Source organism: Caldimonas caldifontis (assembly GCF_002930615.1).
GTDB classification, from domain to species: Bacteria; Pseudomonadota; Gammaproteobacteria; order Burkholderiales; family Burkholderiaceae_C; genus Caldimonas; species Caldimonas caldifontis.
Window position 1 is genome coordinate 55,448 of the sequence record NZ_PSNX01000008.1, and the last position, 55,998, is coordinate 111,445.

Annotated in this window: 49 protein-coding genes (1 of these 49 running past the window's edge); 24 read left to right on the forward strand and 25 right to left on the reverse strand. The window is 69.5% G+C overall.

Translation table 11 applies throughout. The features are described from left to right. Together C1704_RS09790 and C1704_RS09795 are read left to right on the forward strand one after the other, a co-directional pair. Window positions 1-1,975: the 3' portion of a bifunctional acetate--CoA ligase family protein/GNAT family N-acetyltransferase gene (locus tag C1704_RS09790; RefSeq protein ID WP_104302540.1), read on the forward strand. 701 nt of this gene lie to the left of the window's left edge; only the last 1,975 of its 2,676 coding nucleotides appear in the window; the start codon falls outside the window, past its left edge; the stop codon is at window positions 1,973-1,975. A gap of 108 nt (window positions 1,976-2,083) precedes the next feature. Further along, a complete protein-coding gene (locus C1704_RS09795) occupies window positions 2,084-2,653 on the forward strand; it encodes a TRAP transporter small permease subunit (protein WP_104302541.1) in 570 nt (189 codons plus the stop codon). Window positions 2,654-2,669: 16 nt separating this feature from the next. Here C1704_RS09795 and C1704_RS09800 read toward each other — a convergent pair whose 3' ends face one another. The 4 genes from C1704_RS09800 to C1704_RS09815 all read right to left on the reverse strand — a co-directional run bounded on the left by C1704_RS09800 (window position 2,670) and on the right by C1704_RS09815 (window position 7,602). Beyond that, entirely contained in the window at window positions 2,670-4,487 is a 1,818-nt protein-coding gene (locus C1704_RS09800; RefSeq protein ID WP_104302542.1) for an aminopeptidase P family protein, read from the reverse strand. Between the two features lie 59 nt (window positions 4,488-4,546). Next, window positions 4,547-5,422, reverse strand: a complete 876-nt coding sequence (gene htpX / locus C1704_RS09805; protein WP_104302543.1) for a protease HtpX — start codon at window positions 5,420-5,422, stop codon at window positions 4,547-4,549. Between the two features lie 84 nt (window positions 5,423-5,506). Continuing rightward, window positions 5,507-5,950: an SH3 domain-containing protein gene (locus C1704_RS09810; protein WP_104302544.1), complete on the reverse strand. Its 444-nt coding sequence runs from the start codon at window positions 5,948-5,950 to the stop codon at window positions 5,507-5,509. A gap of 80 nt (window positions 5,951-6,030) precedes the next feature. Then, a complete protein-coding gene (locus C1704_RS09815; protein WP_104302545.1) occupies window positions 6,031-7,602 on the reverse strand; it encodes an inorganic phosphate transporter in 1,572 nt (523 codons plus the stop codon). Window positions 7,603-7,821: 219 nt separating this feature from the next. On the opposite strand from C1704_RS09815, the gene C1704_RS09820 reads away from it, so the two are divergent. From C1704_RS09820 to corA, 3 genes are all read left to right on the forward strand, one after another. Further along, the gene (locus C1704_RS09820; protein ID WP_104302546.1) at window positions 7,822-8,436 is read left to right on the forward strand and encodes a TetR/AcrR family transcriptional regulator; all 615 of its coding nucleotides are present in this window, start codon (window positions 7,822-7,824) and stop codon (window positions 8,434-8,436) included. Next, window positions 8,433-9,689 carry a patatin-like phospholipase family protein gene (locus C1704_RS09825; RefSeq protein ID WP_104302547.1) on the forward strand — a complete coding sequence of 419 codons (1,257 nt, stop codon included), beginning with the start codon at window positions 8,433-8,435 and terminating at the stop codon, window positions 9,687-9,689. The genes C1704_RS09820 and C1704_RS09825 overlap by 4 nt, the downstream gene beginning before the upstream one ends. 204 nt (window positions 9,690-9,893) lie before the next feature. Continuing rightward, window positions 9,894-10,856 (forward strand): magnesium/cobalt transporter CorA, encoded by a 963-nt coding sequence (gene corA / locus C1704_RS09830; RefSeq protein WP_104302548.1) that lies wholly within the window; start codon window positions 9,894-9,896, stop codon window positions 10,854-10,856. Here the strand turns inward: corA and C1704_RS09835 are convergent. From C1704_RS09835 to C1704_RS09875, 9 genes are read right to left on the reverse strand one after another with little or no spacing between them, the layout of a single operon-like run. Continuing rightward, window positions 10,849-11,814 (reverse strand): NAD(P)/FAD-dependent oxidoreductase, encoded by a 966-nt coding sequence (locus tag C1704_RS09835; protein WP_104302549.1) that lies wholly within the window; start codon window positions 11,812-11,814, stop codon window positions 10,849-10,851. The genes corA and C1704_RS09835 overlap by 8 nt on opposite strands. Further along, window positions 11,811-12,248: a nuclear transport factor 2 family protein gene (locus C1704_RS09840; RefSeq protein ID WP_104302550.1), complete on the reverse strand. Its 438-nt coding sequence runs from the start codon at window positions 12,246-12,248 to the stop codon at window positions 11,811-11,813. The genes C1704_RS09835 and C1704_RS09840 overlap by 4 nt, the downstream gene beginning before the upstream one ends. Window positions 12,249-12,285: 37 nt before the next feature. Continuing rightward, entirely contained in the window at window positions 12,286-13,059 is a 774-nt protein-coding gene (locus C1704_RS09845; RefSeq protein ID WP_104302551.1) for an SDR family NAD(P)-dependent oxidoreductase, read from the reverse strand. Window positions 13,060-13,067: 8 nt separating this feature from the next. Further along, window positions 13,068-13,604 carry a DUF3833 domain-containing protein gene (locus C1704_RS09850; protein WP_104302552.1) on the reverse strand — a complete coding sequence of 179 codons (537 nt, stop codon included), beginning with the start codon at window positions 13,602-13,604 and terminating at the stop codon, window positions 13,068-13,070. Continuing rightward, window positions 13,601-14,926 carry an MFS transporter gene (locus C1704_RS09855; RefSeq protein WP_104302553.1) on the reverse strand — a complete coding sequence of 442 codons (1,326 nt, stop codon included), beginning with the start codon at window positions 14,924-14,926 and terminating at the stop codon, window positions 13,601-13,603. The genes C1704_RS09850 and C1704_RS09855 overlap by 4 nt, the downstream gene beginning before the upstream one ends. Before the next feature lie 2 nt (window positions 14,927-14,928). After that, window positions 14,929-15,477 (reverse strand): chalcone isomerase family protein, encoded by a 549-nt coding sequence (locus C1704_RS09860; RefSeq protein WP_104302554.1) that lies wholly within the window; start codon window positions 15,475-15,477, stop codon window positions 14,929-14,931. Continuing rightward, on the reverse strand, window positions 15,474-16,709 hold the full coding sequence (locus C1704_RS09865; RefSeq protein ID WP_104302555.1) for an SAM-dependent methyltransferase: 1,236 nt from the start codon (window positions 16,707-16,709) through the stop codon (window positions 15,474-15,476). Before C1704_RS09865 ends, C1704_RS09860 begins: the two co-directional genes overlap by 4 nt. Continuing rightward, window positions 16,706-17,485 (reverse strand): DUF1365 domain-containing protein, encoded by a 780-nt coding sequence (locus C1704_RS09870; RefSeq protein ID WP_104302556.1) that lies wholly within the window; start codon window positions 17,483-17,485, stop codon window positions 16,706-16,708. The genes C1704_RS09865 and C1704_RS09870 overlap by 4 nt, the downstream gene beginning before the upstream one ends. Further along, window positions 17,482-18,798, reverse strand: a complete 1,317-nt coding sequence (locus C1704_RS09875; RefSeq protein ID WP_104302557.1) for an NAD(P)/FAD-dependent oxidoreductase — start codon at window positions 18,796-18,798, stop codon at window positions 17,482-17,484. Before C1704_RS09875 ends, C1704_RS09870 begins: the two co-directional genes overlap by 4 nt. A 556-nt stretch (window positions 18,799-19,354) precedes the next feature. Here C1704_RS09875 and C1704_RS09880 point away from each other — a divergent pair. The 5 genes from C1704_RS09880 (at window position 19,355) to sugE (ending at window position 23,320) form a co-directional block, all read left to right on the forward strand. Beyond that, the gene (locus C1704_RS09880) at window positions 19,355-20,254 is read left to right on the forward strand and encodes a MerR family transcriptional regulator (RefSeq protein WP_104302558.1); all 900 of its coding nucleotides are present in this window, start codon (window positions 19,355-19,357) and stop codon (window positions 20,252-20,254) included. A gap of 8 nt (window positions 20,255-20,262) precedes the next feature. Continuing rightward, a complete protein-coding gene (locus tag C1704_RS09885; RefSeq protein WP_104302559.1) occupies window positions 20,263-20,421 on the forward strand; it encodes a DUF2256 domain-containing protein in 159 nt (52 codons plus the stop codon). After that, entirely contained in the window at window positions 20,421-21,968 is a 1,548-nt protein-coding gene (locus C1704_RS09890; RefSeq protein ID WP_104302657.1) for a cryptochrome/photolyase family protein, read from the forward strand. The genes C1704_RS09885 and C1704_RS09890 overlap by 1 nt, the downstream gene beginning before the upstream one ends. A 52-nt stretch (window positions 21,969-22,020) precedes the next feature. Beyond that, window positions 22,021-22,893, forward strand: a complete 873-nt coding sequence (locus tag C1704_RS09895) for a ferritin family protein (RefSeq protein ID WP_104302560.1) — start codon at window positions 22,021-22,023, stop codon at window positions 22,891-22,893. 112 nt (window positions 22,894-23,005) lie between these two features. After that, the gene (sugE, locus tag C1704_RS09900; RefSeq protein WP_104302561.1) at window positions 23,006-23,320 is read left to right on the forward strand and encodes a quaternary ammonium compound efflux SMR transporter SugE; all 315 of its coding nucleotides are present in this window, start codon (window positions 23,006-23,008) and stop codon (window positions 23,318-23,320) included. A gap of 4 nt (window positions 23,321-23,324) precedes the next feature. Here sugE and C1704_RS09905 read toward each other — a convergent pair whose 3' ends face one another. From C1704_RS09905 to glnE, 3 genes are read right to left on the reverse strand one after another with little or no spacing between them, the layout of a single operon-like run. Next, a complete protein-coding gene (locus C1704_RS09905; protein ID WP_104302562.1) occupies window positions 23,325-23,978 on the reverse strand; it encodes a glutathione S-transferase in 654 nt (217 codons plus the stop codon). Between the two features lie 59 nt (window positions 23,979-24,037). Next, window positions 24,038-24,673 (reverse strand): rhombosortase, encoded by a 636-nt coding sequence (gene rrtA / locus C1704_RS09910; protein ID WP_170064668.1) that lies wholly within the window; start codon window positions 24,671-24,673, stop codon window positions 24,038-24,040. Then, window positions 24,649-27,399, reverse strand: a complete 2,751-nt coding sequence (gene glnE / locus C1704_RS09915; protein WP_104302564.1) for a bifunctional [glutamate--ammonia ligase]-adenylyl-L-tyrosine phosphorylase/[glutamate--ammonia-ligase] adenylyltransferase — start codon at window positions 27,397-27,399, stop codon at window positions 24,649-24,651. Before glnE ends, rrtA begins: the two co-directional genes overlap by 25 nt. 201 nt (window positions 27,400-27,600) lie before the next feature. Between glnE and C1704_RS09920 the strand changes: the two genes are divergently transcribed. Both C1704_RS09920 and C1704_RS09925 read left to right on the forward strand, forming a co-directional pair. Continuing rightward, the gene (locus C1704_RS09920) at window positions 27,601-31,605 is read left to right on the forward strand and encodes a YhdP family protein (RefSeq protein ID WP_170064669.1); all 4,005 of its coding nucleotides are present in this window, start codon (window positions 27,601-27,603) and stop codon (window positions 31,603-31,605) included. 23 nt (window positions 31,606-31,628) lie between these two features. After that, window positions 31,629-32,456, forward strand: a complete 828-nt coding sequence (locus tag C1704_RS09925; protein WP_104302566.1) for a carbon-nitrogen hydrolase family protein — start codon at window positions 31,629-31,631, stop codon at window positions 32,454-32,456. Here C1704_RS09925 and C1704_RS09930 read toward each other — a convergent pair whose 3' ends face one another. The 5 genes from C1704_RS09930 to C1704_RS09950 all read right to left on the reverse strand — a co-directional run bounded on the left by C1704_RS09930 (window position 32,457) and on the right by C1704_RS09950 (window position 35,089). After that, window positions 32,457-32,981 carry a hypothetical protein gene (locus tag C1704_RS09930; RefSeq protein WP_104302567.1) on the reverse strand — a complete coding sequence of 175 codons (525 nt, stop codon included), beginning with the start codon at window positions 32,979-32,981 and terminating at the stop codon, window positions 32,457-32,459. It lies immediately after the preceding gene. Continuing rightward, window positions 32,978-33,448, reverse strand: coding sequence for a phage holin family protein (locus tag C1704_RS09935; protein ID WP_104302568.1), 471 nt, complete (start codon window positions 33,446-33,448; stop codon window positions 32,978-32,980). The genes C1704_RS09930 and C1704_RS09935 overlap by 4 nt, the downstream gene beginning before the upstream one ends. 18 nt (window positions 33,449-33,466) lie before the next feature. Then, window positions 33,467-33,859, reverse strand: a complete 393-nt coding sequence (locus C1704_RS09940) for an ElaB/YgaM/YqjD family protein (protein WP_104302569.1) — start codon at window positions 33,857-33,859, stop codon at window positions 33,467-33,469. An 80-nt stretch (window positions 33,860-33,939) separates the two neighbouring features. After that, entirely contained in the window at window positions 33,940-34,374 is a 435-nt protein-coding gene (locus C1704_RS09945; RefSeq protein WP_104302570.1) for a response regulator, read from the reverse strand. A gap of 76 nt (window positions 34,375-34,450) precedes the next feature. Further along, window positions 34,451-35,089 carry a response regulator gene (locus tag C1704_RS09950; protein WP_104302658.1) on the reverse strand — a complete coding sequence of 213 codons (639 nt, stop codon included), beginning with the start codon at window positions 35,087-35,089 and terminating at the stop codon, window positions 34,451-34,453. A 282-nt stretch (window positions 35,090-35,371) separates the two neighbouring features. Here C1704_RS09950 and C1704_RS09955 point away from each other — a divergent pair, with 282 nt between their 5' ends. Next, on the forward strand, window positions 35,372-36,871 hold the full coding sequence (locus C1704_RS09955) for a sensor histidine kinase (protein WP_146076067.1): 1,500 nt from the start codon (window positions 35,372-35,374) through the stop codon (window positions 36,869-36,871). On the opposite strand, the gene C1704_RS09960 is transcribed toward C1704_RS09955, so the two are convergent. Beyond that, window positions 36,868-38,037, reverse strand: coding sequence for an FAD-dependent monooxygenase (locus C1704_RS09960; RefSeq protein ID WP_104302572.1), 1,170 nt, complete (start codon window positions 38,035-38,037; stop codon window positions 36,868-36,870). The genes C1704_RS09955 and C1704_RS09960 overlap by 4 nt on opposite strands. Before the next feature lie 106 nt (window positions 38,038-38,143). Between C1704_RS09960 and C1704_RS09965 the strand changes: the two genes are divergently transcribed. From C1704_RS09965 to C1704_RS10005, 9 genes are all read left to right on the forward strand, one after another. Beyond that, the gene (locus C1704_RS09965; protein ID WP_104302573.1) at window positions 38,144-38,848 is read left to right on the forward strand and encodes a transposase; all 705 of its coding nucleotides are present in this window, start codon (window positions 38,144-38,146) and stop codon (window positions 38,846-38,848) included. A gap of 127 nt (window positions 38,849-38,975) precedes the next feature. Beyond that, window positions 38,976-43,724 carry a glutamate synthase-related protein gene (locus tag C1704_RS09970; protein ID WP_104302574.1) on the forward strand — a complete coding sequence of 1,583 codons (4,749 nt, stop codon included), beginning with the start codon at window positions 38,976-38,978 and terminating at the stop codon, window positions 43,722-43,724. 22 nt (window positions 43,725-43,746) lie between these two features. Beyond that, window positions 43,747-45,213: a glutamate synthase subunit beta gene (locus C1704_RS09975; RefSeq protein ID WP_104302575.1), complete on the forward strand. Its 1,467-nt coding sequence runs from the start codon at window positions 43,747-43,749 to the stop codon at window positions 45,211-45,213. A gap of 169 nt (window positions 45,214-45,382) precedes the next feature. Then, complete coding sequence (locus C1704_RS09980) at window positions 45,383-46,222, forward strand: ABC transporter ATP-binding protein (RefSeq protein ID WP_104302576.1); 840 nt, start codon at window positions 45,383-45,385, stop codon at window positions 46,220-46,222. Continuing rightward, complete coding sequence (gene mlaE, locus C1704_RS09985; protein WP_104302577.1) at window positions 46,219-47,004, forward strand: lipid asymmetry maintenance ABC transporter permease subunit MlaE; 786 nt, start codon at window positions 46,219-46,221, stop codon at window positions 47,002-47,004. Before C1704_RS09980 ends, mlaE begins: the two co-directional genes overlap by 4 nt. A 50-nt stretch (window positions 47,005-47,054) precedes the next feature. After that, window positions 47,055-47,534: an outer membrane lipid asymmetry maintenance protein MlaD gene (mlaD, locus tag C1704_RS09990; RefSeq protein WP_104302578.1), complete on the forward strand. Its 480-nt coding sequence runs from the start codon at window positions 47,055-47,057 to the stop codon at window positions 47,532-47,534. Between the two features lie 22 nt (window positions 47,535-47,556). Continuing rightward, window positions 47,557-48,318 carry an MlaA family lipoprotein gene (locus C1704_RS09995; protein WP_104302579.1) on the forward strand — a complete coding sequence of 254 codons (762 nt, stop codon included), beginning with the start codon at window positions 47,557-47,559 and terminating at the stop codon, window positions 48,316-48,318. Between the two features lie 150 nt (window positions 48,319-48,468). Then, window positions 48,469-49,092 (forward strand): MlaC/ttg2D family ABC transporter substrate-binding protein, encoded by a 624-nt coding sequence (locus tag C1704_RS10000; protein ID WP_104302580.1) that lies wholly within the window; start codon window positions 48,469-48,471, stop codon window positions 49,090-49,092. 9 nt (window positions 49,093-49,101) lie between these two features. Then, a complete protein-coding gene (locus C1704_RS10005) occupies window positions 49,102-49,383 on the forward strand; it encodes an STAS domain-containing protein (protein ID WP_104302581.1) in 282 nt (93 codons plus the stop codon). Window positions 49,384-49,401: 18 nt separating this feature from the next. Here the strand turns inward: C1704_RS10005 and C1704_RS10010 are convergent, their stop codons facing one another. Both C1704_RS10010 and zwf read right to left on the reverse strand, forming a co-directional pair. After that, window positions 49,402-50,256: a MurR/RpiR family transcriptional regulator gene (locus C1704_RS10010; protein ID WP_104302582.1), complete on the reverse strand. Its 855-nt coding sequence runs from the start codon at window positions 50,254-50,256 to the stop codon at window positions 49,402-49,404. A gap of 8 nt (window positions 50,257-50,264) precedes the next feature. Then, a complete protein-coding gene (zwf, locus tag C1704_RS10015) occupies window positions 50,265-51,710 on the reverse strand; it encodes a glucose-6-phosphate dehydrogenase (RefSeq protein ID WP_104302583.1) in 1,446 nt (481 codons plus the stop codon). A 249-nt stretch (window positions 51,711-51,959) separates the two neighbouring features. On the opposite strand from zwf, the gene tal reads away from it, so the two are divergent. Next, the gene (tal, locus tag C1704_RS10020; protein ID WP_104302584.1) at window positions 51,960-52,913 is read left to right on the forward strand and encodes a transaldolase; all 954 of its coding nucleotides are present in this window, start codon (window positions 51,960-51,962) and stop codon (window positions 52,911-52,913) included. Continuing rightward, window positions 52,910-54,499 carry a glucose-6-phosphate isomerase gene (gene pgi / locus C1704_RS10025; protein WP_104302585.1) on the forward strand — a complete coding sequence of 530 codons (1,590 nt, stop codon included), beginning with the start codon at window positions 52,910-52,912 and terminating at the stop codon, window positions 54,497-54,499. Before tal ends, pgi begins: the two co-directional genes overlap by 4 nt. Before the next feature lie 8 nt (window positions 54,500-54,507). Here the strand turns inward: pgi and C1704_RS10030 are convergent, their stop codons facing one another. Further along, window positions 54,508-55,923 (reverse strand): sigma-54 interaction domain-containing protein, encoded by a 1,416-nt coding sequence (locus tag C1704_RS10030; protein WP_245876450.1) that lies wholly within the window; start codon window positions 55,921-55,923, stop codon window positions 54,508-54,510. Between the last annotated feature and the right edge of the window lie 75 nt (window positions 55,924-55,998).

Genomic DNA, 55,998 nt, shown 5'->3' on the forward strand with positions numbered 1-55,998 from the left:
GCGCAACAAGCCGGTGCTCGTGGTCAAGGCCGGTCGGGCCCCGGAGGGGGCGCGGGCAGCGGCCTCGCACACCGGGGCGATCGCGGGGGGGGATGCCGTCTTCGATGCGGCGGTGCGCCGTGCGGGCATGCTGCGCGTGGACACGCTCACCGACCTGTTCGATGCCGCCGAGACGCTGGCACGCATGAAGGCCCCCCACGGGGATCGCCTGGCCATCGTCACCAATGGGGGTGGGGCCGGCGTGCTGGCGGCCGACGCCCTGGCGCTGGGCGGCGGGTGTCTTGCGTCGCTGGCGCAGGGCACCCTGGCGGCGCTCGATGCGGTGCTGCCGGGCACCTGGTCGCACGGCAATCCGGTCGATCTGATCGGCGATGCCCCGGTGACGCGCTACATCCAGGCGCTGGACGTGGTGCTGGCCGATCCGGGGGTGGATGCCTTGCTCTTCATGCATGCGCCCACGGCGGTGGTGCCCAGCGAGGACATCGCCCGCGCCGTGCTGGGGCGGCTGCGCGACGCGCCCCGGCCAGCCTTCACCTGCTGGTTGGGTGGGGTGGCGGTGGCGCCGGCGCGGGCTTTGTGCCGTGAAGCCGGCATTGCCAGCTACGACACGCCGGAGCAGGCGGTGCGGGCCTTCTTGCACCGGGTCGAATTCCAGCGCAATCAGTCCGCGTTGATGCAGGCGCCGCCTTCCGTGCCGCCGGGCCCTGGGGCTGACACCGTTGCTGCGCGGGCCGTGATCGACGAGGCCTTGCGCGACGGCCAGCGCTTGCTGAACGAGCCCCAGGCCAAGGCCCTCCTGGCGGCCTATGGCATTCCCGTGGTGGACACCCGCGTGGTGGCCGACGAGGCAGGGGCCGTGGCCGCTGCCGACGCCATCGGCTACCCGGTGGTGCTGAAGATCCTCTCGCCGCAGGTGTCGCACAAATCCGATGTGGGGGGCGTGGCGCTGTCGCTCAAGGACGCCAGCCAGGTGGCGGCTGCCGCCCGGGCCATGGCCGAGCGATTGCGCCAGCTGCGGCCCGATGCGACGCTGGCCGGCTACACCGTGCAGGCGATGGTCCAGCGCCCGCGCGCGCATGAGCTGCTCGTCGGGGCGTTGTGCGACCCGCTTTTCGGGCCGGCCCTCGTCTTTGGCCAGGGGGGCACGTCGGTGGAAGTGGTGCGCGACCGGGCCGTGGCGCTGCCGCCGCTGAACGTGAACCTGGCGCGCGACCTCGTGTCGCGCACCCGGGTGGCGAAACTGCTGGCGGGCTATCGTGACCGTGCCGCCGTGGACGAGGCGGCCCTCACCCGGGCGCTGATCCAGGTGTCGCAGCTGATGTGCGAGCTGCCGGAGGTGGTGGAGCTGGACATCAACCCGCTGCTGGCAGACGACCAGGGCGTGGTGGCGCTGGATGCCCGGGTGGTGATCGCGCCGGCTGCCGGGGCGGCGGTGGACCGCCTGGCGATCCGGCCCTATCCGGTGGAACTGGAGCATCGTTTCGACTGGGGCGGCCAGCCCATGCTGATGCGCCCCATCCGTCCCGAGGACGAACCGGCCCTGCGGGAGTTCTACGCGCATGCCGACCCGCAGGACCTGCGGCTGCGCTTCTTCATGGCGCGGCGCGAGGTGCCGCGCTCGGAGCTGGCCCGCTACAGCCAGATCGACTACGACCGCGAGATGACCTTCGTGGCCCTGCCGCTGGGTGGACCGGACGAACTGTGGGGCGAGGTGCGGGCCCTCTGCGACCCGGACAACCACACGGCGGAGTTCGCCGTGCAGGTGCGCAGCGGCCGCCAGGGCCGCGGTCTGGGGCGCTACCTGATGCAGCGCCTCATCGCCTACCTGCGCCAGCGCGGCACGCGCGAACTCGTGGGGCACTGCCTGCCCGAGAACACGGGCATGACCGCCCTGGCGCGTCAGCTGGGCTTTGCCGTGGACATGACGCACGAGCCGGGGGCGGTGTGGATGCGCCTGCCGCTGCAGGAGGGCTGATCAGCCGCGCCGAAGCATCGGAGCCTATGCATCGCAAGGTGTGTCATCCGCCAGGCGGAAGGCGCGTTGTAGGAGCACTGCCGCGATGCGGCGCGGAGGATATCCCCCATGAAGTGGCTCCTGACCTGGTCGGCGCACATCGATCGCCTGAGCGAGTGGCTCGGCCGCATCATCCAGTGGCTCGTGATGGCGGCCGTGGTGATCAGCGCCGGCAACGCCATCGTGCGCAAGGCCTTCAGCATGAGCTCGAACAGCCTGCTGGAGATCCAGTGGTACCTGTTCGCGGCGGTGTTCATGCTGGGCGCGGGCTATGTGCTCCACCGCAACGAGCACGTGCGCATCGACTTCGTGTCGGCCCGGCTGTCCCCGCGCGTGAACGCGGTGATCGACATCGCCGGCCTGCTGCTGTGCGTCGTGCCCTTCTGCCTGCTGCTCATCTACCTGTCCTGGCCGCTGGCGGTGCAGGCCTGGGTGAGCGGGGAAATGTCGCAGAACGCCGGCGGGCTGGTGCGCTGGCCCATCTATGCGCTCATGCCGGTGGGCTTCGGGCTGCTGCTGCTGCAGGTCCTGTCCGAACTGGTCAAGCGCGTGGCCTTTCTCACCGGCCATCGCGATGCGCCGACCAGCGAACCGGCCAAGCCCCAGGGCGAAGACGAAGGCCTGGCCGCGCCTCGCTGAGCCGGCCAGCGCAGGATCAGACCAGCGGGCGGGTGCGTTCGGCCAGCCAGTCGGCCGCGTCGCCGCTCACCCGCGGGCCCACGCGTTCGCGCACGGTGGCGTGGTAGGCATCGAGCCATTCGCGCTCGTCGGCGCGCAACAGGGACGGGTCGATGCAGCGCGTGTCGATGGGACACAGCGTGAGCGTCTCGAAGGCCAGCCATTCGCCGAACTCGGTGCGGCCGGCGTCCACGTTCATGGCCAGGTTCTCGATGCGGATGCCCCATTGCCCCGGCCGGTAAAGGCCGGGTTCGATCGAGGTGATCATGCCGGGCTCCATGGCGGTGTGGGCGTCCGCGGCGGCGTGGACGCTCAGCACCTGCGGGCCTTCGTGCACGTTCAGGAAGTAGCCCACCCCATGGCCGGTGCCGTGCCCGTAGTCCAGACCTTCGGCCCACAGGGGCGCACGGGCGATGGCATCGAGCAGCGGTGAGCGCAGGCCCCTTGGGAAGCGCGCCCGCGACAGGGCCATCATGGCCTTGAGCACCAGGGTGAAGTCGCGCCGGTGCTCGGCCGTGATCGCCCCGATGGGCACCACGCGGGTGATGTCGGTGGTGCCGCCCAGGTACTGGCCGCCCGAGTCGATCAGCAGCAGGCCGGAGCCCTCGATCACCGCATGCGACTGCGGTGTGGCACGGTAGTGGGGCATGGCGCCGTTGGCATTGAAGCCGGCGATGGTGGCGAAGCTCGGGCTCACGAAGCCTTCGCGGCGGGCGCGGGCCTCGGTGATGCGGGTGTCGATGTCCAGCTCGGTGAGCCGTTCGCCGCGCGCCAGGGCGTGCTCGAGCCAGGCGAAGAACTCGGCCAGGGCGGCGCCGTCCTCGGCCATGGTCTCGCGGATGAACCCCGCCTCGGCCTCGGTCTTGCGGGACTTGGCCAGGGTGGTGGGGTTCGTCGCCTCGACCACCTGCACGCCGGCCGGCAGCGCCTCGCGCAGGGCATGGGTCACCCGCCGCGGATCGATGAGCACGGTGGCCCCGGGCGGCAGGGCCGACAGGGCGCGCGCTGCCTCCTCGTAGGGTGCCAGGGTGACGCCGTCGGCCGCAAGGGCCTGCTGCACATGGGGCCCGACCTTGCCCGGGTCGATGAAGAGGGTGACTTCGGCCAGCCCGACCAGGGCATGGGCCACGAAGACCGGGTTGTAGGAGACGTCAGCCCCGCGCAGGTTGAAGAGGTAGGCGATGTCGTCCAGCGTGGACAGCACATGCCACTGCGCGCCGCGGTCCTGCATGGCGTGCCGCAGGGCTTCGAGCTTGGCGTCACGCCCGAGGGGCGCCTGCGGCGCCCGGTGTTCATAGACCGGCGGGGTGGGCCGGGCCGGGCGGTCGGGCCAGATCTGCCCGGGCAGGTCGAGGTCGGTGCGCAGCCGGATGCCGCGGGGCTCCAGGGCTGTTCGCAGCGCCCGCAGAAAGGCCAGGCCGACCACCTGGCCGTCCACCGCCAGGGACTGGCCGGGATGCAGATGGGTGGCCAGCCAGTCGATGTACTGGGTGCCGGCGCCGCTGCTGAGCTTCATCAGCACGATGCCGGTGCCGGCCAGCTGGGCCTCGGCCTGCACCCAGTAGCGGCTGTCGGCCCACAGGCCGGCATGGTCGCGCGTGACCACGAGCGTGCCCACCGAGCCGGTGAATCCGCTCAGCCACTCTCGCGCCTTCCAGCGCTCGGGCAGGTATTCGGACAGATGAGGGTCGCTGGAGGGCACCAGCACGGCATCGACGCCGTGCTGGTCGAGGGCATCACGCAGCCGGGCGATGCGGTCGCGCACGGCGGCCAGGGGGGCGGCGAGGGTGTCCATGGCAAAGCCTTTCAGATCACCCCGCCCATTCTAGGAGTGCGGGCCGCCGCCCACGGCCTTCAGGGTTGCTGCTGCAGTGCGCGGATGCGCTCTTCCATCGGGGGGTGGCTGGACAGCAGGGCCATGAAACCACTGCGGCGCGAGCTGATGCCCATGGACTGGAGCTGCTTGGGCATCTCGCCGGGGTCGAGATTGCCCAGGCGGGCCAGGGCATTGATCATGGGCTGCTTGCGCCCCATGAGCTGGGCCGCACCCGCGTCGGCGCGGAACTCGCGCTGACGCGAGAACCAGGCCACGATGATGGCGGCCAGGATGCCCAGGAGGATGTCCATCACGATGGTGGTGGCGTAGTAACCGATGCCCGGGTGGTCGCTGTTGTTGCGCAGCACCACGCGGTCGACGACATAGCCCACCACACGCGAGATGAAGACCACGAAGGTGTTCATCACACCCTGGATGAGCGTCATCGTGACCATGTCGCCATTGGCGATGTGGGCCACTTCGTGGCCGATGACCGCTTCCACTTCCTCGCGGTTCATGGTCTGCAGCAGGCCGGTGGAGACGGCCACCAGGGCCGAATTCTTGAAGGCGCCGGTGGCAAAGGCGTTGGGCGGGCCTTCGTAGATCGCCACCTCGGGCATGCCGATGCCGGCGCGGTTGGCGAACTGCTGCACGGTGTTCACGATCCAGGCGTGCGTGGGATCGGTGGAGTGGTTGATCACCTTGGCGCCGGTGCTGAACTTGGCCATCGGCTTGCTGATGAGCAACGAGATGAAGGCGCCGCCGAAGCCGATCAGGGCGGCGAAGCCGAGCAGGGCCCCCAGGTCGAGCCCCTGGGCGCTCATGAACCGGTTCAGGCCCAGCACGTTGGCGACGATGCCCAGCACGACGACGACGGCCAGGTTGGTCATCACGAACAGGAGGATGCGTTTCATCGGGGTCTTTCTTTCGGTCGAGTCAGGCGGATACACCGCGAGGCCCGCATCATGCCGCGAGCCGTCGCGTCGCGGGGGATTTCCCTACCAACCCCACAGCAGATTGCGTGCCACCCAGCCGGTCATGCCGCTGTCGTGCCGCACGCGGACCCAGCCCTGACGCTTTTCCAGGGTGCGCAGCACCTGGCCGTACTCGGCCTGGCCGACGATGCGGGCGCGGGTGCTGGGCTCGCTGCGCACATTCGCCGTCTTGACCTTCACGACATGGTGGGGCGTGGTGGCGGTGAGCGGCCGATACACCCAGGCCTCGTCGCCTTCGAAATCGCGCACCTTGAGCCACTGGCCCTGGCGCGCCGTGACCTGCAGGGGGTAGCCACGGCTGACCACCCACAGCGCGTCGTGCTGGGTGCCAGCACCGGCGCGCAGGTTCACCTCGGGGCGGTTGACGCTGACCATGGTCTGGGCGGCGGCCGGCCAAGTGGCAGCGGCCGCGATCAGCCCGGCAAGTGCAAGCGAGAGTCGGGTCATCTCGGGAAGTCTCCTGAAAGAGTCGGCAACCCGTGATAGTGCCCCTGCAGCGGCGGAGGTTCCGTTCGCCCCGGCCCGGCTCAGGCGTTGACCAGGCCGAAGATCATGAAGTAGAGCATGGCGGCCAGCAGCGCCGACACCGGCACGGTGATGACCCAGGCGGCGGCGATCTTGACCAGCTCGGAGCGCTTGACAAGCTCCTCGCGGTACACCTTGCGCAGCTTCTTGCGCTCGAACTTGGTCAGCTCCGCCCCCAGCGAGCGCCGCTTGAGCTGGGCCAGCATGTCGCGCTTCTTTTCGACGCTGGCCCGCGCAAACTCCTCGAGGTAGCGGTCGAGCACCCCATCCGGGGCGCCCTCGTGCTGGCTGCGGATGAACTCCAGGGCGTGGGCCTGGCGCTGCTGCAGGTATTCGCGCAGGAAGCCGACGCCGAAGACGGCGCCCACGGCGATGTGGGTGGAACTCACCGGCAGACCCAGCTGGGAGGCCACGATGACGGTGAGGGCGGCCGACAGCGCGATGCAGAAGGCGCGCATCTGGTCGAGTTCGGTGATGCCGCTGCCCACCTTGCGGATCAGCTTGGGCCCGTAGAGCATCAGCCCCAGCGAGATGCCCAGGGCTCCGACCACCATCACCCAGGTGGGAATGCGGGCCTGACCCGACACGGTGCCCGTGCGCACTGCCTCGGCGATGGCCGCCAGCGGGCCGACGGCGTTGGCCACGTCGTTGGCGCCGTGGGCGAAGCTCAGCAGCGCCGCGCCGCAGATCAGCGGCAGCGTGAACAGGGAGTTGATGCCGTCGCGGGTGTTGGGCAGTTGCGGGGCCCGGGCCTGCACCCATTGGCGTGCCAGTGCCCAGCCGGCCACCCCCAGGCCGGCGCCGATGGCGATGGCGAGCGGGAAGCCCACTTTCCACACACGGCTCAGGCCCTTGAGCACCAGGTAGGACGCGAAGGCCCAGACCATGATGCCAATGAGCAGGGGCACGGTGCGCTGGGCCGCCGCCACCATGTCGTCCCGGAACACGATGCTGTGCTTGATCCAGTAAAGGAAGCCGGCGGCGATGAGCCCCCCCAGCAGCGGCGAGATGACCCAGCTGGCGGCGATCTCGCCCAGCTGGCCCCAGTTGGCCGCCTGCAGCCCTCCGGCGGCCACGCCGGCGCCCAGCACGGCCCCGATGATGGAATGGGTGGTCGAAACCGGTGCTCCCAGGGCCGTGGCCACGTTCAGCCAGATCGCACCGGCCAGCAGGGCGGCCGTCATCAGCCACAGGAAGCGGTCGGTGCCTTCGATCGCCTCGGGGCGGATGATGCCCTTCTGGATGGTGCTGACCACGTCGCCCCCGGCGATCAGGGCGCCCGCGGCCTCGAAGACGGCGGCCAGCAGGATGGCGCCCACCATCGAGATGGCCCGTGAACCCACGGCGGGCCCCATGTTGTTGGCCACGTCGTTGGCACCGATGTTCATGGCCATGTAGCCTCCGATCACCGCGGCGGCCACCAGCAGGGCGGCATTGGGGCCGCTCACGCCCAGCCCCAGGCTGGTGTAGAGCAGGATGCCGACGGCAAACAGCAGTCCGATGCCGAGCTTGAAGGAGTCGTTGCGGCCACGGCGGGTGGCCTTCTCGATCTTGGCGATGTTCTTGAATTCCATGATCCGGGGACGACAGACCGTGTGACGAATCTGTGACGGATTTGTGACAGGCGGATTCTCGCCGAACCCGGCCCAACCCCGCCTGATCAGGGGGAGCGGCGTCACTGGCGTGTCATCCGAGGGGGACAGCGCCGCACACGGGGGCGTACCATCTGGGCTTTTCCCCCAGCCTGTTTTGCTGTGCAGTCCGGCGCGGCGGCGGGGGCAGCCCCGAGTGCCATGACCGAAGTCCTCAAGAAGAGCGAGCGCACCCTCAGCGCCATCGTCAACACCGCCCTGGAACTGGCCATCACCCAGGGGCTGTCGAGCATGTCGCTGGGGGAGGTGGCCAAGCGCCTGGGCATCAGCAAGAGCGGTGTGTTCGTGCGCACCGGCTCGGTGGAGAACCTGCAGGACCTCGTGCTGGCACGTTACGAACAGCTCTTCGCCGAGCACGTCTTCCTGCCCGCGCTGGAGGCGCCTCGGGGCCTGCCGCGGCTGGATCGCATCATGGAACTGTGGGTGGGGCGCGGCGTGGGTCGCAAGGCCATGGCCGGCTCGCTGCATGCCGTGGCGGCCTTCGATCTGCACCCGATGGAAACGCTGCTGCGCAAGAAGGTCCGCGGCGGCGTGGCCCGGTGGCGCCGCACCCTGGGCCGCACGGTGACCCAGGCCGTCGAGGAAGGGCACCTGAAGCCCGACACCGACCCCGCCCAGGTGGCCTACGAGATCAGCAGCCTGATGCTGGGCTACTTCCATGACCTGCACTTCCTGCGCGACCGCAAGGTGGTCGAGCGCACCTGGCAGGCCTACCAGCGGCTCATGTCCACCTACAAGGTGCCGGGGCTGACATGACGCTCGGCACCGTCTTCAGTTCGCTCGCACCCATGAGCGACAGCGGCCCGCCACCGCGCACGGCCCTGGTGCTGATGGGGGGCGGGGCCCGCACGGCCTATCAGGTGGGGGCGATGCAGGGCATCGTCCAGATCCTCGGTCCCTCACCGCGGGCCTTCTTCGACATCCTCGTGGGCACCTCGGCCGGCGCGCTCAATGCGGCCTACCTGGCCTGCCATGCTTCGGCGGGGCAGGCGGCTGTGGAGCGACTGGCGGCCTTCTGGGGCACGCTGCGCTCCGATCACGTGTACCACGTGGAGTCTCTGCGCAGCGCCCACCAGGGGCTGCGCTGGGCCACGCTGATCTCGCCGGCGTGGATGCTGCGGCGCCTGCCGCGGTCCTTTCTGGATGCCGAGCCGCTGGCGCGCAGCCTGAGGCGAGCGGTGGATTTCGGGCGCATTGGCCTGGCCTTGCGCGATCGTCACCTGCAGGCCCTGGCCGTCACCGCCTCCAGCTACACCAGCGGCCTGCATTGGACGTTCTACCAGACCGCCGATGCGCTGAAGGTGGAACCCTGGCAGCATCCGGGGCGGCGTTCGGTGGCCCAGCCGGTGGCTGCCGAGCACCTGCTCGCCTCGGCCGCCATCCCCTTTGTGTTTCCGGCGGTGCCGCTGCAGGTGAACGGGCGCACAGAGTACTTCGGGGACGGGTCCATGCGCCAGCTGGCCCCCCTGTCGCCAGCCTTCCACCTTGGGGCCACCCGCATCCTGGCCATCGGGGTGGGCCAGCCCGAACGTTCGGGGATGGCCGACGACCCCGACGAGTCCGCGGGCCAGTATCCGAAGATGGCTCAGATTGCCACCCATGCCATGGCCAGTGTGTTCCACGACACGCTGGAGGCCGATGTGGAGCAGGCCCTGCGGGTGAACGAGGGGCTGAGACGGCTGCGGCAGGCGCAGGGCGGTGCTGCCTTGCCGTACCGCACGGTGGAGGTGCTGTCGTTGCAACCGTCGTGCTCGCTCGATTCGCTGGCCCGCGAGCACGCACGCTCCCTGCCCGAACCCGCCTTCAAGCTGCTCAAGATGCTGGGCGGCACCCAGGGAGCCGGTGCGGCGCTGGCCAGCTACCTGCTCTTCGAGCCGCCCTTCGTCCAGGCCCTGATGGCCCTGGGGCGTGCCGATGCGCTGGCGCAGCGCGAGCGCATCGAGGCCTTCTTCGCCGGACGCCCCGTGCCTGCAGCGGGCGGTGCTGGCAGTCATGCAGCGGTGCCATAATCCGCACCAGTTCCATCACGGAGACTTCCTTGGACAGCCCCCAGCCTCGGTGGCCGTCCACTCCAACCCGGGTTCGCGCGTTGTAGCAGCGGGCCCGCAGCCGCAAGCGGCCTTGGGGTGAGACGGTGGCCGACCCTGACCCCTTCGCAACCTCAAGAGACACCTGCGCCGCTTCCCTGGAGCGGCGCCCCGGTTGGAGAATTCATGCTCAACGTCTTCACGCTGGCCAACGGCCGGCTCGTCCAGCAGGAGATCGACCGCCCCGAAGCGCTGTCGCAGGTCCAGCCGGTGTGGGTGGACCTGGAAGCGCCCACGCCCGAGGAAAAGGGCTGGATCGCCGGGCGCTTCGGCGTCAGCATCCCTCAGGACGTGGTCGATGAAGACCTGGAGGAATCGGCCCGCTTCTACGAGGAAGACAACGGCGAACTGCACATCCGCTCGGACTTTCTGGTGGACGAGGACGACACCTCGCGCAACGTGCGCGTGGCCTTCATCCTGCACAACAAGGTGCTGTTTTCCATCCACGATCACGACCTGCCGGTGTTCCGGCTGCTGCGACTGCGTGCGAGGCGCATGCCGGGGCTGATCGAGGACGCCAAGGACGTGCTGCTCAAGCTCTACGATGCCGATGCCGAGTACTCGGCCGACTCGCTCGAGGGCATCTACGACTCGCTCGAAAAGGTCAGCGGCCTGGTGCTCAAGGAGGAGGTCAACGACACGGCGGCCGCCGAGGCGCTCGCGGCCATTGCCCGTGAGGAAGACCTGAACGGCCGCATCCGCCGCAACGTGATGGACACGCGCCGCGCGGTGAGCTTCCTGATGCGCTCGCGCCTGCTCAATGCCGAGCAGTTCGAGGAAGCCCGCCAGATCATGCGCGACATCGACTCGCTCGACTCGCACACGGCCTTCCTGTTCGACAAGATCAACTTCCTGATGGACGCCACCGTCGGCTTCATCAACATCAACCAGAACAAGATCATCCGGATCTTCTCGGTGGCCAGCGTGGCCTTGCTGCCACCCACCCTGATCGCCAGCATCTACGGCATGAACTTCGAGCACATGCCGGAGCTGCAGTGGGAATACGGTTATCCCTTCTCGATCGCGCTGATGGCCATGACGGTGATCGCGCCCTTCTGGTACTTCCGCAAGAAAGGCTGGCTCAAGTAGCCTGCATCGCGCGAGCCAGAGCGCGGCCGCTGAGCCAGGCGCGTTCGATGCCCTCGGCCTTGCCGGTGGCGTGCCAGGTGTCGCCGCAGGCGCCGATGCGCAAGGTGGCCTCCCAGCTGCAGGGTTCGCTCAGGGGCTGGGGCACCTGGGCATAGCGCCAGCGGTGCGCCACGGCATGCGCCGGGCGGGCCAGACGCACACCGAGGGCTTCGCCGAAGGCATCGAGCAGGCGGCGCAGCACCTGATCGGGCGGGGCATCGAGGTTGTTGGCGCTCCAGTCGGGTGTGGCGTGCAGCACCCAGCGGCAGCCCACGCCGGCCACACGTTCGCGGCCCGGGCGGGTGTCATCACGGCGCGCCTCGCGCAACGGCCCCGAGGCCGGCTGCAGGCGCTCGCTGCGGGCGGGCAGGGCCAGCGGCCAGGCCGCCATCACCGTCCAGGTGGGCTCGCTGCGCACCGGGCGCACCCCCTCAGCGAGGGCCGGGGCCACGCCGAGCAGCGGCACGGCCTGCTCGGCCGGCACGGCCACCACGACGGCGTCGAACACCTGCTCGGCCAGGCCGGGCACCGGCTGGTGGGCGCGCAGCTGCCAGCGGCCCTCGCCGGCCGGCTCGATGGCGGCAATCTCGGTGTCGAGCTGCACGGCCAGGCCCTGCGCCAGCGCACGCGGCAGGGCGTTCATGCCGCCCACACCGGTGTGGCGAGCGTCGTCCACACCGGCAAGCCAGCCCGCCTCGGTCCATTGCGAGACCTGCTGGGCAAAGTCGCTGCCGCTGGCGGCGAAGTCGGCGCCCCCATGATCGAAGGGGCCGGCCGGGCTGTGCCGGGTGGACAGGCGCCCGCCGGGGCCGCGGCTCTTGTCGTAGAGCCGCACCTGCACGCCGGCGGCGGCCAGTTCGCGCGCACAGGTCAGGCCCGCCAGGCCGGCGCCGATGACAGCAACGTGGGAGATCGTCATGTGTTGGCCCTCCGCTTGAGCCAGCGCATGAGCAGGCCCACCACCGGCAGCTTTTCGTAGAGCTCCTCGGCGGCATCCCAGTAGTCGCGGTGCACGGCGATGCGGCCATCGGGCGCGAACAGCAGGTGGGAGGCACCGCGCACCACCTGGGGGGCGTCGCTGTAGCGCCGGAAGCGGAAGAGGAAGTCCCAGGTGAGGAAGCACTGGTCGCCCTGCGCGACGGCAGCCGTCACGACGAAGCGCGGCTCGCGCAGTGCCACGTCCATGTGGCGGAAGATGCGCTGCACCTCGGCCAGGCCCTGGACCTCGTTGAACGGATCCTTGAAGCGGCAGTCGTCGGTGTAATAGCGGCCGAAGTGCTGCACCGACTCGGGGGTGAGCGTCTCGAAGAAGTCGATCACGCGCTGCACGCGCGGGTCATCATGGCGGGTCATGGGGCGGCAGTGTAGAGCCGGCGCCCGGCGCCGGCGTTCACAGCCCGGTGGCCCGGCGCACCGCCGAGAAATAGAGGCTGTCGCGCAGGTAGCGCAAGGCCTTGAGCCACAGCGTGAAGCGGCGCGGGAAGTGGATCTCGAAGCGCCCGCGCGCCCAGCCGTCGAGCATGGCCTGTGCGGCCTGCTCGGGCGTGAGCAGGGCCGGCATGCGGAAGCGGTTCTGGGCGGTCAGCGGGGTCTCCACGAAGCCCGGGTTGATCACCGAGACGCCCACGCCCAGCGGTTCGAGGTCGAGGTAGAGCGTTTCGGCCAGGTTGATCATCGCGGCCTTGGTCGGGCCATAGGCCAGCGAGTTGGGCAGGCCGCGGTAGCCGGCCACGCTGGCCACCAGGCTCAGGTGGCCCGAGCGCTGGCGCTGCAGCACCGGCAGCACGGCATCGAGCAGGTACAGCGCGCCCACGTAGTTGACCTGCTGGTGGCGCAGGGCTTCGTCCAGATCGAAGGCCGTGGCGCGCATGGCCCGGTAGTGGCCGGCGCAATAGACGACCAGGTCCAGGCGGCCGTGGCGTTCGGCCAGGTCCTGGGCCGCGGCGCGCAGCGCCTCGCGGTGGGTGGCGTCCAGGGCGATGAATTCGCTGCCCGGGTGCTGGGCAGTGAAGTCCTCGAGAGCCTTCACATTGCGTGCGGACACGATGACACGGGCGCCGCGGGCATGCAGGGCCGATGCCGTGGCGCGGCCGATGCCGGTGGACGCGCCCACCAGCCAGGCGGTACGGCCTTGCCAGTCGGTGAGCTTGGGATTGAGGGACATGGGGTCTTTCAGCCCTTCACGAAGGTGAGCGTGACTTCGCCCAGGCGGATGCCGAACTTGCTCATCACCGCCTTGTTGAGCATCACGCGATCGTCCATCAGGTACATCCAGTCGTCGAACTGCACATCGTAGGTGCGGCCATCGACCGGCAGGCGCAGCGTGTAGCGCCAGTTGAAGGCATTGCCGCGCACCTGGCCGCTGGCCTCGCCCACCACGTCGTCGGCCCGGCCGGTGTAGCGGCCGTCGGCCAGGCGGGTGAGGCGCCACACGCGACGTTCGGTGCGGCCGTCGCTGTAGGTGAAGGCCTCGTCGAGCACACCCTGGTCGCCGTCCCAGCGGCCCTCCATCACCACGGTGAAGCGCCGCACCACCTGGCCCGAGCGGTCCTGGAAGATGCCGTAGGCGGTGAGCCGGCCGTTGAAATAGCGGCGCAGGTCCAGCTCGGGGCGCTCGCCGGCGTAGGCGTCCAGATTCTGGCTGGCGCAACCGCTGAACAGCGTGGCTGCAGCCGCGGCACCGCCCATCAGCACAAGGCGTCGTTTCATCGTTCCACTCCGGTGTCGTGCCGCATCCACAGGCCATACAGCGCGCCGGCGGCGGCGAGCTTGAGCACGCAGGGCAGCAGGCAGTAGGCCAGCGTCAGGGCCGCCAGGCCCTGGGCGTCGCGCGTGCCCGGCTCGTAGCCGGCCAGCTGCAGCAGTGGCAGGGCCAGGCCGGCGGCCAGGGCGAGGTTGAGCTTGGTCGCGAAGTTCCACCAGCCGAAATAGGCGCCTTCCGAGCGCCCCTGGTGACCGGCCCGCTGGATCACACCGGCCAGCAGAGCGGGCGGCAGGGTCAGGTCGGCGCCCAGGGCGATGCCGCTGGCCGCGCACACGAGCGCATAGGCCAGCACGTCGCCGCGGCCCAGGGTGGCGGCCCACACAAAAGCCGCCACGGCCAGCAGCATGCCCGCCAGCCAGCTGGGCGCCAGGCCGAAGCGCGCCACGGCGCGCACCCACAGCGGCACGGCCAGCGCGGCCGCGGCAAAGTACAGCGCGAGGAAGAGCGGCTCGTAGGCCGCGGCCTGCAGGCGGTCGCGGATGAAGAAGAGCACCAGCGTGGCCGGGATGGCGCTGGCAATGCCGTTGAGCAGGTAGATGAGCAGCAGCCGGCGGAACCCGCCCACGCGCCAGGGGCGCACCTGGCTCGGGTCGCGCAGCACGGGCGCGCTGCGGGGCTGGGGCGCCCGGCCCAGCGCCCACAGGCCCACGGCCAGCAGCACGGCAAAGGCGGTGGCGGTGACCCCCATGCCCGCCACGCTGGGCAGCACGCTGGCCACGAGCACGCCCACGAGCGCAAAGCCTTCGCGCCAGGCCACCACGCCCGCCCGCTGGCCGGCACCGCCCCCCAGCATCGCCCCCCAGGCCTGGTGGGTCACGCTCAAGGCGCTGTAGCTGAAGTAGGTGACGAGCAGCAGGGCGGCGCACCAGGCCAGCAAGGCGGCCGTGCCCTGCACGGGCGGGAAGAAGAGGGCGGCAAAGCCTGCGGCCAGCACACCGCCCATGGCCAGGCCCACCAGCCACACGCGGCGGGCCGAATGGTGGAAGAGCTGGTCCACCACCCGGCCGATCCACGGGTCCATCAGCGCATCGGCCAGCCGTGCGCCCAGCAGGACGGCGCCCAGCAGCGCGAGCGGCACGCCGAACTCCGCGGCGTAATGCGCGGGCAGCACCACATACAGCGGCAGGGCCACGAAGGCCAGGGGCAGGCCCAGCGCGCCGTAGGACAGGCCCTGCGCGGGCGCGCCCGTCCACCCGGCTGCGGCACGCGCATCGGCCGCAGACGCCGCGGTGGCCGGCAGGCGCGGCATGGCGGGTTGGGCGCCCATGGTCAGCGTTCGCCGGCGGCGGCGCCGATCAGGCGCTCGCGCAGGCGGGGCTCGGAGGTGCGCGGTGACAGCCAGATGCCGAAGAAGAGGCGCGCGAACTCCGCGTCCTCGATCTCGGCGGTGCGCTGGCCGTTGAAGTAGAAGCGTGCGCCCCGGCCGGGCAGGTGGATGCCCACCAGCCGGTCGCCGTCGGCGACGTTGGGGAAGGCGCGCTTCATCGCCTCCAGCCAGGCGCTGGCCTGGGCGTCGGTGAAGGAGCCCACGCGGCGCATCTCGGTGATCGAGCGTTCGGCGATGGCGGGGCCCTCAAGGCGGCGCAGGTAGTGCAGCGCCAGAGCGAGCGGGGCCTCGTCATATTGCCGCACATCCGCCTGCGGCGGCAGCCACAGGCGGGCATCGTAGACGCGCAGGCCGAGGAAGGTCATGCGGGCCTCGCCCTGCAACTTCACCTCCGGCAGGGCCCGTTGCACCTCGGGCGGCGGCGCCGGCACGGAGGCCTTCGCCCCCGACCCGACGAAGCAGCACAGCGCAAGGACGGCCCACAGCTTCATGGCTTCCTCAGGGTGAACTGGATGACGTCGGTGTTGCCCATGGCGAAGGCGGCCTCGCAGTAAGCGAGGTAAAACTCCCAGATGCGCATGAAGCGGGTGTCGAAGCCCAGCTTGCGCACCCGCGTGTCCTCGGCCAGGAAGCGCTCGCGCCAGCGGCGCAGCGTCTCGGCGTAGTCGGCACCGAAGGCCAGTTCGTTGACCACCTCCAGGCCGGCCTTGCGGGCGTGGGCGCGGAACTCCGTGGGGCTGGGCAGCAGGCCGCCGGGGAAGATGTACTGCTGGATGAAGTCGGTGCCGCGCACGTAGCGCTCGAACAGGTCGTCGCGGATGGTGATGCTCTGGATGCAGGCGCGCCCACCCGGCTTGAGCTGGCGGGCGACGGTGGCGAAGTAGCCGTCCCAGTATTCGCGGCCCACGGCCTCGAACATCTCGATCGAGCAGATGGCGTCGTAGGGACCATCGGCGATGTCGCGGTAGTCCTGCAGGCGCAGGTCGGCCTGCGGTGCGCGCCCCAGCGCGGCCAGACGAGCCTGGGCATAGGCAAGCTGCTCGGTCGAGAGCGTCACACCCGTGACGTGGGCGTCGAACTCGGTCACGGCCACCTCGGCCAGGCCGCCCCAGCCGCAACCGATCTCCAGCACGCGCTCGCCGGGGCGCAGCGCACATTCGCGCAGCGCGCGGCGCACCTTGGCTTCCTGGGCCTCGGTCAGCGAGCGGTTCAGGTCACCCTCGAACCAGGCGCTGGAATAGGCCATGCTCGGGTCGAGCCAGAGGCGGTAGAACTCATTGCCCAGGTCGTAGTGGGCGTGGATGTTCTTGCGGCTGCCTTCGCGCGAGTTGCGGTTGAGCAGATGGCGCACGCGGTAGAGCAGCCGGCCCCACCAGGTGCCGTACACCACGGATTCGATGTCGTCGCGGTTGGCGATGAACAGGCGGATCAGGGCCGGCAGGTCGGGCGTGGTCCAGTCGCCGGCAATGTAGCTCTCGGCAAAGCCGATGTCGCCGGACTTCAGCGCCAGCGCGCAGACATTCCAGTTGCGCAGCCGGATGGCCGCGCGCGGGCCCTCGGGCGTGCCGAAGTGGGCGGTGCTGCCGTCGGGCAGTTGCACGTCCAGGCTGCCGTGGCGCAGGTGCGCCATCATGCGCAGCACGGTGCGTGCTGCGGCCGGTGCCGAGGGCGGCAGCAGCTTGGCGAGTTGTTCCACCGGGGTGGTTGTGGTCGTGTGATTCATCGGGTCACCAGGGAATCGGGCGGTTCGGGCTTGGTGAAGAAAGGCACGCGCTTGGCCCACAGCTTCAGTGCCTGCCAGTGGATGCGTGCGATCACGCCCACGCTCATCAGCGGGTGGCCGAAGAAGGCGCGGCGCAGGCTGGAGCGCGTGACCGGCTCCAGCACCCCGCTCACGCTGGTCAGCAGCAGCGGGCCTTGCGCGTCGTCATGGTCGATACGCGCCACGGTGCGGGCCAGATGCAGGCCGTCGGCCGGCGTGCGCAGGAAGCGGAAGCGGTAGCGCCCTTCCACCTTGCAGAAGGGCGAGACGTGAAAGACCTTGGTGGCCTGCAGTTCCCGGCCCCAGCCGAGCTGCGCGCCCGTCAGCAAGTAGCAGTGGCGCTCGCCGAAGGTGTTGTTCACCTCGGCCACGATGGCGGCCAGCGAACCGTCGCGGCGGTGGCAGTACCAGAAGCTCACCGGCTTGAACACATAGCCCAGCACCCGCGGGTAGGTGTGCAGCCACACCTCGCCGTCGGCGTCATCGATGCCCTCGCCGGCCAGCAAGGCCTCGAGCCAGCCCAGCGCATCGCCACGGCCATCGCCGTGGTCGGCATCGTGGAAGCTGATGAGGCCGAAACGGTTGCGCGGCAGGGCCGGGTCGGGCTGGCGGGCGAGGCTGCGCATGGGCAGCATCAGGAAGTAGGTGGCGTAGGCGAAGGCGTTGCGGGCCGGGCGCAGCCGCGTGTGGCGCACCTGGCCGAAGCCGATGAGCGCACGCGCCGGGTGGCTGCTCATGCGGCCACCTTCATCGGGTCTTGCTGCCAGCGCTCGAGCAGGCCTTGGGCCACGGCCAGGCCCGACTTCAGCCCATCCTCGTGGAAGCCATAGCCCGCCCAGGCACCGCAGAACCACACATGGCGCAGGCCCTGGATCTCGCCCAGGCGGCGCTGGGCCGCCACGGCCGAGAGGTCGAACACCGGGTGGGCGTATTCGTAGCGTCCGAGCACGGTCTCGGGCCGTGGCGAGCGCACCGGGTTGAGCGAGACGATCACGTCATCACGGAAAGGCAGCGGCTGGAGCTGGTTCAGCCAGTAGTGCAGGCAGACCGCACCGGCCTCGCGACCGGCATCTTCGGCGCGCTCGTAGTTCCAGGCCGCCCAGGCCTTGCGGCGGCGCGGCATCAGCGTGGTGTCGGTGTGCAGCACGGCCACGTTGGGGTGGTAGGCGATGGCGCCCAGCAGCTCGCGTTCGAGGGGCAGCGGGTCGTCGATCAGGGCCAGGGCCTGGTCGGAGTGGCAGGCCAGCACCACGTCGTCAAAGCGTTCGCTGCCGCGGTCGGTGCTGACGATCACGCCGCCCTCGCCGCTGCCCGGTGGCACGCGGCGCACCTGGCGCACGGGCGTGTTCAGCCGGGCGTCGGTCAGGCCCGCAAGGATCTTCGCGACGTAGTGCTTCGCGCCGCCGCGCACGGTGTGCCACTGGGGCCGGTCGCTGATCTGGATGAGGCCATGGTTGTGGCAGAAGCGGATCATCGTGCCGATGGGGAAGCGCAGCATCTGGCCGGCCGGGCAGGACCAGATGCAGGCCACCATGGGCAGGAAATACCACTCGCGGAACTCGGCGCCGAAGCGGTGGCGGTCGAGGAAGGCGCCGATGGGTTCGGCCAGGGCGGCGTCTTCGCCATGGCGTGCCAGCGCGGTGGTCAGGCGGTTGAAGCGCAGCAGGTCGCGCAGCATGCGCCAGAAGGCCGGGCGCCACAGGTTGCGGCGCTGGGCGAAGACGGTGTCGAGGTTGTTGCCGCTCCATTCCAGGTCGCGCCCCGGCAGCTGCACCGAGAACGACATGTCCGACGCCGCGGTCTCCACGTGCAGCTCGGCGAAGAGCTTGACCAGTTCCGGGTAGGTGCGGTGGTTGAAGACCAGGAAGCCGGTGTCCACGCCGTGGGTCACCGGCTGGCCGGACCGGTCGGGCAGCGTCACGTCCACCGTGTGGGTGTGGCCGCCGAAATAGTCACCGGCCTCGAAGAGCGTGACCTCAGCGTGGGGGGCCAGCCGATGGGCCGCAGCCAGGCCCGAGATGCCCGAACCGACGATGGCAATGCGTCGCATGGCGGGCCTCAGTGGCACAGGCCGCGCCGCCCGGGACGGGCGGGGGCGGGAGAAGACAAAGGTGCTGCGAAGCGCCCCGAGACGAAGGAGGGAGGGAGGGAGGAGGAGGAGAGACGCCTCGGGATTGCAGCCGGACAACCCGGCAGTCTTCGCAGCACGAAAAACGGGGGAGTGGGCCTCAGGCCCCGGCGAACGGCCTCCACCTCACGCCAGATCGCCACCTGCAGCTTTCGACGGCCCCGCACGCGGGAAGTTCCCCCATCGGGCATAGGGCGTGCGACAGGTGTCGGGCGGCGAAGGAGAAGAGGGTGGGGCACGCTTTGAACTCCTTAGTTCCTATTGTGACTAAACGGTACAATTTTGCATCTTTCCGTTCAAGATACCACGACTTGGTCAGGGTCTTGGGCTGAACAGGCCCACATGAGCGCCTGGATGCAGGAAAGTGTCCTGGTCAAATCATTGGTATAAGTTCGATAATACGGCCATGTTTGCTGACAAGCAATTATTTGTCATGGACAAAAATCCTGTTTCTCTTCCCAGAGCCAGCGACGGTGTGATGTCCTCGATCGCATCGGTCGAGCGCGACACCGGGCTGAGCAAGGACGTGCTGCGCATCTGGGAGCGCCGCTATGGCTTCCCCCGCCCCTTGCGTGACGACGTGGGCGAGCGGGTCTATCCGGCGGATCAGGTGCACAAGCTGCGGCTGCTGCACCGGCTGATCGGCGCGGGCCATCGCCCCGGCCGTCTGATGGATCGTTCGGTCGAGGAGTTGCAGGCGCTCGTGGACCGGCCGCGAGCGGCGCCTGCGCGGATGATGGGCGCCGACGCCGAGATCGACCGCTGGATGGAGCTGCTGGCGCGGCACGAGGTGGCCGCCTTGCGCCGCGAACTGCCCCAGGCCCAGTTGCGGCTCGGCCTGGCCCGCTTCGTGGTCGACAAGGCCCTGCCCTTCACGGCGGCCGTGGGCGAGGCCTGGATGCGCGGCAGCCTGCAGGTGTATCAGGAGCACGTGTTCTCCGAGGTGATGCAGGGCGTGCTGCGCCAGGCCATCGCCAGCGTGCCGGCTCCCGAGCCTGGCGCCCAGCCGCGTGTGCTGCTGACCACCTTTCCGAATGAGCCGCATGGCCTGGGGCTGCTGATGGCCGAGGCGCTGCTGGCGCTGGACGGTTGCGACTGCCTCTCGCTGGGCGTGCAGACGCCCCTGGGCGACATCGTCCAGGCCGCCCGGGCCCACGACTCGGACGTGGTGGCTCTGAGCTTTGCCTCGGCGCCGGGCCGCCGGCTGGTGCACGAGGGGCTGGCCGAGTTGCGTGCGGCACTGCCCGAGCGTGTCCAGATCTGGGTGGGCGGCTTGCACCGCTGGCTCAGCCGCCACCCGCAGCCCGGCGTGGTGTCGCTGGCCAGCCTGTCGGACCTGACGCCAGCCGTGGCGGCCTGGCGCGCACCTCAGGAATGAGCCGGGCCATGCCGGGCTACCAGGGCAACAAGCAGGCCCTGCCCCACAAGCCCTGCGCGCAGTGCGGCCGACCGATGAGCTGGCGCAAACGCTGGGCCAAGGTCTGGGAGGAGGTGCGCTATTGCAGCGATCGCTGCCGTCGCGACGCGAAGCGCAGCGCGGCGTGATGGGCGGACGCATCCTGCTGGTCCTGGGTGACCAGCTCGCCACCGATCATCCGGCCCTGACGGCGCTCGACGCTGCGCGCGACCGGGTGCTGATGATCGAGACCGCCGGCGAAGCCACGGCCGTGTGGAGCCACCAGGCCCGCATTGCGCTTTTCCTGTCGGCCATGCGCCACCACCGCGATGCCTTGCGCGCCCAGGGCTGGACGGTGGACTACCTCGACCTGGACAGCGAGCCCCCTGACGCGCCGGCCGGACTGGACCACCGCCTCGCCGAGGCTTTGCAACGCCTTCGGCCCTCCGAGCTGTGGGTCATGGAGCCGGGCGAGTGGCGCATCGAGCAGCTCCTGGAAACCACGGCCGCCCAGGCTGGCGTGCCGCTGCGCTGGTGGGCCGACCCGCACTTCCTGTGCACCCGCGAGCGTTTCGCCCGCTGGGCCCAGGGTCGCCAGCAGCTGCGTATGGAGCACTTCTATCGCGAGATGCGCCGCGAGCACCGGGTGCTGCTCGATGCCCAGGGCCAGCCCGAGGGGGGCACATGGAATTTCGATGCCGACAACCGCCAACCCTACCCGAAAGGCGGCCCGGGGGCGATCCCGCCGCCCGCCTGGTTCCCGCCCGATGGGATCACCCAGGAGGTGCTGGCGCTGGTGTCCAGGCGCTTTGCCAACCACCCCGGCTCGCTCGCTCATTTCGCCTGGCCGGTCACGCCCGACCAGGCGCGTGCGGCGCTGCGGCGCTTCATCGAACACCGCCTGGTAGGCTTCGGCCCCTACCAGGACGCGATGTGGACCGACACGCCCTGGGGCTGGCATTCGCTGCTGTCGTCCAGCCTGAACCTGCACCTGCTGGACCCGCGCGAGGTGATCGCCGCGGCCGAGGCCGCCTACCGCGAGGGGCGTGCCCCGCTGTCCGGCGTGGAGGGCTTCATCCGCCAGATCCTGGGCTGGCGCGAATTCATCCGCGGTGTGTACTGGCTGGACATGCCGGGCCTGCGCCAGGCCAACCACTACGACCACCACCGGGCGCTGCCGGCCTGGTACTGGACGGGGGCGACCCGCATGGCCTGCCTGCGCGACGCCCTGACCCAGACCCTGGCCCATGGCTACGCCCACCACATCCAGCGCCTGATGGTGACCGGCCTGTTCGGGACCCTGGCCGAGATCGAACCCCGCCAGGTCAGCGACTGGTACCGGGCGGTCTATGTGGATGCCGTGGAGTGGGTGGAAAGCCCCAACACCCTGGGCATGGCCTTGCACGCCAACGGCGGGCGCTTCACCAGCAAGCCCTATGTGGCCTCGGGCGCCTACATCGACCGCCAGAGCAACCTGTGCAAGATGTGCGAATATCGCCCAAAAGAGAAAACCGGGCCCCGTGCCTGCCCTTTCACCACTTTGTATTGGTACTTCCTGGACAATCATCGGTTGGCGTTGCGCGCCAACCCCCGCACCCGGCCGATGACGATGCACCTCGACCGCTGGAGCGAGGACGAGCGCCAGGCCCTGCGCGAGTCGGCGCTCGAGCGGCTGCACCGTCTCGACGAACTCTAGCCGCTCCGTTCGCCATGCATCACCGACTGGACCCAGCCTGACAGGAACCGACATGCTGTACCCCGAGCTTTTCAAGCAACTCGAAGCCGTGCGCTGGAACATGGACCGCGACATCCCCTGGGACCAGTTCGACGCGTCCAGGCTCAGCGAAGAGCAGGCCCAGACGATCAAGATGAATGCCATCACCGAATGGGCGGCGCTGCCGGCCACCGAGATGTTCCTGCGCGACAACCGCGACGACAGCGACTTCTCGGCCTTCATGAGCGTGTGGTTCTTCGAGGAGCAGAAGCACTCGCTGGTGCTGATGGAGTACCTGCGCCGCTTCCGCCCCGACCTCGTGCCCACGGAAGAAGAACTGCACGAGGTGCGCTTCGAGTTCGACCCGGCGCCTGCGCTGGAAACCCTGATGCTGCATTTCTGCGGCGAAATCCGGCTGAACCACTGGTACCGGCGCGCTGCCGAATGGCACACCGAGCCCGTCATCAAGGCCATCTACGAAACGCTGGCGCGTGACGAGGCCCGCCATGGCGGGGCCTACCTGCGCTACATGAAGCGTGCCATCGGCCGCTTCGGCGACGAAGCCAAGGCGGCCTTTGCCAAGGTGGGGGTGCTGATGGCCAGTGCCCGCCGCACGGCGCAAGCCCTGCATCCCACGAACCTGCACGTGAACGCCAAGCTCTTCCCGCGTGACACCGTGCAAAGCCGCCTGCCCAACCCCGAGTGGCTGGAGCGCTGGCTCGACCAGCAGATCAAGTTCGATGCCGTGTGGGAAACCAAGGTGGTCGAGCGCATCCTGCACAACATGAGCCTGCTGATGGAGCGCAGCTTCCAGAGCGTGCAGGAGCTCAATCGCTTCCGCAAGGAACTGTCCGCCCGGCTGGCTGCTGCGGGCCGCGCCGAGGGTGGCGCGCCCCAGCCTGCCTGAGCCGTCCCTCCACGCGCGACGACCCTCGATCGTCTGGGTGGTTGCGACGCAACAGCCGGCCTGTGGGCCGGCTTTTTCCTACCATGGCGGCCTTTCCACAGGGAACGTCGCCATGTCCTGGACCTTGCTCTTCATTGCCGGCCTCTTCGAGGTCGCCTGGGCCATTGGCCTGAAGTACACCGAAGGCTTCAGCCGCTTCTGGCCCTCGGCCGGCACGGTCACAGCCATGGTCATCAGCGTGCTGCTGCTGGGCCTGGCCATGCGCGAGCTGCCCGTGGGCACGGCCTATGCGGTGTGGACCGGCATCGGCGCGGTGGGCACCGTGATCCTGGGCATCGTGCTCTTCGGGGACAGCGCCTCGGCCCTGCGCCTGGTGTGCGTGGGCCTGATCATCGTCGGCATCCTGGGGCTCAAGCTGGTGAGCTGAGCCCTCAGGAGGTCTTTGCCGTCAGGCGCCGCTCCTGGTCGGCCTTGCGATCGGCCGCGACCTTGCGGGCACTTTCACGTTCGCCGACGAGCTTCACGTAGGCCTTCCAGTCGATGCCGTGGGCGGCCACGAGGTCCTCGCCCAGCACGGACTTGGTGGCCAGCGCCACCAGCGGCAGGTGCACGTAGGCGGCGCAATCGGCCTGGGTGAAGTGGTCCCCGGCCACATAGGGCGCGAACTGTGCGAGTTGCTTGAAGCCGACCAGGTGCTTGTCGAGCAGGGTGCGCACGCGCTCGCGGTTCTTCTCGCTCGTGGTGCCGCCGAAGAAGGCCTGGCCGTAGAGTTCGCGCGCCACCAGTTCCAGGTGCAGGTCGAGGAAGATCGTCAGCTCGCGCACCTTGGCGCGCTGCCAGGGGTCGGCCGGCAGCAGCGGCGGGTGGGGCCAGCGCGTCTCGATGTAGTCCATCAGCGCTTCGCTCTCGCAGATCACGCCGTGCTCGGTGCGTGCGAAGGGCACCTTGCCCAGCACGGAGCCGGCCGCTTTCGCGGGCTCGCCCGTACCGACGCCCTCCTCGATGAAGGGGATGCCCTTTTCCAGCAGGGCCAGCTTGACCTTGTTGTAGTAGTTGGACAGGGGGAAGCCGCACAGCACGAACATGGAAGTCTCCGTCAGGGGTGGGGGTCAGGACGCAGTGCAAACCGGATGGGCGCGGCGCGCTATCGCCTTGGCGACACGGCGGCGGCCCATCGTGCGTGGATCGCCAGCAGCAGGGCGGCACTGGCGGCCCCCGCCACCACGCCGGCCGCATGGGCGCCCACGGCCACGGGGAAGTCCCAATCGGCCGAGGCCTGGACCGCCCCACGCCAGGGCGCCTCCAGAATCACCTTGGCCAGCAGGGCGAGCCCCAGCCCGGCGCCCAGGCCCCGCCAACCCGGTGCGGCGCGCAGGAGCAGTGTCACGGCCGCCACGGCCACGCCAGCGTGCAGGACACCTGACAGGCCCAGGTAGTGGTGGGGTCGGGCGGCCAGCCACAGCAGCGCATGGGTGGTGGGCCAGGCCAGGGCCCAGGCGGCGGTGGCCTGAACGGGCAGGCGGGCCTGCCAGCCCAGGGCGCCGAGCAGCAGGACACCCGCCAGATTGGCGCCCAGGTGCCAGGTGCTGAAATGGACCAAGGCGGCACTCCAGCAGCGCCACAGCTGCGCCGGCGCCTCGCGGCGCCAGGCCAGGGCCTCCGTGGCGGGTAGGCCGGCCGCTTCCGCAGCGGCCACCAGCAGGGACAGCGCGGCGGCCAGCGCCGCCAAGGCGGCCCAGGCGACGCCGGGCCGGGTCAGGCGCCGAAGACCTCGTGCCACAGGGCCAGCACGGCATCGCGTTCGCGCGCCAGCGCTTCCGGGGGGAATTGCGTGGCACGCTCGTCCAGGCGGGCGCGGTGCTGGGCGCGGCGCAGCTCGCGGTAGGCATCGGCCGCCGCCTGGCCCACACCGGGCGACAGCAACCCGGCGGCTTCGGCACGCTGCAGCAGCGCGATGTTGCCCACGTCGTCGCGCAGTTCGGGGTGCGTGGCGCCGTGGGCCAGGACGAGGCACTGCACGGCGAACTCGGCATCCATCATCCCGCCTGCGCTGTGCTTCACATCGAAGAGACCGGCCTTCACCGGGTGGGCTTCGCGCACCTTGGTGCGCATCGTGCGGATCTCCTCGCGCACGGCGGCGGCGTCGCGCGGCGCAGCGATCACATCGCGCCGCACCTGTTCGAATCGTGCGCCGATGTCGGGGGCCCCGGCACAGAAGCGCGCCCGTGTGATGGCCTGATGCTCCCAGGTCCAGGCGGTGTTGCTGCCGCGGCGCTGCTGGTAGGCCTCGAAGGAAGCCAGCGAGGTCACGAGCAGGCCCGAGTTGCCGTTGGGGCGCAGGGCGGTGTCGATCTCGAAGAGCTCGCCGGCACTGGTGCGCAGCGTCAGCCAGGTGATGAGCTTGCGCGCGAAGGCGGCATAGGCCTCGGGGGCGCGCTCGTCCTCGTCGTCGAAGAGGAAGACGAGGTCGAGGTCGCTGCCGTAGCCCAGCTCCTTGCCGCCGAGCTTGCCGTAGGCGATGACGGCAAAGCGTGGCTGATCGGCGTGGCGCTGGCGCAGGTGGGGCCAGGCCCAGCGCAGGGTGCATTCCACGGTGGCGTCGGCCAGGGCCGAGAGGTCGTCGGCCACCTGCTCGACGGTGATGTGGCCCTCGACGTCGCGCACCAGGGTGCGGAAGACCTCGGCGTGGTGGGCCCGGCGCAGGGTGTCGAGCAGGGCCTCTTCGTCGGCCTGGCCCGAGCGAGCCCAGGCTTCGTGGCGCTGCTCCAGGTCGTGCACGAAGCTGGCAGCGTCGAAACGGGTGTAGATCAGGCGCGGGTCGGCCAGCTCGTCGATCACGCCGGGGTAGCGCATCAGGTAGCGCATGGGCCAGCGGGCCAGGCCGAGCAGGCGCAGCAGGCGCTGCTGCACCTCGGGGCGCTCGACCAGCATGGCGATGTAGCTCTCGCGGCGCAGCAGCGGCTCGAGCCAGTCGACGAAACGGAGGGCGGCCTCGGCCGGGCATTCGCCCTGCGTCACCCGTTGGGCGGCCCGCAGCACCAGCTTGGCCAGGCGCTGCTTGCTTTCGTCGCGCAAGGCGGCGATGCGCGGATGCTGCACCCACGGACGCACGCGCTCGGCGAGCGCCTCGGGCAAGCGCGCGGCAAACGCCTCGCTGTCCAGCGCCGGGGGCGGTTCGCCGCAACCCTTGCAGCCATTGGCCTTGGGGGGCTGGCCGTCGTGGAGCAGGGCGTCGAACTCCAGCGCCACGAACTCGCGCACTTCGAGCAGGCGGTCCATCAGCTCGCAGGCATCGGTGGTGCAGGCCAGACCCAGGCTGCCGGCGATCCAGCGCAGGTCCTCGTCGCCGGTGGGCAGCTGGTGGGTCTGCTGGTCGTCCAGGTACTGGATGCGATGCTCGACCTGGCGCAGGAAGACGTAGGCCTCGGCCAGCCGGGTGGCCGTCTCGGGCTTCATCACACCCACCTGGGTGAGGCGTTCGAGCGCGCGCAGCGTGGAGCGCGTGCGGATCTCGGGGAACTGGCCGCCCCGCACCACCTGCAGCAACTGCACGATGAACTCGATCTCGCGGATGCCGCCGCGCGAGAGCTTGACGTCGTTGGCGCGCTCGGGCCGGCCGGCGGCGCGGCGCGCGGCCTCCTCGCGCACCTTGCGGTGCAGGCCGCGCAGTCCTTCGAAGACGCCGTAGTCGAGGTAGCGGCGGAACACGAAGGGGATGACCACGTCGCGCAGCTGCAGCGCCCGGCCCGAAGCCACCGAGGCGTGCGGCGCCACGACACGGCTCTTGAGCCAGGCGAAGCGCTCCCATTCGCGCCCCTGCACGAGGAAGTACTCCTCCAGCATCGCCAGGCTCACCACGGGCGGCCCGGAATTGCCATTCGGTCGCAGGGCCAGATCGACGCGGAAGACGAAGCCGTCCTCGGTGGTATCACCGATGAGCGTGTACAGGCTGCGCGCCACCTGCGAGAAGTACTCGTGCGCCGAGATGCGTCCGGCCCCCTGGGCGTTGCCGGCCGTCGTGCCGGCTTCCTCGTAGACATAGATCAGGTCGATGTCGGAGGACACGTTGAGCTCGCGTCCGCCGAGCTTGCCCATGCCCACGACCCAGAAGTCGATGCGCTCGCCGGCGTCGTTGAGCGGGGCGCCGTGGCGCTCGTCCTGCTCGGCCAGGGCGGCGGCCAGGGCCACGTCCAGCGTGACTTCGGCCAGCGCCGTCATGGCCTGGCCGATGTCGGGCATGGAGGCCGACTGTTCGACATCCATCACTGCCAGGCGTTCCAGGGTGAGCTGACGGGCCTGTCGCAAGGCCGCGGCCAGCGGCAGGCCCCGGGCCTGCAAGGCCTCGATCAGGGCGCCGATGCGCTGCGCATCGGGCAGCCCCGGTGCCAGCAGGCCCAGCTGCTGGTCGTAGCGTCTGCGCACCCGCTGCACGAAGCGGGAATGGTCCGCCCGCACCCGGGGCGTGGCGGCGGGGCTACCCTCCGTGACAACTTCGTTGAAACCCATGGCCAAAACGACGGTCTGAACCCTTGCCTGTGCTAGATTGAGCAAGCACCGTCGAACAGGGTGCCTGACGCCCGAGCGCCTGCGGGCGCATACCGGCCCGGCAGGGGCTGTTTCCGTTGTTGTGTCCCGGCTGCCGCGATCGCGCCCATGAATTCCCCCGTGTTGCCTCCCCGGTCCCCATGGCCCCGACGAGCCGGGCGGGTGGCCCTGCGGACGTTGATGGCGGTGGCGATCGGGGCCGTGGGCCTCATGCTCGTGGCGTGGATGGTGATGCTGTGGGCGATTCTGCCCCGAATCGACACCTGGCGTGCGCCCATCGAGCGCGCAGCCACCCAGGCATTGGGGCTGCCGGTGCAAATTGGCCACATCCGTGCGCAATCTCACGCCGGCACGCCATGGTTCGAGTTCACCGATGTGCGTCTGCTCGACGCCGACGGCCGCGAAGCCCTGCGCTTGCCCCAGGTGCGCAGCACCCTGTCCTGGTCCACGCTGTGGCATGCCCGTCTGAGACTGGGCCGGCTGGAGCTGCAATCCCCCGAACTCGAGGTGCGCCGTGACCCGGAGGGGCGTCTGCATGTGGCCGGCCTGGGCTTGACCTCGGGCGGCACCTCCGCCTCTCCCGAGGCGCTCGACTGGTTCATCTCGCTGCCCGAGTTCCTGGTGCACGACGGCCGGGTGCGCTGGGTGGACGAGCAGCGCGGCCTGCCCCCGCTGGCGCTGGACGACGTGGACGCCGTGATGCGCAACAGCGGTGCAGGGGCTCGCCGCCACGAGTTCCGGCTCGACGCGACCCCTGTGGCCGGATGGGGTGAACGGTTCTCGCTGCGGGCCCGATTCACCCAGCCGCTGCTGACGCGGGCATCGGACCGTTCGCAGTGGAGCGGCCAGGCCTACGCCGAACTGCCCCGCGTGCAGCTGCGGGCCTTGCAGGATCACCTGGGCTGGCCCACCCGCCTGGACGGTGGCGAGGGCAGCGTGCGGGCCTGGGCCGATCTGCACCAGGGCCGCTGGCAGGGCCTCACGGCCGATCTCGACCTGACCGAGGTTGTGGGTCGCCTCGACGGGGCCCCCGAGGCCCTGGACCTCGCGGCCTTGCGGTTGCGCCTTGTGTATCAGCACGAGGGCGAGCAGCATCGCCTGGCCCTCCAGGAGTTGTCGGTCCTGCCCCGCGCCGACGCCGACCCGTCGCAGGCCCTGCTGTCGGCGGGGCTGCCTCGGGCACTCCAGGCGGGATGGCGCAGGGAAGTCCTTGCCGACGGGTCTTCGTCGCTGAGCTCCGGTGAGGTGCAGGTGCCCCAGGGCGACCTGGCGGCCGTCGCCTGGCTGGCGCGACGCCTGCCACTGGGCGAGGGGGTGCAGCACGGCCTGGCCCAGCTCCAGCCTGCCGGCGAGGTGGAGGGCCTGCGGTTGCAGTGGCACGGGCCCTGGCAGGCGCCCGACCGTTACACCGCCCGCGGCCGGCTCAAGGGGCTGAGCCTGGCGGCACAGGACCACGTCGGCACCGGTGTGGGCCGGCCGGGCCTGCGCGGCGCCACGCTCGACTTCACCGCCCATGAGCGTGGGGGCGAGGCGATGCTGCGCATCGAGAAGGGGGCCGTGGTCTTTCCCGGCGTGTTCGACGAGGCCGAAGTGGCGCTCGACCAGCTGCAGGCGCGCCTGGACTGGACCCTCACACCGGACCCCTCGGGCCCCTCGGTCGAACTGAAGGTCAGCGAGGCGCAGTTTTCCAACGCGGACGCCCAGGGGTCCTTCGAAGGGCGCTGGCATACCGGCGCGGACGCGGGCGTGGGCCGCGGCGCACGCCTGCCCGGCGTGCTCGATCTGCAGGGACGACTCGACCGCGCCGATGCCACCCGGGTCTGGCGCTACCTGCCGCGCCAGCTGCCGGCCGACGTGCGCGACTACATCCGCCATGCGGTGATGGCGGGGCGAGCGCAGGAGGTGGACTTCCGCGTGCGCGGCGACCTCTGGGATTTCCCCTATGCGCCGGGACAGCCCGGCGAGTTCCGCATCGCCGCCCAGGTGCAGGACGCCAGCTTTGCCTACGTGCCCACGCGCGCGGGCTGGACGTCTCCATGGCCGGCCTTCACGCATGTGCAGGGCGAGCTCGTCTTCGATCGCCAGTCCATGCACATCCGCCATGCCCGTGCCCGGCTGTTCGGTTTCGAGCTCACCGGTGTGGAAGGCGGCATCGCCGACCTCGCCCATGCCCCGGTGCTGCAACTCTCCGGCGCCGGCACCGGCCCCTTGGCGGATGCCCTGAGGTTCATCAACGACACCCCCGTGGGCGGCTGGACGCACCATGCCCTGGCCGATGCCACCGGCAGCGGCCCAGCCCAGTTGCGCCTGTCGCTACAGCTGCCGCTGGACGACATGGAGCGCGCTCGCGTGCAGGGCCGGGTCACATTGGCCGGCAACGACCTGCGGCTGCGCAAGGACACGCCGCTGCTGGCCCGCACGCGCGGCGAGGTGAGCTTTTCCGACCAGGGGTTCGCCGTGCACGGCGCCACGGCGCGCGTGCTGGGCGGTGAACTCCAGTTCGAAGGGGGCACCGCGCCAGACGGCAGCGTGCGCTTCGAAGGCCGCGGCACGGCCACGGCCGAGGGCCTGCGCGAGGTGCGGGAACTGGGCCCTTTGCCCTATCTGGCAGAACATCTGTCTGGCCAGGCGGCCTACCGCATGAGCTTCGGGGTCGTGCAGGGGTGGCCGGAACTCACGCTGACGAGCGATCTCAGCGGCCTCGCGTCGGCGCTGCCGGAGCCGCTGGGCAAGCCAGCCGCGCGGGCCTGGCCCCTGCGGGTGGTGATGGCGCTGGATCCCGACAGCCTCGCGCCGGGCCGCTCGCCGCGTGACTCGGTGCGTGTGCAACTGGGTCAGGAACTGTGGCTGCACTACCGCCGCGCGCTGGACGAGGGCAGTGCCCCCCGCGTGCTGGCCGGCGCCATCGGCGTGGGCGAGATCCTGCCCCTGCCGGCGTCGGGGGTGCGGGCCCGCGTGGTCCTGCCCCGGCTGGATCTCGACCGCTGGCGCGCCGTGGCGGCCAGCTTCGAGGCCGGGCTCGATGCCGACGATGCCACGCCGGGCGGCTACGCCCCCGACCGTGTGGAGCTTCGCAGCCCGCAGGTGCAGGCGGCCGGGCGCGCCTTCCAGGGGGTGCGCCTGCAGGGTGAACGACTGGGTGACGGCTGGCGCGGCACCCTGAGAGCCGATCAGCTCGAAGGTCGTGTGGAATGGCAGCCCGGCGCCAACGGCGGTCGGCTGCTGGCGCGGCTCAGCCGTCTGAGCCTGCCCGGCGGCGCTTCGGAAGCCACCGAGGCGCTGTGGCAGAGCGAGCCTCGGCGGCCCGCCCCGGCCCTCGACATCGAGGTCGAGGACCTGCGCTGGGGCGATCGGCGCCTGGGCCGGGTCGAAGTGCAGGCCACCAGTCGCCTGACGGGCGAATTCCATGAATGGCGCCTGCAGCACTTGCGGGTCAGCGGCCCGCAGGCCCGGTTGCACGCGAGCGGGTCGTGGCTGGCCGTGCGGGGCGGGGTGGCCGGGGCGGCTCCCCGCACGGAGCTGGACTTCGAGCTCGACGTGGCGGACAGCGGGGAACTGCTCAGCCACTGGGGACAGCGCGGCGTGGTCGCTGGCGGCAAGGGCCGCGTCACCGGCCAGATCGGCTGGCAGGGCTCGCCGCTCTCACCCGAACTGGCCAGTCTGTCCGGCCAGATGCGCGTGGATGTGGAACGCGGCCGCTTCCTCAAGGCCGACCCCGGCGCGGCCCGCCTGGCCAGCGTGCTGAGCCTGCAGGCCCTGCCGCGGCGGTTCATGCTCGATTTCAGCGACGTCTTCCGCGAGGGCTTCGTCTTCGACGATTTCGGCGGCGACGTGCGCATCACCAACGGTGTGGCGCGCACTGAAAACCTGCGCATGCGCGGTGTGGCGGCAGCTGTGCTGATGGAAGGCCAGGCCGACCTGCGGGAAGAAACCCAGGACCTGCGGGTCGTCGTGGTGCCCGAGATCAATGCCGGCGGCGCCTCGCTCGTCTATGCGGCCATCAACCCGGCCGTGGGCCTGGGCACCTTCCTCGCCCAGCTCTTCCTGCGCAAGCCCATGATCGAAGCCAACACCCGGGAATTCCACGTCACCGGTTCCTGGGCCGATCCCCAGGTCGATCCCGTGCCCCGACAGAGTGCCGCCCCGCCCCGGCCCGCCGGCGGCTGACCCCTCTCGCACCCGGAGGAAACATGCGCATCGCCGCCGTCCAGATGGTCTCGTCCACCGACCCGGCCCACAACCTGGCTCGCGCCCTGGACCTGATCGCCCAGGCCGCACGCCAGGGTGCCGAGCTGGTGGGGCTGCCCGAGAACTTTGCCTTCATGGGCCGGGCCGATCACGACAAGCTGCCCCTGGCCGAAGCCGAAGGCGAGGGCCCGCTGCAGCAGGCCCTGGCCGGTGCGGCGCGTGAGCATGGCGTGTGGCTGCTGGGCGGCAGCCTGCCGCTGCGCACCGACGACCCGCAGCGCGTCACCAACACCAGCCTGGTCTTCGACCCGCAGGGTCGGCAATGTGCCCGCTACGACAAGATCCACCTCTTCCGCTACGAAGAACACGGCCCCGACGGCCACAAGTTCTACGACGAGGGGGTGGTGCTGAGGGCGGGCGAGCGGCCCGTGGCCCTGGACGTGCAGCCGCGCCAGGGGGCGCCGCTGCGCCTGGGCCTGAGCATCTGCTACGACCTGCGCTTCCCCGAGCTGTACCGCGCGCTCATGCGCCCTGCCTGCGACCTGATCGCCGTGCCCTCGGCCTTCACCCACACCACGGGGCAGGCTCACTGGGAAGTGCTGCTGCGTGCCCGCGCCATCGAAAACCAGTGCTATGTGATGGCGCCGGCGCAGGGCGGCCGGCACGAGAACGGCCGGCGCACCTTTGGCCACACGATCCTCATCGATCCCTGGGGCGAGGTGCTGGCCCGGGTGGAAGAGGGCGAGGGGGTGGCCGTGGCCGAGATCGACCGGGGCCTGATCGACCAGGTGCGCCACCGCCTCCCGGCGCTGGCACACCGGCGGCTCTGATCAGAAAAACGGCGAGTCGTCCGCCGGCGGCCGCCGGCTGGTGTCGCGCGGCCAGGGGGGTGGGCGGCGCGGGGCGCGGGGCGGCCGGGGGCGGCTCAGCCACAGCCCCACCAGGGGCATCAGGGGCTGCAGCCAGGCCAGACCCTCGCGCATGCCGCGCAGGAAGCCGGTGGCGGCCCGGGCGGCGGACACCGGGGCTGCGCCCAGCCGGCGTGGACCGGCCACCAGCACGAGGGCCGTCACCAGCGCGCCGATGGCCAACGAGCCGGGGTTGCTCATCACCCAGCGCACCAACTGGCTGCGCGGGAACTGCCCTGAAAAGCGCGGGTGGGCGGGCCAGTCGGCGTCTCCCGGCGCGAGGTCGGTGTCGCTGGGTGCATCGCGGTGGCGCGGTGCCGACGCCGGCCGGGGCGCCACCAGCGCACGCAATTGCACCCGCTGGCGGGCCATGCGCAGCAGCAGCAGCTCACGTTCGGCATCGCGCCGGGCCTGCTCGGCCGGGTCGTGGCGGGGCGGGGGGCTCATGGTCGGGGCGCGTCGTCAGGACCTTCGGGGGCCGGGGGCGGCTCGGAGGGGACTTCGGGCGCGGCGTCGTCGCGCATGCGTCGCAGGGTGTCCAGGTCGGCGGCGAGTTCGCGCTTGAGCAGGGCAAACGACTGGTCGCCCTGCTGCATCAACCGTTGCACCTGCAGCACCACCAGCGCCAGCGCCAGGCACAAGAGCAACGCCACACCAGCCGCTGCCGGGATGCGCCAGGCCGTGTCCCAGGCGGCGATGATCACCAGCACGCCAAGGAAGCTCACCGCCAGCCCACCCAGCCAGACGGCCGACAGGAGAGCCACGAGCAGCCGGGCCAGCCGGCGCTTCTCGTCCTCCCACTCCAGGCGGGCCAGGGCCACCCGGTCGGCGGCGACCTCGGCGCCCAGCGCAACACCGCGGCGCAGCCGCTCGACCAGGGCGTCGATCTGGGGGGCGAGCAGCCGCGCCAGCATGGAGCCGACCACCGGGCGTCAGCGGCGGGCGATCAGCACGCCCACCAGCAGCCCGGCCAGCGCGGCGATGCCGGCCACCTTCCAGGGCTCTTCGTGGGCATATTCGTCGGCCACCGCCGCCGTGTGGCGCACGCGTCGGCTGATGTCGTGAGACGCATCGGCCACGGCTTCGCTGGCGCGGTGGAAGGACTCCTGCAGCTTTTCCTTCAGCGCCCGCACCTCGGGCAGGTCCCGCACGGCCGGGTTGGACATCAGCTCGGCCAGATCAGCCTTCAGGTCGGCCCATTCGCGCTCCAGGGTGGTGGCGCTGTCCTGGGCGGCATGGCTCACCCCACGGGCCACCCGGCGGGCAGCCTGCCCGGTGCGTTCGGCGGCGGCAGCAGCAGCTTCGGTGGTGGAATTGACAGACATGGCGTTCTCCTGTGGTCAGCAAAAGAGGCGACGACCCATTCTAGGCAGGGGCATCGGAAGCGGGTGAGGGTCGCAGCGGCTCATGGGGTCTTCCCTGGATGGTCGGGTTGACGCAGCGCATCCAGGGCCAGGGCCACGCGGTCGAATTCGTAGGACTTGTCGAAGAAGTGCTGCACCCCCAGGGCGGCGCAGCGTTGGCGCGCGGCCCGGGTCGCGGTGTTGGTCAGCACCATCGTCAATGGGCGGGGTTGCATCTGCTGCAGCACTTGCAGCACCCCGAAGCCGCTGCCCTCGCGCAGCTGCAGGTCCACCACCACGGCATCGAAACGGTGGTCCTGCAAGGCGGCCACGGCGGCCGCCTCGGTGTCGGCTTGAACGGTGACGAGGAAGCCCTCGCAGCTGTGCACCAGTTCGACCAGGCGCTCACGGATCAGGGCCGAATCCTCGATCACCAGCACCGCGCGCACGCGGGGCGGCGTGCGGGCGGCGCTGAAGGTGGAGGGCGTGGCATTCATGGTATGGGAAGCCTACCCTGGTGGACCGCGCACGTCTGTAGGCGCGGGCCTACGTGCCCACCCCAGGGCTGCCGGGCTACTGGATCAGCCCGTTCTTGACGGCGTAGTAGGTGAGGTCGGCGTTGCTCGTGAGCTGCAGCTTGGTCAGCAGGCGTGCGCGGTAGGTGCTCACCGTCTTGACGCTGATGAAGAGCTCGTCGGCAATCTGGGTGACCGACATGCCCGACGCGAGCTTGCACAGCACCTGGAACTCCCGCTCGGACAGGTCCTGGTGGGCAGGGCCCGCGCCGGGCTGGTCGAGGCGGTCGGCCATGAGGTCGGCCACGACCGGGCTGAGGTAGCGCCGGCCCTGCAGCACCACCCGGATGGCTCGCAGGATTTCGTCGCTGTCGGCGTCCTTCTTCAGGTAGCCGTTGGCACCGGCGCGCAGCAGGTTGATCGCGTACTGCTCTTCCGGAAACGCGCTGACGATGAGCACCGGCACTTCGCCCAGGTGGTTGCGGATCAGCCGCAAGGTGTCCACGCCGGTGCGGTCGGGCAGCGAGATGTCCAGCAGCACCAGGTCCCAGGTGCCTTCGCGCAGCTGGGACAGGGCCTCGGCGCTGGTCGCGGCTTCGCCGCCGACGATGAGGTCGGGCTCGGCGTCGATCAGCTGCTTCAGGCCGGCGCGCACGATCTGGTGATCATCGGCCAGCAGGATGCGTTTGCGTTCCATGCGCAGGGATGGGAGCGGGGGGCGCCCAGTCTGGCACAGGCCGGGCGGATTCGCCAAGTCGGATTCCAGCATGCACACCTCGTTCAAAGCGGAGAGAAAGGGAGGGGCTGCCGGGGCAGCCCCTCCAAACACCACGGACATGAGCGGGGGGGAGGAGGAGGGATCCGTGGCGACACGACAGGCTGGGTTCCAGCCGATGCCGATGGCGCCATGGTAGAAACGGCCCGGACCGCGCCTTGTCATCCACCCGGGTGGCCGGTCTGTCGGAATCCGCTGACACCTATGAACCCTGCCCCCGAATCCTCCGCGTCCTGGTCCTTGCGCCGCCTCTGGCGTGAAGGCCTGCGCCGCCTGCGCCAGGCCCATGAAGAGGTGGAGGCGGCGGCGGCCCGCTCCGGGCAGGTGCCCGCACGCCTGCTGCGCCGCCTTGCCCTGCTCAAGCTCGCGCTGCCGATGGTGCTGGCGCTGGGGGCGGGCATGCTGTGGGTCACGGAAAGTGGCTACGAGCGGCTGGAGCGCACCTATGCCGAGCTGAAGGGCTCGCGGGTGTTCTCGGCCAACCTCAACAGCCTGTCCTTTCTGGCCGCTCGCGCCGACGCCACGCAGGCGGAGTACCTGCTCACGCGCACGCCGGAAAGTCTTTCACATCACCGTTCCTCGTTGCAGCAGATCGTGGCGATGTACCAGCCTCTGGCCGACGTGGGTGCGCAGCGGGCCGACGCCGGTGATCTGGCGGTGGCCCTGCGCTACATCGAAGGCGAGAAGGAAGAACTGGCTCGCCTGGATGCGCTGGGGCCCTCGGCCACCGGGTCTGACATCGAGGCGGCGCTCAAGCCCAACCCCGTGTCGGACGGCAGCCTGCGCGAGGCGATCGGCCGCATGGTGTCGGGCGAGCGCGCGCTGCTGGAACGCGCCGAGGCCGAGGCCGCCAGCGAGATGCAGCGCCAGCGCTGGGTGTCGCTGGCCACCATCGCCGCGGGCATGCTGCTGCTCATCCTCCTTTTCCAGGCCTATCGCAGCGAGTTCGAGGACGAGCAGCGCATGGCCCAGCGACTGCAGGAAGAGCGCGACCGCCTGGAGCGTGCCGTGCGCAGCCGCACCCGGGAACTGTCCGAACTTGCCACCCACCTGCAGGAAGTGGCCGAACAGGAGAAGGCCCGCCTGGCACGCGAACTGCACGACGAGCTGGGCGCCATCCTCACGGCCAGCAAGATGGATGTGTCGATGGTCATGCGCAAGGGCCTTCAGCCGCCCGACGCCGCGCTGGAGGCCCTGCAGCGCGTGCAGGCCAACCTCGAACAAGGCGTGCAGATCAAGCGCCGGGTCATCGAGGGGCTGATGCCCTCGACCCTGAGTCACCTGGGGGTGGTGGCTGCGGTGGATGCACTGGCCGACGAGGTCGAGGCCCAGTCGGGTCTGCGCATCGAGCGCGACCTGCCAGAGTCCCTCACGCTCGATCGCGAGCGCAGCATCGCGGTCTTCCGTCTGGTCCAGGAAGCGCTGACCAATGTGCAGAAGCATGCGCGGGCCACCCAGGTCGATCTGGTGCTCGAAACCCGCGACGACCGCTTGTGCCTGCGCCTGCGCGACAACGGCATCGGCCTGGACCCGACCAAGACCCGCAAGCTCAAGAGCCATGGCCTGCGCGGCATGAAGCACCGGGTGGACGCCTTTGGCGGCCGCTTCGAGATCGGCACCGCTCCCGGGGGCGGCACGGTGATGGCGGTGGAGATCCCGCTGACCGACCTGCCGGCCCCGGACGACGAGGGCGAGGCCGCCTAGCGCCGCCCGAACATCATCTGCCTTGCCAGCAGTGATTTCGCGGGGGACAGCCGCTGCAGTGCGGCCAGCCCCAGCGCCCGGGCCGCGCTCAGGCCGGGCAGTTCCCAGGTGAAGCTGCGGGCCAGGAAATCGGTGACGGCAATCGTGCCCCAGCGGTCGGGCGCGCGATGCCATTCCACACGCCGCAAGGCCGTGTCCACATTGGCTTCGCGGCGCAGGCGGTCCACCAGTTCGAAGGCATCGCGCAGGCCGAGGTTCAGGCCCTGGCCGGCCACCGGGTGCAGGGTCTGGGCCGCGTTGCCGATGCGCACCGTGCGCCCGTCCACCAGGCTGCGTTCGGCATTGAGCCCCAGCGCGAAGTCCTTCAGCGGGCTGAGCGTCTCGATGCGGCCGGTCTCCGGGTGGATCAGGTGGTTGAGCACGGCGATGCGCTGCGTGTCGCTCAGTTCACGCACCGGGTCGTCGGCGCTGGGCACGCACCACACCAGCGCGGCTTCCTCACCGCCCAGCGGCAGCAGCGCCACCGGGCCGTGGGCGGTGAAGCGTTCGTAGGCGGTGCCCGCCGGCAGGCCGCGCACGGTGGCCTGTCCCACCCAGGCCGTCTGGGCGTAGTCGTGGCTCAGGGCCTTGCGCGCCTGATCGGCGAACACGCCGCCTTCGGCCACCACGGCCAGGTCGAAGGCCTCGGCGATGTCGGCATCCAGTTCCACCCCGCCGGGCACGTTCTTCAGGGACCGCACCGGGGTGCCCAGTCGCAGCACCAGCCGTTGTGGTTCGGCCTCGCAGGCCGCCTGCCAGGCCTGCTGCAGCGGGGCCACCAGGCGACCGTAGCGCAGCACGGCGCCCAGCAGTGGCACGCCTTCATCCACGGCGTCGATCATCACCTGCGGTTGCTGCCGCACGAACGGCAGCGGCTGCGCCTGCGACACGTGCACGTGGAGGATGGGCTGGGCGGCCGATGCCGGCCAGGCCTTCAGCCGCTGCAGCAGCTGCACGCTGCCCAGCGACAGCGCCAGCGTGCGCGGATCCCCGGACACGTCGCGCTCGGGTGGACGTGCGTCGAAGACGGTGATGCGGGCGCGGGGCAGTTCGCGCGCGGCGAGCAAGGCCAGTGCCAGCCCGCAGGGGCCGGCGCCAACCACGGCGATGTGCAGGTCAGCGGACATGGTGCAGCGTTTCTCGACGGGCACAGCCCGGTGCGTCGATGATAGGCGTGGACGCGTCGATATCATCGGGAGCCCCATCCGCCGATCGGCCTTCAAGCCCCCCCTCATGGCCCGACTGCCCCGCCTCGTCCTGCCCGGCCTGCCCCACCATGTGATCCTGCGCGCCCACGCCGGCCAGCCGGTCTTCGGCGACGATGCCGACCACCGGGCCTATCTGGAGGCCCTGCGCGAGGCGGCGCACACCCATCACGTGGCTGTCCACGCCTATGCGCAGGTGCCCCGTGAGGTGCAGCTGCTGGTGGTGCCCGAGCAGGCCGAGGGGCTGGGCCGCATGATGCAGTCGATCGGGCGCCGGCACGGGGCCTGGTACAACCGGCGCCACCAGCGCAGCGGCAGCCTCTGGGACGGGCGCTACCGGGCTGCGGCGGTCGAGCCCGAATCTTGCTTCGTGGACCTGTGCCTCTACATCGAGGCACTGCCAGTGCGCCTGGGCCTGTGTGCCCGCCCGGTCGACTGGCCCTGGTCCAGCCTGGCTCACCACCTGGGCCGCGTGCGGGACCCGCTGCTGAGCGAGCACGCCGAACTCTGGCGCCTGGGCAACACGCCCTTCGACCGGGAGGCGGTGTACGCCCGGCGCACCGAGGAGGGGCTGCCGGCGGCCCGGGTGCACGAGATCGATCTCACCTCCGGCCGCGGCTGGGTCCTCGGCAGCCCGGCCTTCCTGGCCCAGATCGCGGCCGAGACCGAGCGACCCGTCCAACCCCGCCCCCGGGGGCGTCCGCGGCGCGACAGCCCCACCCCAAAAGATTGACCCCATTTATTTTGATAGCCTGCCATAGACTCGTATAAATAGAGTCTGACCCCATTTAATTGCGCTTGAAGTCCCTGGATGGCTGCAGTACCCTCGCGTTATCCCTAACGATGACCCGGAGTGCGCCATGCAACAGGCCGCCCACGGGGGAGCTTCCCCCGAAGAAATCCGCGCCCTGGCCGAACAAGGCCTGTACGATCCGACGAACGAGCACGACGCCTGCGGTGTCGGTTTCGTGGCTCACATCAAGGGGCAGAAGGCCCACAGCATCGTCGAGCAGGGCCTGAAGATCCTCGAGAACCTCGACCACCGCGGCGCGGTGGGCGCCGACAAGCTGATGGGCGACGGTGCGGGCATCCTGATCCAGATCCCCGACGAATACTTCCGTGCCGAGATGGCCAAGCAGGGGGTGACGCTGCCGCCGCCCGGCGAGTACGGTGTGGGCATGATCTTCCTGCCCAAGGAGCACGCCTCGCGCCTGGCTTGCGAGCAGGAACTCGAGCGCGCCGTGAAGGCCGAGGGTCAGGTGCTGCTGGGCTGGCGCGACGTGCCGGTGGACCGCGACATGCCGATGTCGCCGCTGGTGCGTGAGAAAGAGCCGGTGATCCGCCAGATCTTCATCGGCCGTGGCCCGGACATCATCGTGCCCGACGCGCTGGAGCGAAAGCTCTACGTCATCCGCAAGACGGCCTCCAGCGCCATCCAGCGTCTCAAGCTCACGCATTCGCGCGAGTACTACGTGCCCAGCATGAGCTGCCGCACCATCATCTACAAGGGCCTGCTGCTGGCCGACCAGGTCGGCACCTATTACAAGGATCTCCAGGATCCACGCACCGTGTCGGCCCTGGCCCTGGTGCACCAGCGCTTCTCGACCAACACCTTCCCCGAGTGGCCGCTGGCCCACCCCTACCGCATGGTGGCCCACAACGGCGAGATCAACACCGTCAAGGGCAACTTCAACTGGATGCGTGCCCGCGAAGGCGTGATGGGCTCGCCCGTGCTCGGCGATGACCTGAAGAAGCTCTACCCGATCAGCTTCGAGGGCCAGTCCGACACGGCCACCTTCGACAACGCGCTGGAACTGCTCACCATGGCGGGCTATCCGCTGGCCCATGCGGCGATGATGATGATCCCCGAAGCCTGGGAGCAGCACACGCTGATGGACGAGCGCCGCCGCGCCTTCTATGAATACCACGCCGCGATGCTGGAGCCCTGGGACGGCCCGGCCGCGATGGTCTTCACCGACGGCCGCCAGATCGGCGCCACGCTCGACCGCAACGGCCTGCGTCCGGCGCGCTACATCGTCACCGACGACGACCTGGTGGTGATGGCCTCGGAGTCGGGCGTGCTGCCCATTCCCGAGAACAAGATCGTCAAGAAGTGGCGCCTGCAGCCCGGCAAGATGTTCCTGATCGACTTCGAACAGGGCCGCATCGTCGATGACGAGGAGCTGAAGAACCTCTATGCCTCGGCCAAGCCCTACCGCCAGTGGATCGAGAACGTGCGCGTCAAGCTCGACACGCTCGACGTGGTGGGCCAGCCGCCGCAGTTCACCGAATCGCTGCTCGACCGCCAGCAGGCCTTCGGCTACACGCAGGAAGACCTCAAGTTCCTGATGAGCCCCATGGCCCAGGCCGGCGAGGAGGGCATCGGCTCCATGGGCAACGACTCGCCCCTGGCCGTGCTGTCGGACAAGAACAAGCCGCTGTACAACTATTTCAAGCAGCTCTTCGCCCAGGTCACGAACCCGCCGATCGACCCGATCCGCGAGGCCATCGTGATGTCGCTGGTGTCCTTCATCGGGCCGAAACCCAACCTGCTGGACATCAACGCCATCAACCCGCCCATGCGCCTGGAGGTGTCGCAGCCCATCCTGGATTTCGACGACATGGCGCGCCTGCGCCAGATCGAGCGCCACACGGGCGGCAAGTTCAAGAGCTACGAACTCAACATCACCTACCCGCTCGACTGGGGGCGTGAAGGGGTCGAAGCCAAGCTCGCCTCGCTGTGTGCCGAGGCCGTGGACGCCATCAAGACCGGCCACAACATCCTCATCATCACCGATCGCTACATGACCCGCGGCCAGGTGGCGATCCCCGCGTTGCTGGCGCTGTCGGCCGTGCACCACCACCTGGTGCGCGAAGGCCTGCGCACGACCGCCGGTCTGGTCGTCGAGACCGGCTCGGCGCGCGAGGTGCATCACTTCGCCGTGCTGGCCGGCTATGGTGCCGAGGCGGTGCACCCCTACCTCGCGATGGAGACCCTCGTCTCCATGCACGCGGAGCTGCCGGGCGAGCTGTCGGCCGAGAAGGCCATCTACAACTACGTCAAGGCGATCGGCAAGGGCCTGTCGAAGATCATGTCCAAGATGGGCGTGTCGACCTACATGTCCTACTGCGGGGCCCAGCTCTTCGAGGCCATCGGCCTGAAGAAGGAGATGGTGGACAAATACTTCCGCGGCACGGCCTCGCAGGTGGGCGGCATCGGCGTGTTCGAGGTGGCCGAAGAGGCCATCCGCATGCACGTGGCGGCCTTCGGTGACGACCCGGTGCTCAAGACCATGCTGGACGCCGGCGGCGAATACGCCTGGCGTGCCCGTGGCGAAGAGCACATGTGGACGCCCGACGCCATCGCCAAGCTGCAGCACAGCACCCGCGCGGGCAAGTTCGACACCTACAAGGAGTACGCCCAGATCATCAACGACCAGTCGCGCCGCCACATGACGCTGCGCGGCCTGTTCGAGTTCAGGCTCGATCCGAGCAAGGCCATCCCGATCGAGGAGGTGGAGCCGGCGTCCGAGATCGTCAAGCGTTTCGCCACCGGCGCGATGTCGCTGGGCTCCATCTCCACCGAGGCCCACTCGACGCTGGCCATCGCGATGAACCGCATCGGCGGCAAGTCCAACACCGGTGAAGGCGGTGAAGACCCGGCGCGCTATCGCAACGAACTCAAGGGCATCCGCATCCAGCAGGGCACCAAGGTGTCCGACGTGGTGGGCACCAAGGTCATCGAGGCCGACTACGAGCTGAAGGCCGGGGACTCGCTGCGCTCGAAGATCAAGCAGGTGGCCTCGGGCCGCTTCGGCGTGACCACGGAGTACCTGGTGAGCGCCGACCAGATCCAGATCAAGATGGCCCAGGGTGCCAAGCCCGGCGAGGGCGGCCAGCTGCCCGGCGGCAAGGTGTCCGAGTACATCGGCTTCCTGCGCTACTCGGTGCCCGGTGTGGGCCTCATCAGCCCACCGCCCCACCACGACATCTACTCGATCGAGGACCTGGCCCAGCTCATCCACGACCTCAAGAACGTCAACCCTGCTGCCTCCGTGTCGGTGAAGCTGGTGTCGGAAGTGGGCGTGGGCACGATCGCGGCCGGCGTGGCCAAGGCCAAGGCCGACCATGTCGTGATCGCCGGCCATGATGGTGGCACGGGTGCCTCGCCCTGGTCGTCCATCAAGCACGCGGGCACGCCCTGGGAGCTGGGGCTGGCCGAGACGCAGCAGACACTGGTGCTGAACCGACTGCGCGGGCGCATCCGAGTGCAGGCCGACGGCCAGATGAAGACCGGCCGCGACGTCGTGATTGGCGCGCTGCTGGGCGCCGACGAATTCGGCTTCGCCACCGCGCCGCTGGTGGTCGAGGGCTGCATCATGATGCGCAAGTGCCACCTCAACACCTGCCCGGTGGGCGTGGCCACGCAGGACCCGGTGCTGCGTCGCAAGTTCCAGGGCAAGCCCGAGCACGTGGTGAACTACTTCTTCTTCGTTGCCGAAGAAGCCCGGTCCATCATGGCCCAGCTGGGCATCCGCACCTTCGACGAGCTCATCGGTCGCACTGATCTGCTCGACATGAAGAAGGGCATTGAGCACTGGAAGGCCCGCGGCCTGGACTTCAGCCGCATCTTCCACCAGCCGGCTGTGCCGGCCGAGGTTGCCCGCTACCACGTCGAGACCCAGGATCACGGTCTGGAGCGCGCGCTGGACGTGCGTCTGATCGAGCGCTCGCGTGCGGCCATCGACAAGGGCGAGAAGGTCCAGTTCATCGAGACGGCGCGCAATGTCAACCGCACCGTGGGCGCCATGCTCTCGGGCGAGGTGATCCGCCGCCACCCCGAAGGCCTGCCCGACGACACGATCCACATCCAGATGGAAGGCACCGGCGGTCAGAGCTTCGGCGCCTTCCTGGCCAAGGGCATCACGCTGTACCTGATCGGCGATGCCAACGACTACACCGGCAAGGGCCTGTCCGGTGGCCGGGTGGTGGTGCGCCCGAGCATCGACTTCCGTGGGGACGCCACCAAGAACATCATCGTGGGCAACACGGTGCTGTATGGCGCCACCAGCGGCGAGGCCTTCTTCCGCGGCGTGGCGGGCGAGCGCTTCGCCGTGCGCCTGTCGGGGGCCACGGCGGTGGTGGAAGGCACCGGCGACCACGGCTGCGAATACATGACCGGCGGCACGGTGGTGGTGCTGGGTCAGACCGGTCGTAACTTTGCGGCCGGCATGAGCGGCGGCATCGCCTACGTCTATGACGAAGACGGCCAGTTCGCCAAGCGCTGCAACACCGCGATGGTGGGGCTGGAAAAGGTGTTGCCCGCCGCCGAGCAGCGAGCCACGATGGACGCCGCGATCTGGCACAAGGGTCAGACCGACGAGGAACTGCTCAAGAAGCTGGTGCAGGACCACAACCGCTGGACCGGCTCGCAGCGCGCCCGCGACATCCTCGACCGCTGGGAGGAGGCCCGCACGAAGTTCGTGAAGGTCTTCCCGCATGAGTACAAGCGCGCGCTGGGCGAGATCCATGCCCGCAACGAAGCCGCCCAGACCATCGAGCGGGCCAGGTCGAGCGACAAGCCCAAGTCCACCAAGGCCAAGGCCTGAGCCGCATCAGGAGTTCAAGAACATGGGAAAAGTCACTGGCTTTCTGGAATACGAGCGTCTCGAAGAAGGCTATGAGCCGGTCGAGAAGCGGCTGAAGACCTACAAGGAGTTCGTCATCGGCCTCAAGGAGGATGAGGCGAAGATCCAAGGCGCGCGCTGCATGGACTGCGGTACGCCGTTCTGCAACAACGGCTGCCCGGTCAACAACATCATCCCGGACTTCAACGACCTCGTGTACCGCGGCGACTGGCGCAACGCCATCGAGGTGCTGCATTCCACCAACAACTTCCCGGAGTTCACGGGCCGCATCTGCCCCGCGCCTTGCGAGGCGGCCTGCACGCTGAACGTGAACGACGATCCGGTGGGCATCAAGTCCATCGAGCACGCCATCATCGACCGCGCCTGGATGGAAGGCTGGGTGCTGCCCCAGCCCCCGGCCCGCAAGACGGGCAAGAAGGTGGCCGTGGTCGGCTCCGGTCCGGCCGGCCTGGCGGCGGCTCAGCAGCTCGCGCGGGCCGGCCACGACGTGACGGTGTTCGAGAAGAACGACCGTATCGGCGGCCTGCTGCGCTATGGCATCCCCGACTTCAAGATGGAGAAGTCGCACATCGACCGCCGCATCAAGCAGATGGAGGCCGAGGGCGTCACCTTCCGCACCGGCGTGCTGGTGGGCAAGATGCCTGAGGGCTCCAAGGTCACCAACTGGGCCAAGGAGACCGTCAGCGCCGAGCAGTTGCGCAAGGACTTCGACGCGGTGCTGCTGGCCGGTGGCGCCGAGCAGTCGCGCGACCTGCCGGTGCCCGGTCGGGAACTGGCGGGCGTGCACTTCGCGATGGAGTTCCTGCCTCAGCAGAACAAGGTGGTGGCCGGCGACAAGCTCAAGGATCAGATCCGCGCCGATGGCAAGCACGTCATCGTGATCGGCGGCGGCGACACCGGCTCTGACTGTGTGGGGACGTCCAACCGCCATGGTGCGAAAAGCGTCACCCAGTTCGAGCTGATGCCCATGCCTCCTGAGCAAGAGGACAGGCCGCTGACCTGGCCGTACTGGCCCTACAAGCTGCGCACCTCCTCCAGCCACGAGGAAGGTTGCGTGCGCGAGTTCGCCATCGCCACCAAGGAGTTCATCGGCGAGAAGGGCCGGGTCACCGGCCTGAAGACCGTGCGCGTCGAGTGGAAGGACGGCAAGATGGTCGAGGTGCCGGGCACCGAACAGGTCATGAAGGCCGACCTCGTGCTGCTGGCCATGGGCTTCGTGAGCCCGGTCGGCTCCGTGATCGAAGCCTTTGGCGTGGACAAGGACAACCGGGGCAACGCCAAGGCCAGCACCGACCTCATCGGCGGCTACCGCACCAACGTGGACAAGGTGTTTGCTGCCGGCGACATGCGCCGTGGCCAGTCGCTCGTGGTCTGGGCGATCCGCGAAGGTCGCCAGGCCGCCCGTGCCGTGGATGAGTTCCTGATGGGTCACAGCGACCTGCCCCGCTGACGGCCCGGGCCGCCTTCGGGCGGCCTTTTTCACGCGAATCCGTGGCGCGTGCGCCACAAAGACCCCCTGCCTGCGCAGGCCTGTCCCGGGCCGGCGGCCGGGGCGTTCCCGTGTTTTCCCCTATCATCCGTGAGCCGGTGCCTTGTCCCCACCGGCTTTTTTGTCCCGGATGCTGAATCACACCCTGGCCCCCATCCCCCACACCCCGCCGCTGGTCGAGCTGCGCGGGGTGAGCTTCGGCTATGGGGACCGCGTCATCATCGAAGACGTGAGCCTGACCGTGCCCCGGGGCAAGGTGGTGGCGCTCATGGGCACCTCCGGCGGCGGCAAGACCACCGTGCTGCGCCTCATCGGCGGGCAGGTCAAGCCGCAGAAGGGACAGGTGCTCTTCGACGGCGTGGACATCGCCGCGATGGACCGCACCGAGCTCTACGCCATCCGCCGGCGCATGGGCATGCTCTTCCAGTTCGGCGCGCTGTTCACCGACCTGTCGGTCTTTGACAACGTGGCCTTCCCTTTGCGCGAGCACACGCGCCTGAGCGAGGAGATGATCCGCGACCTCGTGCTGATGAAGCTCGACGCCGTGGGCCTGCGCGGTGCGCGCGACCTGATGCCCTCCCAGGTGTCCGGCGGCATGGCGCGGCGTGTGGCGCTGGCGCGGGCGATCGCGCTCGACCCCGATCTCATCATGTATGACGAGCCTTTTGCCGGGCTCGACCCGATCTCCATGGGCGTGGCGGCCCGCCTGATCCGCCAGCTCAACCAGGCCCTGGGCGTGACCAGCCTGGTGGTGTCGCACGACGTGGACGAGACCTTCCTGATTGCCGATCACGTGGTCTTCCTGGCCAACGGCCGCATCGCCGCCCAGGGCACGCCGGCCGAGATGCGGGCCACCGACGACCCCCTGGTGCGCCAGTTCGTCGATGCCGAAGGGGATGGCCCGGTGCGCTTCCATTACCCGGCCGCCGACGTGGCCGAGGATTTCCGCCTGCCCGGAGGCCGCCCATGATCGGCTGGCTGCACCCCGGGCGTGTGGGTCGGGCCGTGCGAGGCTTCCTCGCCGACCTGGGCCGCGCCGCACGCATGCTGGCGTACCTGTTCGCCCTGGGTGGCAAGGCCTTCGCCCGCCCGCGCCTGGTGGCCGACCAGTTGCACTTCCTGGGCAACTACTCGCTGGCCATCATCGCGGTGTCCGGCCTGTTCGTGGGTTTTGTGCTGGGCCTGCAGGGCTACTACATCCTGCAGCGCTACGGCTCGTCCGAGGCGCTCGGGCTGATGGTGGCGCTGTCGCTGGTGCGCGAGCTCGGCCCCGTGGTGACCGCCTTGCTTTTTGCAGGCCGCGCCGGCACCTCGCTCACCGCCGAGATCGGCCTGATGAAGGCCGGCGAGCAGCTCACCGCGATGGAGATGATGGCCGTCGATCCGGTGCAGCGCGTGCTGGCGCCGCGCTTCTGGGCCGGCATCATCGCGATGCCCCTGCTGGCCGCGGTGTTCAGCAGCGTGGGCATCATCGGTGGCTGGATCGTCGGCGTGGTGATGATCGGCGTCGATGGCGGCGCCTTCTGGTCGCAGATGCAGGCCGGGGTGGACGTGTGGTCCGACGTCGGCAACGGCGTGATCAAGAGTTTCGTGTTTGGCGTGACGGTGAGCTTCATCGCCCTGTGGCAGGGCTTCGAGGCCAAGCCCACGCCCGAGGGCGTCTCGCGGGCGACCACCCGCACCGTGGTGGTGGCGTCGCTGGCGGTGCTGGGCCTGGACTTCATGCTCACCGCCTGGATGTTCTCGATCTGATGTGATGCTTGTTGAGCCGCGAACCCAGGTTCGTCGGCGGGAGTGGTGTGATGCCTCAGTCTCGACATGATGTGTGGGTGGGCCTGTTCGTGCTGCTGGGTGGTGCGGCCCTCCTCTTCCTGGCCCTGCAGGCCGGCAACCTGCTGTCGCTGTCCTTCGAGGACACCTACCGTGTGCAGGCCCGCTTCGACAACATCGGCGGCCTCAAGCCCCGCTCGGCGGTGCGCAGCGCCGGCGTGGTGGTGGGCCGCGTCGAGTCGATCAGCTTCGACGACACCACTTACCAGGCCAATGTGACCCTGAGTCTGGAAAAGCGCTTCGCCTTCCCGAAGGACAGCTCGGCCAAGATCCTGACGGCGGGCCTGCTGGGCGAGCAATACATCGGCCTGGAGCCGGGCGCCGAGGAGAAGATGCTGGTCGCTGGCGACGTCATCACCCAGACCCAGTCGGCGGTGGTGCTGGAAAACCTGATCAGTCAGTTCCTCTTCAACCGCGCGGCGGAAGCGGGGGACGGCGCTTCGCGCCCCTGACACAACCCGCAGGAGCACGCCCATGCGACATGTGCTGATCCGACTGCTGCTGCTGGCCTCGCTGGGTGGCTTGGGCGCCTGCGCCACCACCCACCCCGGCGACCCCTTCGAGCCTGTCAACCGCAAGGTCTTTGCCTTCAACGACGCGGTGGACCGCGCCGTGCTGGAGCCCACGGCCAAGGCCTACCGGGCCGTCGTGCCCGGCCCCGTGCGCACGGGGGTGAGCAATTTCTTCGGCAACATTGCCGACCTGTGGTCGGCCGTGAACAGCTTCCTGCAGTTCAAGCTGGCCGATGGCCTGCACAGCACGATGCGGGTGGGGATCAACACCTTCTTCGGCTTCGGCGGGCTGCTGGACATCGCCAGCGAGGCCGGCCTGTACGCCGTGCCCGAGGACTTTGGCCAGACCCTGGGCCACTGGGGCCTGGGCCCGGGGCCCTACCTGGTGCTGCCTTTGCTGGGGCCATCGACCTTGCGCGACACGGCGGCCCTGCCGGTGGACATGCAGGCCAGCCCGGGTAACCTCCTGACGAACGACACCGCGACGGGCTACGGCATCACCGGCTTGCGGGTGATCGACACCCGCACCCGCCTGCTGGAGGCCACGCGCATGCTCGACGACGCGGCGCTCGACAAGTACCTCTTCACCCGCGACGCCTGGCTGCAGCGGCGTCGCAACCTGGTCTACGATGGTGCTCCGCCGCCCAGCGAGGACGAGGAAGACTGGGACAGCGACGAGCCCGCCGCAGCGCCGGCACCCACCCCGGCCGCCTCGGCACCGTGAAGTGGGGCTTGTCCTCAGGTAAAGATTTGCTTCCGACCTGCCGTTGGAGAAACCTCTGCTCACAATGCAGGCCTGGAGCCGAACCATTCGCTGCCTGACAGGGTCACAACCATCGTCGCCGACAGGCTGCACAAGGAAGGAAAACACTGCATGAACCGTCGACTCTTCGCCTCGCTCAGTCTGGCCTTGTCGGCCGTGCTGGCTGCGCCCGCCGTCCTGGCCGCTCCCATTGCGCCCGATGTTTTCATTCGTGACCTTTCGAACGACATCCTGGAGACCGCCAAGAAGGACACGGCGCTCCAGAATGCCGACCTGAACAAGGTGATCGCGCTGGTGGACAGCAAGATCATCCCGCACACCAACTTCCGCCGCATGACGGCCTCGGCTGTGGGCCGCTACTGGCGACAGGCCACGCCCGAGCAGCAGCAGCGCCTGCAGGACGAGTTCAAGCTGCTGCTGGTGCGCACCTACGCCGGCGCGCTCAGCCAGGTCAAGGACATGTCGGTGCACATGCTGCCCCTGCGCGCCCGCCCGGAAGACACCGACGTGATCGTGCGCACCCAGGTGCGTGGCGCGGGCGAGCCCGTCCAGATGGACTATCGCCTGGAAAAGGCCGGCGACACGTGGAAGATCTACGACGTCAACGTGCTGGGCATCTGGCTGGTGGAGAACTACCGCTCCACCTTCGCCCAGGAGATCAGCAAGGGCGGCATCGACGGCCTGATCAACAGCCTGGCCGAGCGCAACAAGGTGGCCGCTGCGGCCCGCAGCTGAGGTTCGGCCGTGCTGCTGCTGCCCGACACCCTGACGATGGCCGAAGCGCCGGACACGCTGCGCATGCTGAGCCAGGGCCTGCGCGACCAGGCCGGCGACACCCTGGTGGTCGATGCGAGCGGGCTCAGGCGCTTCGACTCCTCGGCGCTGGCCGTGCTGATCGAGTGCCATCGTCTGGCCGTCGCCTGGGGCAAGGGCTTCGAGGTGCGGCACCTGCCGCCCAAGCTGGCCGATCTGGCGGGCCTCTACGGCGTCGGGGGCCTGCTGCCGGCTGGCGCGGCCGTGGCCTGAGCCCGGCCGGCCCCGCGCTCACTCCGGTTGCGCGTAGCGCTTGGCGCGCAGGTTGCGCTTGATCTCCTGCAGCATCGGGCGCAATTGCTCGCCCAGGCGCAGGGCCACACCGGTGGTGAGGATGTCGATCACCGTGAGGTGCAGCAGCCGCGACACCATGGGGCTGTAGCGGTCGTAGTCCTCGGGGTGGTCCACGGCCAGCAGCACCTGCGCATGGTGCGTGAGCGGCGAGCCACTGGCCGTGATGATGATGGTGGTGGCGCCCTTGCGGCGCGCGATCTCGGCGGCATCCAGCAGGTCGCGGCTGCGTCCCGAGTTGGAGATGATCACCGCGCAGTCGCCCGGCTGCAGCATGGTCGCGCTCATCACCTGCACGTGGCCGTCGCTGTAGGCCACCGCGTTCACGCCCAGGCGAAAGAACTTGTGCTGCGCGTCCTGCGCCACGATGCCCGAGTTGCCCACGCCGTAGAACTCGATGCGCCGCCCGCTCTTGCCGGCCGCCGTCAGGGCCTCGATGGCGCGATCGAAGGCGTGGCTGGCGGCGTCGTTGCGGAACTTCAGCAGGGCTGACACCGCGTTGTCGATCACCTTGACGATGAGGTCGCCGGGCTTGTCGTCCTCGTCCACCGAGCGGTGCACGAAGGGCACGCCTTCGTTGACGGTGCCGGCCAGCTTGAGCTTGAAGTCGGCGAGGCCGTCATAGCCCACGCTGCGGCAGAAGCGCACCACGGTGGGTTTGCTCACATGGGCCCGCTCGGCCAGTTCGGCCACCGGCAGGCTGGCAAAGCTGCGCGGGTCGGCCAGCACCAGCTTGGCCACACGCTGTTCGGCCGGAGGCAGGGCGGGGATCGAGGCCTTGATGCGGTCGAGCATGCCGTCTCCTACTGTTCTTCGGCCCAGGCAAAATTGTCGCGCGCAACCAAGGCGCTGGCCGCGGCCGGGCCCCAGCTGCCGGCGGCGTAGGGGCGCGGGCCGGTGCCGTCGCGCGCCCAGGCGTCCAGGATGGGTTCGACCCAGCGCCACGCCTGTTCCTGTTCGTCGCTGCGCACGAAGAGGTTGAGCCGGCCGGCGATCGCATCGAGCAGCAGGCGCTCGTAGGCGCCCACGCGTTCGGTGGGGAAGGCCTTGTCGAAGTCGAGGTCGAGGAAGACCGGGGCGAGCGCCTCCTGCTGGCCCGTGCCCTTGGCCGCGAGCAGGTGCAGTTCCAGGCCGTCCTCGGGCTGCAGCTTGATCACCAGCTTGTTGGGCTGGCTCACGCCGGGAAAGATGGGGTGGGGCACCGGGCGGAAGTTCACGACGATCTGCGCATCGCGCGCGGCCAGGCGCTTGCCGGTGCGCAGGTAGAAGGGCACACCGGCCCAGCGCCAGTTCTGCACCTCGGTGCGCAGCGCGACGAAGGTCTCGCAGTGACTGCCCGCGGGCACCTTCAGCTCGTCGAGATAGCCCGGCACGGCCTGGCCGTCCACGCTGCCGGCTCGGTACTGGCCGCGCACCACGTCGCGCGCCACCGACTCGGGCGTGAAGGGCTTGAGCGAGCGCAGCACCTTGAGCTTCTCGTCGCGGATCGCGTCAGCGTCGTTGGTGGCCGGCGGCTCCATCGCGATCATCGTGAGCAGCTGCAGCGCATGGTTCTGGATCATGTCGCGCAAGGCGCCGGTGCGGTCGTAGAAGTCGCCGCGCGTGCCCACGCCGATGCTCTCGGCCAGCGTGATCTGGATGTTGGCGATGCTCTCGCGCCGCCACAGCGGCTCGAACAGCGCATTGCCGAAGCGCAGCGCCGAGAGGTTCTGCACCGAGGGCTTGCCCAGGTAGTGGTCGATGCGGAAGGCCTGGTTCTCGTTGAAGACTGAACGCACGACGCGGTTGATCTCCTGGGCGCTCTTCAGGTCATGGCCGAGCGGCTTCTCCAGCACGACCCGGATGTGGGGGGCATTCAGGCCGGCCGCGCCGAGCTGCTCGCAGATCACCGGGAAGAGGTGCGGGCTCGTGGCCAGATACAGCACCACGGTGTCGGCCGCGCGTTCATCGAGCCAGGCCTTCAGGTGGGCGTAGTGTTCGGGCTGGGAGAGGTCCATGCGCCGGTAGAAGATGAGTTCGGCAAAGCGTGCGAACTCTTCGTCGGTCGGGCGCTTGGGGCTCTCGACGTTCTGGAAGTGAGCCTTCAGCCAGGCCCGGTAGTCGTCATCGCTGCGCTCGTCGCGGGCCACGGCGAGGATGCGCCCGCCCGGTGGCAGCTTGCCGTGGCGGAAGGCCTGGAACAGGGCCGGCATGAGCTTGCGCCAGGTGAGGTCGCCGGTGCCGCCGAAGAAGACGAGATCGAAGGACATGATGAAAGGGAATGTGTAAGCAGCCGTCACGACGCCAGGGTGTGGGTGGGCCGCCGGAAATGTAATTTGATTACATTCGGATGATGCTTTGAAGCTGCCTTTTCGTCAACTGCAGGCGCCTCTTTCTGGTGAAGGAAGGACTTCGGGGCTGGCGTTTCAGTCCGGTTACGGAGTAATCTTGTTACTCTTCGTTGATCGATGGGCAGGGCGACAATGCTGGCTGACCCGTGCCCCGTCCTGGACCTTTCCATGAACTCACTCGACGCGCTCAAGCAATACACCACCGTGGTGGCCGACACCGGCAACTTCAGGCAGCTGGCCCAGTTCGCACCCCGCGACGCCACCACCAACCCGTCGCTCATCCTCAGGGCGGTGCAGCAACCCGAGTACCGCCCGCTGCTGGAAGCCACGGTGCGCGCCCATCCGGGCCGTGCCCTGGATGAACTGGTCGATCGGGTGCTGGTGGCCTTTGGGCAGGAGATCCTGAAGGTGGTGCCCGGGCGGGTGTCCACCGAGGTCGATGCCCGGCTGAGCTTCGACACCGGGGCCACCATCGCCCGCGCCCAGCGCCTCATCGCGATGTACGAGGCGGCGGGCATCCCGCGTGATCGCGTGCTGATCAAGGTGGCGGCCACCTGGGAGGGTATCCAGGCCGCGCGCGCGCTCGAGCACGAGGGCATCCATTGCAATCTCACCCTGCTCTTCGCCTTCTGCCAGGCCGTGGCCTGCGGCGAGGCGGGTGTGCGCCTGATCTCACCTTTCGTGGGGCGCATCTACGACTGGTACAAGAAGGCCGCCGGCTCCCAGTGGGACGAGGCGGCGAACGCGGGCCTGAACGACCCGGGCGTGAAATCGGTGACGCAGATCTACACCTACTACAAGCACTATGGCATCCCCACCGAGGTGATGGGTGCAAGCTTCCGCAACGTGGGGCAGATCCTCGCGCTCGCCGGCTGCGACCTGCTGACCATCAGCCCCGAACTCCTGGCCCAGCTGCAGGCGAGCGACGCCCCCGTCACACGCCACCTCGACCCCGAGGCCGCGCAGCGCGCCGTGCTCAAGGCGGTGAGCTACAACGAGGCCAGTTTCCGCTATGCGCTCAACGAGGATGCGATGGCCACCGAAAAACTCGCCGAAGGCATCCGCGCCTTCGCGGCCGACGCAGCCAAGCTGGACACCCTGATCCAGGAGCTGGCAGCATGATCCGCTGCGACCGCACGACCGCCTGGGCGGCACTGAAAGGCCACTACGAGGCGCACGGCCGCGACCTCGACCTGCGCGAGGCCTTTGGCCGCGATCCGGCCCGCTTCGAGCGCTTTGCCGTGGAGGCGCCCGAGGTCTTCGCCGACCTCTCCAAGAACCTGTGGGACGAGGCCACGCACCGGCTGCTGGCCGAGCTGGCCCGCGAGTGCGGCCTGGAGGCACGGCGCGACGCGATGCTGGCGGGCGAAGCGGTGAATGTCACCGAAGGCCGCGCCGTGTTGCACACGGCCTTGCGCGCGCCGCGCGGACAGGGCCCGTTCAGCGAAGAGGTGCATGACGTGCTCGACCGGATGCTGGCCTACGCCGAAAGCGTGCGTGACACGGCGAGCAGCGGCTTCACCGACGTGGTGAACATCGGCATCGGCGGCTCCGACCTGGGCCCGCAGATGGCGGTGCCAGCCCTCGATGCCTTCGTGCACCGGGGCCTGCGCTTCCACTTCGTCTCGAACGTGGACGGGCACGACATCGCGCCGGTGCTGCGTGGCCTGAAGCCGGACACCACACTGTTCATCATCGCCTCGAAGACCTTCACCACGCAGGAGACCATGGCCAACGCGCGCGTGGCGCACGAGTGGTTCGTCCAGCAAGGTGGCACCGACACCGCCAAGCACTTCGTGGCGACCACGACCAACGTGCAGGCGGCCGCCGAGTTCGGCATCAGCACGACCTTCGGCTTCTGGGATTGGGTGGGAGGGCGCTATTCGCTGTGGTCGGCCATCGGCCTGCCCATTGCGATCGCGCTGGGCCGCGAGCACTTCCGCGCCTTCCTCGACGGCGCCCATGCGATGGACCGCCATTTCGCCGCGGCGCCCCTCGAGAAGAACCTGCCGATGCAGCTGGGTTTGCTCGATGTCTGGTATCGCAACTTCCATGGCTTCACCAGCCGCAGCGTGGCGCCCTATCACCAGGGCCTGAAGCGCCTGCCGGCCTACCTGCAGCAGCTGGAGATGGAATCCAACGGCAAGCGGGTGGACCTGGAGGGCCAGCCGCTTCCGTATGGCACCTCACCGGTGGTCTGGGGCGAGCCGGGTACCAACGGCCAGCACGCTTACTTCCAGATGCTGCACCAGGGCACCGACGTGATTCCGGTGGAATTCATCCTGGTGAAGACCCCCACGCATGGGCATGCCGATCTGCACAGCAAACTGCTGGCCAACGGCCTGGCACAGGCGCAGGCGCTGATGCTGGGCAAGACCACCGAACAGGCCCTGGGTGAAAAGGCCCCGACGGCGTCGAAGGCCCTGGACGCGGCCACGATCGCACGCCACCGCACCTTCCCCGGCAACCGCCCCAGCACCACGCTGCTGCTGGAACGGCTCACGCCCCGTGCCCTGGGCGCGCTGGTCGCGATGTACGAGCACCGTGTCTTCACGAGCGGTGCGCTGTGGGGCCTCAACGCCTACGACCAGTGGGGCGTGGAACTGGGCAAGGCGCTGTGCAACGACCTGCTGCCGCGGCTGGCTTCCGGTGATCCGACAGGGCTGGATGCTTCCACCGCGGGGCTGCTCAGGCGACTGCGGGGCTGACGCACCCCTCAGCGCGACGCACGCGCCAGATGGTAAGCCGCCATCTTGCGATAGAGCGTGGCCCGGCCGATGCCCAGGCGCCTGGCGGCAGCCGCCACGCTGCGGCATTCCGACAGTGCCTGCTCGATGAGGCGGCGTTCGTATTGGCTCATCGCCTGGGCGTGGCCGGCATCGGCCGTGGTGCTGCCGGGTGCGGGCGGCAGGTCGGTCGTGAACGCGGCGGCCGGGGGCGCGGCGGGCGTCAGGGCAGAGCGCACGCTGGCGGCCGTGAGTACCGGGGAGTCTGAGAGCACGAGGGCGCGCTCGAGCACATTGCGCAGTTCCCGGATGTTGCCGGGCCAGTGATGTCGCGACAGCACGGCGAGGGCTTCGGGATCGAGTTCGAAGGCCTGGCCGGGGCGCGCGTCGGCGAAGCCCTCGAGCAGCGCTTCGCAGATGGGTTCCAGGTCGTCCAGGCGCTGGCGCAGCGGCGGGACGGCCAGCGAGAGCACGTCGAGCCGGTAATACAGATCGGCGCGGAACAGACCGTCGCGCACCAGCTCGGGCAAGCGACGCGAGGTGGCGGCGATGATGCGCACGTCTGCACGCACCACTTCATTGGAGCCCAGCGCCTCGAACTCTTTTTCCTGCAGCACGCGCAGCAGCTTGGCCTGCACGCCCAGCGGCATGTCGCCGATTTCGTCGAGGAAGAGCGTGCCGCCTTGGGCGATGTGCAGCTTGCCCTGGCGCTCGCGCTTGTCGGCGCCGGTGTAGGCACCGGCTGCGACGCCGAAGAGTTCGGCTTCGAGCAGGGCGTCGGGGATGGCTGCCATGCTCAGCGACACGAAGGGCTTGTGCGCGCGCGGTGAAGCGGCGTGGATGGCATGCGCGAGCAGTTCCTTGCCGGTGCCGGTCTCGCCCAGCAGCAGCACGGGTGAATGGGTGGCCGCCGCGCGGCGGGCCATGCGCTTGAGTTCCAGGGTGGCCGGCGAGCGGCCCACGAAGTCGGAGAAGCTGTATTTGGCCTGACGCCCCTGGCTGCGGCCTTTGCGGGCGGCGGCCAACTCCTCCTGCATGGCCAGGAAGCGCGAGACGATGGGCGAGAGCGAGGCCCATTCGTCAAAGAGGGCAAAGCCCACGGCGCCCAGCACCTCGCCGTCTTCGCGCTGCAGCGGCAGTCGGATCACGATCAAGGGCCTGCCCGGCGCGCCGGGCTGACCGGGCACGTCGAGGATGTCGAGCAGGATGGGCCGGCCGCTGCGCACGATCTCGCGCATGCGGCTGTGCGGAATCACTTCCTCGCAAGGGCGACCCAGGGCCTGTCGCGGGTCGCTCAGGCCGAAGCGCTTGGCATAGCGTTCGCTGATCCACACGATGCGTGCCTCGCGATCGACCACGAGCGTGCCTTCGATGACACGCTCGAAAGGCTTGAACACCGCATGCATGGCCGATGGCCGCAGCGAGGTGAAGTCCTCGATGCCGGCCAGGTCGGCCAGGGCCCGGATGCCGTGGCGGTCGAT

What these genes read in the sequence shown, in the direction of transcription:
- C1704_RS09795 (WP_104302541.1), top strand. Translation starts at nt 2,084, where the DNA reads ATGAAGTGGCTCCTGACCTGGTCGGCGCACATCGATCGCCTGAGCGAG.
- C1704_RS09800 (WP_104302542.1), bottom strand. Translation starts at nt 4,487, where the DNA reads ATGGACACCCTCGCCGCCCCCCTGGCCGCCGTGCGCGACCGCATCGCC.
- htpX (WP_104302543.1), bottom strand. Translation starts at nt 5,422, where the DNA reads ATGAAACGCATCCTCCTGTTCGTGATGACCAACCTGGCCGTCGTCGTC.
- C1704_RS09810 (WP_104302544.1), bottom strand. Translation starts at nt 5,950, where the DNA reads ATGACCCGACTCTCGCTTGCACTTGCCGGGCTGATCGCGGCCGCTGCC.
- C1704_RS09815 (WP_104302545.1), bottom strand. Translation starts at nt 7,602, where the DNA reads ATGGAATTCAAGAACATCGCCAAGATCGAGAAGGCCACCCGCCGTGGC.
- C1704_RS09820 (WP_104302546.1), top strand. Translation starts at nt 7,822, where the DNA reads ATGACCGAAGTCCTCAAGAAGAGCGAGCGCACCCTCAGCGCCATCGTC.
- C1704_RS09825 (WP_104302547.1), top strand. Translation starts at nt 8,433, where the DNA reads ATGACGCTCGGCACCGTCTTCAGTTCGCTCGCACCCATGAGCGACAGC.
- corA (WP_104302548.1), top strand. Translation starts at nt 9,894, where the DNA reads ATGCTCAACGTCTTCACGCTGGCCAACGGCCGGCTCGTCCAGCAGGAG.
- C1704_RS09835 (WP_104302549.1), bottom strand. Translation starts at nt 11,814, where the DNA reads ATGACGATCTCCCACGTTGCTGTCATCGGCGCCGGCCTGGCGGGCCTG.
- C1704_RS09840 (WP_104302550.1), bottom strand. Translation starts at nt 12,248, where the DNA reads ATGACCCGCCATGATGACCCGCGCGTGCAGCGCGTGATCGACTTCTTC.
- C1704_RS09845 (WP_104302551.1), bottom strand. Translation starts at nt 13,059, where the DNA reads ATGTCCCTCAATCCCAAGCTCACCGACTGGCAAGGCCGTACCGCCTGG.
- C1704_RS09850 (WP_104302552.1), bottom strand. Translation starts at nt 13,604, where the DNA reads ATGAAACGACGCCTTGTGCTGATGGGCGGTGCCGCGGCTGCAGCCACG.
- C1704_RS09855 (WP_104302553.1), bottom strand. Translation starts at nt 14,926, where the DNA reads ATGGGCGCCCAACCCGCCATGCCGCGCCTGCCGGCCACCGCGGCGTCT.
- C1704_RS09860 (WP_104302554.1), bottom strand. Translation starts at nt 15,477, where the DNA reads ATGAAGCTGTGGGCCGTCCTTGCGCTGTGCTGCTTCGTCGGGTCGGGG.
- C1704_RS09865 (WP_104302555.1), bottom strand. Translation starts at nt 16,709, where the DNA reads ATGAATCACACGACCACAACCACCCCGGTGGAACAACTCGCCAAGCTG.
- C1704_RS09870 (WP_104302556.1), bottom strand. Translation starts at nt 17,485, where the DNA reads ATGAGCAGCCACCCGGCGCGTGCGCTCATCGGCTTCGGCCAGGTGCGC.
- C1704_RS09875 (WP_104302557.1), bottom strand. Translation starts at nt 18,798, where the DNA reads ATGCGACGCATTGCCATCGTCGGTTCGGGCATCTCGGGCCTGGCTGCG.
- C1704_RS09880 (WP_104302558.1), top strand. Translation starts at nt 19,355, where the DNA reads ATGTCCTCGATCGCATCGGTCGAGCGCGACACCGGGCTGAGCAAGGAC.
- C1704_RS09885 (WP_104302559.1), top strand. Translation starts at nt 20,263, where the DNA reads ATGCCGGGCTACCAGGGCAACAAGCAGGCCCTGCCCCACAAGCCCTGC.
- C1704_RS09890 (WP_104302657.1), top strand. Translation starts at nt 20,421, where the DNA reads ATGGGCGGACGCATCCTGCTGGTCCTGGGTGACCAGCTCGCCACCGAT.
- C1704_RS09895 (WP_104302560.1), top strand. Translation starts at nt 22,021, where the DNA reads ATGCTGTACCCCGAGCTTTTCAAGCAACTCGAAGCCGTGCGCTGGAAC.
- sugE (WP_104302561.1), top strand. Translation starts at nt 23,006, where the DNA reads ATGTCCTGGACCTTGCTCTTCATTGCCGGCCTCTTCGAGGTCGCCTGG.
- C1704_RS09905 (WP_104302562.1), bottom strand. Translation starts at nt 23,978, where the DNA reads ATGTTCGTGCTGTGCGGCTTCCCCCTGTCCAACTACTACAACAAGGTC.
- glnE (WP_104302564.1), bottom strand. Translation starts at nt 27,399, where the DNA reads ATGGGTTTCAACGAAGTTGTCACGGAGGGTAGCCCCGCCGCCACGCCC.
- C1704_RS09925 (WP_104302566.1), top strand. Translation starts at nt 31,629, where the DNA reads ATGCGCATCGCCGCCGTCCAGATGGTCTCGTCCACCGACCCGGCCCAC.
- C1704_RS09930 (WP_104302567.1), bottom strand. Translation starts at nt 32,981, where the DNA reads ATGAGCCCCCCGCCCCGCCACGACCCGGCCGAGCAGGCCCGGCGCGAT.
- C1704_RS09935 (WP_104302568.1), bottom strand. Translation starts at nt 33,448, where the DNA reads ATGCTGGCGCGGCTGCTCGCCCCCCAGATCGACGCCCTGGTCGAGCGG.
- C1704_RS09940 (WP_104302569.1), bottom strand. Translation starts at nt 33,859, where the DNA reads ATGTCTGTCAATTCCACCACCGAAGCTGCTGCTGCCGCCGCCGAACGC.
- C1704_RS09945 (WP_104302570.1), bottom strand. Translation starts at nt 34,374, where the DNA reads ATGAATGCCACGCCCTCCACCTTCAGCGCCGCCCGCACGCCGCCCCGC.
- C1704_RS09950 (WP_104302658.1), bottom strand. Translation starts at nt 35,089, where the DNA reads ATGGAACGCAAACGCATCCTGCTGGCCGATGATCACCAGATCGTGCGC.
- C1704_RS09955 (WP_146076067.1), top strand. Translation starts at nt 35,372, where the DNA reads ATGAACCCTGCCCCCGAATCCTCCGCGTCCTGGTCCTTGCGCCGCCTC.
- C1704_RS09960 (WP_104302572.1), bottom strand. Translation starts at nt 38,037, where the DNA reads ATGTCCGCTGACCTGCACATCGCCGTGGTTGGCGCCGGCCCCTGCGGG.
- C1704_RS09965 (WP_104302573.1), top strand. Translation starts at nt 38,144, where the DNA reads ATGGCCCGACTGCCCCGCCTCGTCCTGCCCGGCCTGCCCCACCATGTG.
- C1704_RS09970 (WP_104302574.1), top strand. Translation starts at nt 38,976, where the DNA reads ATGCAACAGGCCGCCCACGGGGGAGCTTCCCCCGAAGAAATCCGCGCC.
- C1704_RS09975 (WP_104302575.1), top strand. Translation starts at nt 43,747, where the DNA reads ATGGGAAAAGTCACTGGCTTTCTGGAATACGAGCGTCTCGAAGAAGGC.
- C1704_RS09980 (WP_104302576.1), top strand. Translation starts at nt 45,383, where the DNA reads ATGCTGAATCACACCCTGGCCCCCATCCCCCACACCCCGCCGCTGGTC.
- mlaE (WP_104302577.1), top strand. Translation starts at nt 46,219, where the DNA reads ATGATCGGCTGGCTGCACCCCGGGCGTGTGGGTCGGGCCGTGCGAGGC.
- mlaD (WP_104302578.1), top strand. Translation starts at nt 47,055, where the DNA reads ATGCCTCAGTCTCGACATGATGTGTGGGTGGGCCTGTTCGTGCTGCTG.
- C1704_RS09995 (WP_104302579.1), top strand. Translation starts at nt 47,557, where the DNA reads ATGCGACATGTGCTGATCCGACTGCTGCTGCTGGCCTCGCTGGGTGGC.
- C1704_RS10000 (WP_104302580.1), top strand. Translation starts at nt 48,469, where the DNA reads ATGAACCGTCGACTCTTCGCCTCGCTCAGTCTGGCCTTGTCGGCCGTG.
- C1704_RS10010 (WP_104302582.1), bottom strand. Translation starts at nt 50,256, where the DNA reads ATGCTCGACCGCATCAAGGCCTCGATCCCCGCCCTGCCTCCGGCCGAA.
- zwf (WP_104302583.1), bottom strand. Translation starts at nt 51,710, where the DNA reads ATGTCCTTCGATCTCGTCTTCTTCGGCGGCACCGGCGACCTCACCTGG.
- tal (WP_104302584.1), top strand. Translation starts at nt 51,960, where the DNA reads ATGAACTCACTCGACGCGCTCAAGCAATACACCACCGTGGTGGCCGAC.
- pgi (WP_104302585.1), top strand. Translation starts at nt 52,910, where the DNA reads ATGATCCGCTGCGACCGCACGACCGCCTGGGCGGCACTGAAAGGCCAC.
- C1704_RS10030 (WP_245876450.1), bottom strand. Translation starts at nt 55,923, where the DNA reads ATGCATGCGGTGTTCAAGCCTTTCGAGCGTGTCATCGAAGGCACGCTC.